The sequence below is a fragment of the Achromobacter sp. genome (genome assembly GCF_050285565.1).
Lineage (GTDB): Bacteria > Pseudomonadota > Gammaproteobacteria > Burkholderiales > Burkholderiaceae_B > Achromobacter.
In genome coordinates this window covers 511,393-566,049 of the sequence record NZ_JBLZXG010000002.1, presented here as the reverse complement: position 1 = coordinate 566,049, position 54,657 = coordinate 511,393, and the positions used below count along the sequence as shown (strand labels likewise).

Genomic DNA, 54,657 nt, shown 5'->3' with positions numbered 1-54,657 from the left:
TGGGCGGCGCGCTCGCGCTTACTGCAAGGTGCGCGTGAAGACGAACTTGCCGTCGCGCCAATCGACCGGCACCACGTCGCGCGGACCGAACTGGCCTTCCAGGATCAGCCGCGCGACCGGGTTCTCGATCTGCTGCTGGATGGTGCGCTTGAGCGGGCGCGCCCCGAACACCGGATCGAAACCGTCGCGGGCCAGTTCCGCCAGCGCGGGCTCGGTCACTTCCAGCCGCATCTCCTGCTTTTCCAGGCGCTCGGCCAGGCGCCGCAACTGGATGCGGGCGATGGACTCGATGTGCTGCGCTTCCAGGCCGTGGAACACCACCACTTCATCGATGCGGTTCAGGAACTCGGGCCGCAGGGTCTGCTTGAGCTCGCCCCAGACCACTTCCTTGACCACGTCGTACGGCTGGCCGGCCAGGCTCTGGATGTGTTGCGAACCCAGGTTGGACGTCATCACGATGACGGTGTTGCGGAAGTCCACGGTGCGTCCCTGGCCGTCGGTCAGGCGGCCGTCGTCCAGCACCTGCAGCAGCACGTTGAAGACGTCCGGATGGGCCTTTTCGACTTCATCGAGCAGCACCACGCTGTACGGCTTGCGGCGCACGGCTTCGGTCAGGTAGCCGCCCTCTTCGTAGCCCACGTATCCAGGCGGCGCGCCGATCAGCCGCGCCACCGAGTGCTTTTCCATGAATTCGCTCATGTCGATGCGGATCATGTGCTCTTCGGAGTCGAACAGGAACTCGGCCAGCGCGCGCGTCAGCTCGGTCTTGCCCACGCCAGTGGGGCCCAGGAACAGGAACGACCCATACGGACGCGACGGGTCCGCCAGGCCCGCGCGCGAACGGCGGATGGCATCGGACACCAGACGCACGGCCTCGTCCTGGCCAACCACGCGCTTGTGCAGGTATTCCTCCATGTGCAGCAGCTTCTCGCGTTCGCCCTGCATCATCTTGGACACCGGAATCCCGGTGGCGCGCGACACGACCTCGGCGATTTCCTCGGCGCCGACACGGGTGCGCAACAGGCGCGGACGGCCCTCGCCGCCCTCGGCGTCCTCGGCCGCCTCGGCCGCGCCCACCTCGGCCGCCTTCAGGCGCGCTTCCAGGTCGGGCAGCTTGCCGTATTGCAGCTCGGCCAACTTGTCGAACTGGCCCTTGCGCTGCAGTTCGGCCATCTCGGCGCGAACGTTGTCGATCTCTTCCTTGATGGCCTGGGTGCCCTGCACCGCGGCCTTCTCGGCCTTCCAGATTTCCTCGAAGTCGTTGTACTCGCGTTGCAGCTTTTCGAGCTCGTCCTCGATCACGCCCAGGCGGCGCTTGGAAGCGTCGTCGGTTTCCTTCTTGACGGCTTCGCGCTCGATCTTGAGCTGGATGATGCGGCGGTCGAGCTTGTCCATCACTTCCGGCTTGGAATCGATTTCCATGCGGATGCGGGCGCCGGCCTCGTCGATCAGGTCGATGGCCTTGTCGGGCAGGAAGCGGTCGGTGATGTAGCGGTGCGAGAGTTCGGCCGCGGCCACGATGGCCGGGTCGGTGATCTCGACGCCGTGGTGGATTTCATAGCGTTCCTGCAAGCCGCGCAGGATGGCGATGGTGGACTCGACATCGGGTTCGTCGACCAGCACCTTCTGGAAGCGGCGTTCGAGCGCGGCGTCCTTTTCGATGTACTTGCGGTATTCGTCCAGCGTGGTGGCGCCGATGCAATGCAGCTCGCCGCGCGCCAGCGCCGGCTTGAGCATGTTGCCCGCGTCCATCGCGCCCTCGGCCTTGCCGGCGCCGACCATGGTGTGCAGTTCGTCGATGAAGACGATGTTGCTGCCGTCGTCCTGCGACAGCTCCTTGAGCACGGCCTTCAGGCGCTCTTCGAATTCGCCGCGGAACTTGGCGCCGGCCAGCAGCGCGGCCAGGTCGAGCGACAGCACGCGCTTGCCGCGCAGGGTCTCGGGCACTTCGTCGTTGACGATGCGTTGCGCCAGGCCCTCGACGATGGCGGTCTTGCCCACGCCGGGTTCGCCGATCAGCACCGGGTTGTTCTTGGTGCGGCGTTGCAGGATCTGGATGGTGCGGCGGATTTCGTCGTCGCGGCCGATGACGGGGTCGAGCTTGCCCTGACGGGCGCGCTCGGTCAGGTCGAGGGTGTACTTGGACAGCGCCTCGCGGTTGGATTCGCCTTCGGCGGCGGAAACATTTTCACCGCCGCGCACGGCGTCGATGGCGGCCTCCAGGGCCTTTTTCTGCAGGCCCGCATCGCGCAGGATGCGGCCGGCCTCGCCCTTGTCGTCGGCCAGGGCCAACAGGAACAGTTCGCTGGCGATGTAGGTGTCGCCACGGCGCGCGGCTTCCTTGTCGGTGCGGGTCAGCACGCCCTGCAGGTCGCGCCCGACCTGGACGTTGTCGTCGCCCTGCACCTGCGGCAGCGCCTTGAGCGCGGCGTCCAGGGCCGGCTGCAGCCGGTTGACGGCCACGCCGGCGCGCGCCAACAGGCTGCCGGCGCCGCTGTCGGCGTCGGCCAGCAGCGCCGCCAGCACGTGGACGGGTTCGATGTAGGGATGGTCGTTACGAGCGGCCAGACTCTGAGCGTCGGCCAGGGCTTGCTGGAACTTGGTGGTCAGTTTGTCGAATCGCATAATGGTCGTTGGTGGCTTTGTTGGTGAGCCTGACCGATACGCGCCGGCGGGCTCGATGACCTGAATATGCGGCCGGATGCGAGAATTTCAATACCTCGCCGGCCTCATGGGTTTGGGTCTGGCAACACATCCGCTTGCAGCAACAATCTGAGCCATGAGCATATACGTTTTTGTCTACGGCACGCTACGCGCGGGCGAAATCAATGATCTGGCGCAAGCCGCGCTGCGCCGCGGCCTGCCGCCCCCGCGCCATGTCGGCGCGGCGACGGTGCCGGGCGTGCTGGTGGATTTCGGGGACTGGCCCGGGCTGATTCCGGTCGAAGACGGCCGCCGGGTGCGCGGAGATATCTTCGAGGTGACGCCGCAACTGCTCCGCCTGATGGATGAGATCGAGGAGTACGTCCCCGGCCGCCCCGGCTTCTTTGTGCGGCGGCCGGTGCTGGCGCGGCCCTTGGCGCCGGATGCCGCGCGGGATGCGGCCCCGGATGCGCCCCCGGTGGCCTGCCAGTATTACCCCATCGATCCGGCCTGGCGCGCAGCCGCGGTGGATGTCGACAGCGACGACTGGATCGCCTACCGCCAGGCCCGCGCGCCCCGCCTGCCCCCCTAGGACGACTTCCCGGAATCCCCCGTAAGACACCCGTAGTAACAACGGACTACAATGGGTACCTGTCTCCACGCTTTCAGCCCTTTCCAGGCCTCCTGCCGGGTCCGGGCACTAAAAAGGTCATCGTATGCAAAAACGGGTTCCCGTTGCCCCTGATGCCGCCCACTGTTCCACGTGTATGCTGGGCCACGTGTGTGTCCCGGTCGGGATGGCGGCCGCCGAAGTGGAAAAGCTGGACGAACTGGTGAAAGAGCGCGTGCGCCTCGAAAAGGGCAAGATGCTGTATTCGCTGGATCATCCGCTGGACGCCGTCTACGGTGTGCGCTTCGGCAGCCTGAAAACGCAGCTCGAAGACGCCACCGGCCAGATCCAGATCACCGGCTTTCACCTGCCCGGCGAGATCGTCGGCATGGACGGCATGCTCGACGGCAAGCACGTCTCGGCCGCCGTCGCGCTGGAAGACTCCGAAGTCTGCGTGATCCGCCTGAACGAAGTCGACCGCGTGGCCGCCCACCTGCCCTCGCTGCAGCAGCAATTCCGCCGCCTGATGAGCCGCGAGATCACGCGCTCGCACCAGATGCTGGCGTCGTTGGGCTCGATGCGTTCCGAGCAGCGCCTGGCCGCGTTCCTGCTGAACCTGTCGCAACGCTATGCATCACTGGGTTATTCGTCCACCGAATTCGTGCTGCGCATGAGCCGCGAGGAAATCGGCAACTTCCTGGGCCTGACGCTGGAGACGGTCAGCCGGCTGTTCTCGCGCTTCGCGCGCGACGGCCTGATCCGCATCAACCAGCGCGAGGTCCGCATCCTGGACCAGCCCGCGCTCAAGCAACTGCTGGGCCACGAGGGCTGCTGACGCCCGCCCGCGCCATGCGCCGCGCGCTTGCCGCCCAGCCGTTCCCGGCGCCGCGCCCGTCGCGCTCGCGCCAGGCTTTGGGCGTGGCGACGCTGACCCTGGCGGCCTTGCTGCCCGTGGCCTTGCGCGCGCAGACGCCGCTACCCGATCCCTACGACTACGATGAACCCGTGCCCGCACCCAAGCGGGTGGTGGTGCCGCGCTGGCAGACGCTCGAACTGGGCAAACCCGGCCATCGCTACAAGGTGCCGGTCTATGCTAACCGGAACCTGGCGCGCGGCGACCTGCGCGATATCAAGCAAATCGTGATTGTGTTCCACGGGGTCAAGCGCAACGCCGACGCCTATTACGAAACCGCCGCCACAGTGCTGGCCGCCAATCCCGCCCGCGCCAACGACACCCTGATCCTGGCGCCGCGCTTTGTCGGGGTGATCGACTCGGGCTTTGCCGGCATGGCGGCCTGGCGCAAGTCCAGCTGGGAAGACGGCGAGGACAGCGTGCAGGCCAACGGCCGGCCGGCGCCGGTCAGTTCGTTCCAGGTGATCGACGACCTGCTGCGCAGCCTGGACGACCGCAAGCGCCTGCCGATCCTGGCCGGCATCGTGCTGGCCGGCCATTCCGGCGGCGGCCAGCTGGTGCAGCGCTACGCGGTGCTCAATGCCATCGACGGCCCGCTGCGGCGCGACGGCATCGCCGTGCGCTATGTGGTGGCCAATCCCTCTTCGTACCTGTACCTGACCCGCGAACGCCCGCGTCCCGACGGCAGGGGCTATGCGCCCTACGAACGCGGCATCTGCCCCACCTACAATCAGTACAAGTACGGCACCGACAAGCTGCCGGCCTATGCCCAGGAAACCGACGACACGCGCCTGTTCATCCGCTACGCGGCGCGCGATGTGACCTACCTGCTGGGCGGCGCCGACAACAACCCCGAGCACCGGCTGCTGGACAAGACCTGCGGCGCCGAGGCCCAGGGCGCCACGCGGCTGGCGCGCGGCACCGCCTACCTGCAATACGAGCGCCTCGTTGCCGCGCGCGGCAACCGCCCGGTGACGCTGCATCGCGCCGGCTTCGAAGTGTCCGGCGTCGGCCACGACAACAAGGGCATGTTCACTTCGGCCTGCGGCGCCCGCGCCCTGCTGGGCGAAAACGCGCTGGCGCCAGCCGGCGCGGCCGCCTGCACGGTGATCGAGCCGCCGCGCAAGTAGCCCCGGGGGCAAGCGCGAAAAGGCGGCGCCACCGCGCTTATTGACGCCAAGCTGAACACGCAATTCGGACGGGCGCGCAGGTGCATTTTTGCGCCGAGAGGCGCAAGATAGGCACGTACCGTCTCCGCGGAAGACAGATATGAGCCAAGCGTATCTCGACATGCCCGACGCCAAGCGCCGCATCAAGGCGATCTTCGTCGGCTCCATGGGCAACCTGGTCGAATGGTATGACTTCTACGCCTATACCGCTTTCGCCCTGTATTTCGCCCCCGCCTTCTTCCCCTCGCACGACCCGGTCGTGCAGCAACTGAACGCCGCCACGCTGTTCGCCGCCGGTTTCATCGTGCGGCCGCTGGGCGGCTGGCTGTTCGGTCACCTGGCCGACCGTCACGGGCGACGATTGTCGCTGATGGTCTCGGTGGGCATGATGTGCGTGGGTTCGCTGATCATCGCGGTCACGCCCACCTATGCCTCGATCGGGCTGGCCGCGCCGGCGCTGCTGGCGCTGGCACGCGTCATCGAGGGCCTGAGCCTGGGCGGCGAATACGGCGCCAGCGCCACCTACCTCACCGAGATCGCCGACCCCGACCATCGCGGCTTCTATTCCAGCTTCCAGTACGTCACGCTGATCGGCGGCCAGCTCTGCGCCATCCTGGTGCTGCTGTTGCTGCAGAACGTGTTCCTGACGCACGAGCAACTGGTGCAATGGGGCTGGCGCATTCCGTTCGTGATCGGCGCCATGCTGGCCATCATCACCGCCGTCATGCGGCGCGACATGCCGGAAACCGACTCCTACAAGCAGGCCAGCCAGACCAAGCCGCAGACCAGCTCGCTGCGCGGCCTGCTGCGCTATCCACGCGAGGTGGCGATCGTGGTCGGCCTGACGGCCGGCGGCACGGCGGCGTTCTACACCTTCACCACTTACATGCAGACCTTCGTGCGGCAGACCGCCGGGTTCTCCGACATCGTCACCACCTATGTGATCGCCGCCTCGCTGATCTTCGCGCTGATCCTGCAGCCGCTGTATGGCGCCCTGTCCGACCGCATCGGCCGCAAGCCGCTGCTGGTGTTCTTCGGCATCGCCGGCGCGCTGCTGACCGTGCCGTTGCTGATGACGCTGTCGCAGACGCGCTCGCCGTTCATCGCCTTCCTGCTGATCTGCGCGGCCTGGGTCTTCACGGCCGGCTACACCTCGATCAACGCGGTGGTGAAGGCCGAACTGTTCCCGACCAACATCCGCGCCACCGGCGTGGCCGTGCCCTACGCCATCACGGTGTCGATCTTCGGCGGCACGGCGCCGGCCATCGCGTTGTGGTTCAAGCAGCAGGGCCACGAGCAATGGTTCTACTACTACCTGGCGGCCGTGATCTTCATTTCGTTGCTGGTGTACGCGACCATGCGCGACACCAAGCACCAGTCGGCGATGCAGCGGCACGAATGAGGCGCGCCGCATCTGGACGGCCGCGGACGGCGGCTTGCGCCGCGCCTGGCCGCGCCACCGCCGTCCGGGCCAGGGCCACGGGCCCCCTGCGTGTCACGTGGCCTGATGCGCGGTCTTGGCCCCGGCGGCCGACAACGCCTGATAGCCCTTGAGCGTGTCGGGCGTCAACGCGCCCAACTCGCCAATCCGACCGGTCAGTGCCTTCTGGTAGTTCACGCAATCCAGCATGTTCCTGCTCCTGAAAAAAGCGGCGAGGCCGGATGCCACGCCATGCGGGCAGTATGCGCGGCGCAAGGGTAATTATTTAGCGAAATAATCGCTATTTTCTGCTGATTCGTCTCAACCCGGGCGTCACGCCCATGCCCGCGCGGCAGGCGCCGCGAGCCGCTGTCCTAGCGACGCGCGCCGGTCAGGGGCCGTGGCGGCGCCGGCGCGGCCGGCTCGATGGGCGCGGCCTGCAACGACTGAATCTCCAGAGGCGCGCGCGCCAGGGCCACGCAGGGCAGGATCCAGCCCTCTTCCTTTTCGTCGCGCGACAGGCCCGGCCATTCGATGCGGTAGGCGATCTCGCCTTCCAGCAGCAGGCACATGCAGGCGCGGCAGGTGCCGTTGCGGCACGAGCTGGGCAGCTTGATACCGGCGGCCTGCGCGGCCGCCAGCAAGGGCGTGTCGGGATCCGCCTCGAAACGCAGGCCGGAAGGATGCAGCAGGACGGGAAATGCGGTCATGGTCGGAGGAGGCGGTCTGTGCGCGCGGGCCGGGCGTGTCGGCATCCGGGGCAATGCCCCTGGATGGCGCCACCCTCACGCGGGATAGTCCTGCCAGTCCAGCTGCCAGGCGCCGGACAGCACATTCTGCAGCCACAGCGTGCAGGTCAGGGTCTTGGCGTCCGTGACTTCGCCCTTGGCGCAGGCGGCGTACAGGTCTTCGGGCCGGGCGCTGAAGACGTCGAGGAATTCGTCCTGATCCAGCTGTTGCGGACCGGCGCGCAGGCCGCGCGCGAAGTAGATGTGGATGATCTCGGTGGAATAGGCGATGGCCAGGTGCAGCGCGCCGGCGCGGGCCCACTGGGTGGCGGTATAGCCGGTTTCCTCCAGCAGCTCGCGCTTGCCGCAGGCCAGCGGGTCTTCGCCCGGGTCGAGCTTGCCGGCCGGGAATTCGGTCATGACGCGGCCGATCGGATAGCGGTACTGGCGTTCGAGCAGCACACGGCCATCGTCCAGCAGCGGAATCACCACCACCGCGCCCGGATGCACCACGTATTCGCGCGTGGAGGTGTTGCCGTTGGGCAGGCGCACGGTGTCGTTGCGGATCTTGAGGAAGCGGCCGTCGTAGGCGGCCTCGCTGGAGACGCGTTGTTCGAACAGGTGGGAGTCGGGCTTGTCGGTCATGGCGGCGTAATGGGTGCGGGCGCCAGCCTCCGGGGAGGCCGGCGCGAAGAGCTTGCAGCTTACCATCGGCGCCCACCGCGACCGCGTCATGGTCGCGGGCGGCGCCGCTCGCCCCCACGAACCGACGCGGGCGCCGCCACGCGCCCCGGCGGTGACGGCGCGATGCGGGCGCGTCAGTCGAACTTGCGGCGGGCGTCCAGCGCGAGGCCGGCGCCGATGCTGCCGAACAGGTCTCCTTCGACGCTGCGCGCCTGCGGCACCAGCGCCGAAACGCAATCACGCAGGCGCGGCACGCGGCTCGAACCGCCGGTGAAGAACACCGTGTCCACATCGGCCGGCGCCACGCCCGCGTCGCGCAGCAGGCTGCCGACGGTCTGCTCGATCTTCTCGATCAGGCGCGCCACGCTGGCGTCGAACGACGGCCGGGTGACGTCCACGCCCAGCCCGGGCGCGATGCGCGCCAGGTCGATGCGCGCCGCCGGCGCCTCCGACAACGCGATCTTGGCCTCTTCCACCTGCACCGCCACCCAGTGGCCGGCGCGCTGCTTGACCAGGTTCAGCAGCAGATCGATCTTGTCGCGGTCGCCGGCCTCGGCGCGGATGTAGGCAAAATGCTCGGCCGCCTTGCGGCTATAGGCCTGGTTGATGGTGTGCCAACAGGCCAGATTGCCGTACTGCGTGGACGGCACATCCTTGCCGCTGCGCAACTGGCTGCCCAGGCCCAACAGCGGCATGACGTGCGCCAGGCTGAGCTGCTTGTCGAAGTCGACGCCGCCGATGTGCACGCCGCCATAGGCCAGGATGTCGTCGCGCCGGTCCGGCTTGGCGGCGCGATCCGGCCCCAGGCGAATCAGCGAGAAGTCGGAGGTGCCGCCGCCGATGTCGATGACCAGCACCAGTTCCTCGCGGTCGATCTGCGATTCGTAGTCGAAAGCCGCGGCCAGCGGCTCGAACTGGAATTCGATGTCGGTGAAGCCGACGCTGCGCGCGATCTCGCCCAGCGTGTCCTGGGCGGTCTGGTCGGCGGCGGGGTTGTCGTCGACGAAGAACACCGGCCGGCCCAGCACGGCGCGGGTGAAGTCGCGGCCGGCGGCGGTCTCGGCGCGGCGCTTGAGTTCGGCGATGAAGCGCGTGAGCAGCACGCGGAACGGGATCGAGCGGCCCTGCACCTCGGTGGAGCCGTCGATCAACGAGCTGCCCAGCAGGCTTTTCATGGAGCGCATCAGGCGCCCGTCGTAGCCCGCCAGGTAGTCGGAGATGGCGGCCCGGCCGTAGCTGACCTCGGCGTCTTCGTCGTGAAAGAAGATGGCCGAGGGCAAGGTGGTCTTGCCGTCTTCAAGGGCCAGGAGCGCGCGCTGGTCGGGGCGGCTCCAGCCGACGGTGGAGTTCGACGTGCCGAAGTCGACGCCGCATGCGGTGGAAATCATGGAATTTCGGGGGCTTGAAAGCAAAACGGCGCACAAGTGTAGCCGCAACCGCCCGAAACGCCATGTCACCCCGGGCGGCGCAGCGCCAGCGCCACGCAAGCCGCCGTGACCACGGCCGCCAGCAGCCCACCGCCGAAGCCGGCGGCATGGCCCCGCACCTGCGCCAGCCAGACCGGCCAAGGGCCGGCGAGGCTGGCGGGGCTGGCGGCGGTCAGTACTCGGCGCGCACCGTCAGCATGAAGTTGCGCGGCTCGCCGTAGTAGTTGGTCCAACTGGCGTCGTTCAGGCGCTGGTAGTAGACGCGGTCGAACAGGTTGTTGGCGTTGAGCGCCACGGTCACGTGCTTGTCCACGCGGTAGGCCACCCGCATGTCGGCCAGCGCGTAGCCCCCTTGACGCAGCGTGATGGGCCCCGCCACGTTGTGGAAGCCCGACTGCACCTGCACGCCCCCGCCCACGCTCAGGCGCCGCTCGAGCGCCGGCAGGGCGTACTCGGTCCACAGGCGGAAGATGTGCTTGGGCGTGAAGCTGGCGTAGGGCTGGCCCTCGGCGCGTGTGTCCACCTGGTATTTGGTAGTGTTGAAGGTGTAGCCTGCCGCCACCGTCCAGTACGGCGTGATGGCGCCGGCGGCCTCGGCCTCGAAACCGCGGCTGCGGACCTCGCCACCGGCAACGGAGGGGCAGCGCCTGCCCGCGCACACCACCGAGGGATCGGCCTGGGCCCGGTTTTTCTGCTGGATCTGGAACAGCGCCAGCGACACGTTCAGCGCGCCGTCCATCAGTTCGCCCTTGACGCCGGCCTCGTAATTGGTGCCCGTGATCGGATCGAGCGCCTGGCCGTTGCGATCCAACTGGTCAATTTGCGGCATGAACACCTGCGCGTAGCTGCCATACAGCGACCATTGCCGGTCCAGGTCGACGATCAGCCCGCCATAGGGTGTGAACTTGGCATTGATGCGCTGGCTCGCTTTGGGCGATTCCTGCCGGCTCCAGTCCGCGCGCCCGCCCAGCACCAGCGTGAGCGGATCGGCCAGCGAGAAGCGGCCCATGCCGTACACGCCCTGCTCGCGCGCCCGATTGATGCCCGCGGACGTGTAGGGGCCGATGTCGTAGCCGGGCACGTCGCGCGGATGCCAGTTGAACACGTCCATCGGCATGTTCAACTGAGGGCTGGTCACGTCGGCATTCAGGTTCTCGTACGAAGTTCGCAGCGAATTGGCGCCGAACAGCAGTTCGTGGCGCCGGCCGAACAGTTCGACCGGACCGCTGACGTAGGCATCGACGCTGGTCTGGCTGTTGTCGTACTTGATGCCGCCGCCGGACAGTTTGGCGCCCAGGCCGGTCTGGCGATCGATCCCGCCATTGACGGTGAGGTATTTCATTTCGGAATCGGAACGGAGGTGGTCCACGCTGATCCGTGCGCGCCAACCCTGGCCGAAGCGGTGGTCCAGATCCGCGAACACGCGCGTCGTGTTCCAGTCGGAGCGGCTGCCGGCGGACTCCAGGTTGACCGAGCGCCGCAGGCCGATCGGCGCGCCGTCCGTGTAGCGCGGCAACCCGCCCATGCTGGATGGCGGATGCGAGCGCACGCGGCTGTGCTGCAGGCCGGCCGACAGCACGGTGGCCGGGCCCAGGTCGACCTCGCCAATGCCATAGAACAGGCCGGTCTTCTCGTTCGCGCTTTCCTGGAAGAAGCCGCGGTCGGCCAGGGCGCCGACGACGCGGCCGCGCACACTGCCGCTGTCGTTCAGCGGCCCGCCCAGGTCGACTTCGGTGCGATAGTTGTCCCAACTGCCGGCGCTGAGTTCACCGCCGAAGGCGAATTGCCGTTGCGGCCGCTTGCGCACCAGATTGACGGTGGCCGAGGGATTGCCCGCGCCATGCAACAGGCCGTTGGCGCCGCGCAGGATCTCGACGCGCTCGTAAATGGCCATGTCTTCCGGCGCGGCGGCGCGGTTGCCCATCATCGCCGGAACGCCGTCCTGCTCGAAGGATTCGATCTGGAAACCGCGCGCGAAGTAGGCGGTGGTCAGGTGATGGTGCGGCTGCACCGTGATGCCGGTGGCGTGCCGCATGACGTCGTCCAGGGTATGCAGGTTCTGCTGGCGGATCTGTTGCGGGCCGATCACCGAGACTGACTGCGGTGTCTCGCGCACGCTCAAGGGCAGCTTGGCCAGCGTCGGTTGCGACGCGGCGCCGGCCTGGCGTTCGCCGCTGACCGTGACCGCCGGCAACGTGGCCGCGTCCTTGGCGCCATCGGCCAGCGCCGGCCCCGCCGCCAGCGCCAGCCACAGCGGCCAATGGCGTGCCGCCCGCGCGCGGCGCGCCTTGTTCCTGAACCGTAAACGCATGGGTACTTCTCCTTCCGTGAAAGTGAGAATTATTCTCATACAATTTCACGGAGAAACCGCAACGTCTCGGCGTTTGTAAGACTCTTGCCATGGTGATCATGCGCGGCGCCGTGAACACCGGGGCATGCGCCGGCGCGCGCACGGAGGGGGGACGCAGAAGACCGGCCCGGAGCAGACCGCGCGCGTGGCGCAGACGTTCGGTATCGGCGCGGTCATGCCAACGCGGCGTTGCGCGCGGCGCGGCGCAATGCTTGCGGCGGCTGGCCGTAGACCCGCAGGAAGGCGCGCCGCATGCGTTCGCTGTCCATGAAACCGACGCGCCGCGCCACGCTGTCGATGCTGTCGTCGCCGGCCTCGATGCGCGCGCGCGCCGCCTCGGCGCGGATGCGTTCGACCGCCTTGGCGGGGGTTTCGCCCGTTTCGGCCTTGAAGCTACGCAGCAACTGGCGCGGGCTGACGCAGGCCACCTCGGCCAGATGCTCCACCGTCAGCGCCGCGCCCAGGTTGGCGCGGATGTGCTCCAGCACGGCGCGCATGCGCTCGCTGTCGGGCGCCAGATCCTGCAGCGTCGAAAACTGCGATTGGCCACCGGAGCGGCGGTGGTACACCACCATCTCGCGCGCGGTGGCGGCCGCCAGTTCGGCGCCCAGGTCGGCCTCGACCATCGCCAGCGCCAGGTCGATGCCGGCGGTGATGCCGGCCGAGGTCCAGGTATCGCCGTCGCGGATGTGGATGCGGTCGGGCTCGACACGCACCGCCGGGTGATCGCGCGCCAGCATCGCGGCATGGCGCCAATGGGTGGTCGCGCGGCGGCCATCGAGCAGGCCGGCGCCGGCCAGCACCAGGGCGCCGGTGCAGACACTGGCCAGGCGCCGGCCTGCCTGGCGCTGCGCCAGCAGGCGGGCGCGCAGCGCGGGCGTGACGGCGGTGGCGCGCGCGCCCTCGCCGCCAGGCACCACCAGGGTGTCGGCCGGCGTGTCGCGCCACGGCTGCGTCAGCACAGCGATGCCGCAGGAACTGCGCACCTGGCCGCCGTGCTCGGATACGACGTGTACCGCATACGCCGGGCCGGCGGCGCTCAGCGCGAAGCGGCCGGCGGTCTGGAACACGGCGGCGGGCCCGGACAGGTCCAGCAACTGGAAATCGGGCACCAGCAGGAAGGCGACGTGATGGGTCATGGCGACTTGGCGTTTTTTGAGGGAATTATGTCATTCACGCCAAAGTGTGCGTCGGTACAGTGAGGCATGTCAAACCCCCCTGTCCCCTTCGCCCCCCTCCCATGCCCTCCTTGTCCTCCTTTGCCACGGGCCGCCGCAACGCCCGCCTGCTGGCCGTCTGCCAGGGCCTGTTCATCGCGGCCATTTCCATCGACCTGACATTGACCGCGCTGACCGGCCACATGCTGGCGCCCGACAAAGCGCTGTCGACGCTGCCGTTCGCGCTGATCACCGTCGCTGGCGCCGTAGTCACCTGGTTCGCCTCGCTGCTGATGCAGCGCATCGGCCGCCGCAACGGTTTCACGCTGGGCGCCCTGGCGGGCGCGGCCGGAGGCGGCATCTCGGTCTGGGCGGTGTTCCACGCCGACTTCTGGGCCTTCTGCGCCGGCACCGCGCTGGTCGGCGTGTTCCAGGCGTTTGCGCAGTACTACCGGCTGGCGGCGGCCGACGCGGTGGAACCGGCCGCCAAAAGCCGCGCGATCTCGGTGGTGATGACCGGCGGCGTCGTCGCCGCGATCGCCGGCCCGGCGCTGGCGGCCTGGAGCCGCGATCTGTTCGCGCCGGTAGCGTTCGCCGGCGCCTACCTGATGGTGGCGCTGCTGGCGCTGTTGTCCGCCGCCCTGCTGTTCGGCTTCTACCGCGATACCGACGCGCCCGTGGCGGCGGGCGCAGTCCAGGCCGGGCTGCCGCCGCGCCCGCTGCGGGCGGTGGCGCGCCAGCCGGTGTTCATTGCCGCGTTGGCCAACAACGTGGTGGGATCGGTGTCGATGATGTTCATCATGACGGCCGCGCCGCTGGCGGCGGTGGCGTGCAGCCACAGCATCGGCGACGGCGCCAACATCATGCAGTGGCACCTGGTTGGCATGTACGCGCCCGCCTTTTTCGCTGGCGCGCTGATCCAACGCTTCGGGCTGGCCAAGGTGCTGGGCGCGGGCATGATGTTGAACCTGGCCTGCGCGCTGATCGCGATGTCATCGCCGGCGCTGCCCGCGTTCTACGCGGCGCTGTTCTGTCTGGGAGTGGGGTGGAATTTCATGTTCGTCGGCGGCACCACACTGCTGGCGCAGTCCTACCGCCCGTCCGAGCGGGCCCGCGCCCAGGGCGCGGCCGAGATGCTGCGCTATGCGGCCACCGCCGTGGCGACGCTGGCGGCCGGACCGGCGCTGGATGCGTTCGGCTGGGAGGCGCTGAATGCCGCCATGCTGCCGGTGGTGCTGGCCGCCGGCTTGATGACCTGGCACTGGGCGCGCGGGTCGGCCCGCAACGCCAGCGCGGCCGGCGCGGCTTGAAGCCGGCGCGGCCATGGCCAGACGCGGCGCGGCGCCACGCCGCGCGCGCCTGCGCTTACTGCTGCTGGCGGCGCTGTTCCAGTTCGCGCAGGCACTGAGCGACGCCGGCCTGCATCTGGGCATTGGACACGGCGGCGCGGTCCGAGACTTCGCGGCAGCGCACATATTCGGCCTGGCTCTGCGGCGTGTCGCGGATCACGGCTGGAGCGGTCGAGTTCGGATCCGGCGTGACGGTCATGCGCAAGGTGGACGGGGGCGACAGGCTGCCATCCTTGGCGCGCTGGCTGGGGTATTGGAATTCCTGCGTGACCGGCGCCGCATTCTGCGCCTGGGCCGCGCCGCCGAGGCAGGCCAGGGCCAGCAGCACGGCGCTGAACGGGAGTTTCTTCATAAGGACCTCTCTTCGTTGAACGCGCCCGGGCCAGAATCCCGGCCCGGCAACGCGCGGGTCTATCGTAGCCCCGCGCGCGGCCAGGGGGCGTGCCAAGACGCTACGCCGGCGGCGAGATTTGTTTCTTGCGGTTTCCCCGCGCGATTCAGCGCGCCGCCGGCGGCTGGCGCAACGGCGTCAGCAGGGACGACAGGCCATTGTGGTCGAGCTCGTGCATCAAGGCCAGCAGGCGCCCCAATTCGCCCGGCGGAAAGCCCTTGCGCGCGAACCAGGCAAGGTATGGCCCGGGCAGATCGGCGATCAGGCGCCCCTGGTATTTGCCAAAAGGCATGGTGCGCGTGACCAGCAGTTGCAGCAGTTGCGGATCCATGAATCGCTACCCTGCGCGGCCGAAAGCGATGTCGGCCGCCGGCAACGCGGCGATCTTCACGCCGAAGCTGGAGATCGACGCTAGCGTGGCATTGTGGTGCGCGCGGATCTGCGCGCCGGCCGCATGCGGCTTGTCCTGGGTGGTGTGGGCGTCTGCCGCCAGCGTCACCGGATAGCCCAGCGCCGCGGCGCGGCGCACGGTGGTGTCGACGCAGAACTCGCTGGCGTAGCCGCACACCACCAGGTGCGTGGCGCCCACCCGCGACAGGGCGTCGTCCAGGTCGGTGCGCAGGAAGGAGTCTGGCGTGGTCTTGCGGACTCGGATATCGCTGTCGGCCGGCCGCAGGCGCGTATCCAACTGCCAACCGGGTGCGCCATGCGCCAGCGGACCGCCGGGCGCCTCATGCTGCACATAGATCACTGGCACGGCGGCCGCGCGGGCGCGCTCGGCCAGGTCGTTGATGCGCGCCAGCACGGCGTCGGTGTCGTCCGGTTCCGGCGTGGTCTCGAACAGGGCGCGTTGCACATCGATCACGATCAAGGCGGATGTCATGGTTCTCTCGGAGAAGGGGATGGGTCGGGGCGCAGATAGGCATACCAATCGGCCGCGTCGCCGTGACGCAGCGGACGCAGGCGCAGATCCGCTACAGCCAGGTCGGGCGCGCGCCGCGGCCAGTCGGCAAGAGGCAGGAGCATGAGGGGTCTACGTCGCAAAAAAGGGATGCGAAAAAGGATACGTAAAGGATGCGCCAAGGGATGCGCCAGCGCGCGTTCGCGTCTGGTCGCCCGCCGGAATGTGTTCATGGGCCAGGCCCAGTTCGCCCGCCAGCCACAGCACCTTCTGCACATTGCGGGCGCTGCGCCGGCCCCAGATCGTCGGTGTCGTCATGCGGATCCGTCCGCGTCAGCCGGCCACAACGATGCGCGGCTCGCACAGCACCGGGAAGTTCACCGAGTTGGCGATGTAGCAGAAATGATGGGCGCGGGCATGCAGCGCTTCGGCCAGGCCGGCGTCGCCGCCCGCGGCGATGGTGACCTCGGGCCGCAGCGTGACCGAGGCAAAGGCGCCGCCGCGCTCGGGGTCTTCGCGCATGACGCCGCGCGCCTCGTCGCGATAGGCCGTCACGCGGATCCCCTCGACCGCGCACAGGTGCAGGTACCAGAGCTTGTGGCAGGCCGACAACGACGCCACCAGCAGGTCTTCGGGATTCCAGCGCGCCGCGTCGCCGCGGAACGCCGGGTCGGCGGAGCCGGCAATGTCGGCCTTGCCGGCCGCCTGGATCACGTGGTCGCGGGCATACGCCGTGTAACTGGCGGTGCCCTTGCCGGTGTTGCCCGTCCAGGTCACGCTGACGTCGTAGTGGTGTTCGCCTTTCATTGCGGCATCCTCGGGTGTCGCGCCAATGGCGCGCAAAGACTGCTAGCGTAGCGCAAGCCGCGCGCCATCGGCGCGCCGCGACGGGCGGCGTCGCGGTCAATCGCGGACACCACGCGGCCGGCGGGGGCGGCCTTGCCTTTACATCCCGTTTCAGCAAGGATGGGCGTGCGTCCGTATCGTGGACGCACTGCAACACAGGAGCTCGCCATGATGAAAACCACCTTGACCTGCACCCTGACAGTCGCCCTGCTTGCCGGCTGCGCGCCTTCCCGCCCCACTTCCGCCGTGCCCGTGGACAACCACACGGCGCGCGATTCGCTCGACTGGCCGGGCAGCTACGAAGGCACCCTGCCCTGCGCCGACTGCCCCGGCATCCGTACCCGCCTGACGCTGATGAAGGATGGCCACTACGAGCGCACCACGCAGTACCTGGACCGCCAGCCGCAACCCGAAGCGGTGGCAGGCACCTTCAGTTGGGAGTCGGATGGCAGCACTATCCGCCTGGACGCCTCGGGCGACAGCCAGCGCTACTTCGTCGCCGAAAACCAGGTGATCATGCTGTACCGCGACGGCACCCGCCCCACCGGCCCGCTGGCGCCGCACTACATCCTGCGGCGCGCGCAGTAGCCCCCCGGAACGGCGCCCCCGCGCCTGGCGGCGCCGTTCCCGCAAGCATCCCGCTTCCGGCTATTCTTTGCTGCCGCACCCGCCGCGCCGCCCGCCGCGCCGCGGGCAACGCGCCTCCAAGAAAGGAAGCCATGAAGACCGACCACGAATTGCTCGACGCCTTTGCCCCGACCGGCGTGCTGCGCGCCTCCATCAACCTGGGCAACCCGATCCTCGCCAACAGCCATCCCGAAACCGGCGCGCCCGGGGGGGTGTCGGTCGACCTGGCCACGGAACTGGCCCGCCGGCTCGACGTGGCACTGGAGCTGGTGACGTTCAAGTCCGCCGGCGATTCCGTCAACGCGGTCGCCGCCGAACAGGCCGACGTGGGTTTTTTCGCGATCGATCCGCTGCGCGGCGAGCAGATCGCCTTCACCGCGCCGTACGTGGTGATCGAAGGCGCCTACCTGGTGCGCGACGACTCCCCCATCACCCGCATGCAAGAGGTGGACCGCGCCGGCCAGCGCGTGGTGGTCGGCAAGGGCAGCGCCTATGACCTGTACCTGACGCGCGAAATCAAACACGCCGAGCTGTTCCGCGCGCCCACCTCGCCCGCCGTGGTCGACACCTTCATCAAGGAAAACATGGAAGTGGCGGCCGGCGTCAGGCAACAGTTGGAGGCCGATGCGCAACGCCTGGGAGGCCTGCGCCTGCTGGACGGCCATTTCATGCTGATCCGCCAGGCCATGGGCGTGCCCAAGCGCCGCGGCGCCAAGGCCAGCGCCTACCTGTCCGCTTTTGTCGAAGCCATGAAGAAAAGCGGCTTCGTCGCCGAGGCCTTGGCGCGCCACAGGATCCAGGGCGCCGCCGTGGCGCCGCTGGAACCGGCGCCTCGATAAGAAACCAGAGAGGTCGATGGCGGCGATGCCGGGCCGCCATCGACCGGGATCGCCGCCGCCGTCAGTGGCTGATCATCCAGGGCCGCGAACCGGCGAAGGACTTGGCGCCGTCGGCCGTGGCGCGGTTCTTGCCGGACTTGCGTCCGCCCGCACAACAGCCGCAATTCATGCCGTGTCCCGAACGCGAGCTGCGCGGTTCGTTGGCGCTGCGTTCGTTGGCGGCATGGGCGCGGTTGATGGCCGAGGACAGCGCCGAGATCGCGGGCGCGCCGCCGACGATGCGGGACGAGGCGGCGCCGCAGCGCGGACAGTCGGCCGGATCGCGCCATTGCGCCAGCGGCCGCAGCGCCGCGAATTCGCCGCAAGCGGCGCAGGCGTAGTCATACATGGGCATGTCGGTCTCCCTGGCGTGGCCTCAGCGGTCGCGCGACAAGGGCATGTCGACGCCGCCCTGGATGTGCTTGACCGGCCCCGAGGCCGAGGGCTGGATGTCGAAGTCGAAGATCTCGGTCGGCAGCCACAGCGTGGCGCAGGAGTTGGGAATGTCCACCACCCCGCTGATGTGCCCCTGCACCGGCGCGCAGCCCAGCAACGAATAGGCCTGCGCGCCCGAATAGCCGAACTTCTTCAGGTATTCGATGGCATTCAGGCAGGCCTGGCGGTAGGCCACGTTCACGTCCAGGTAGTGCTGCTTGCCGCCCTCGTCCACCGAGATGCCTTCGAAGATCAGGAAGTCCTTGTAGGCCGGCGTGATCGGGCTGGGCTTGAAGATCGGGTTGCGGATGGCGTACTTGTCCATGCCGCCCTTGATCAGCGTGACGCGCATGTGCACCCAGCCGGCCATCTCGATGGCGCCGCAGAAGGTGATCTCGCCGTCGCCCTGCGAGAAATGCAGGTCGCCCACCGACAGGCCGCCGCCCTTGACGTAGACCGGGAAGAACACCCGCGCGCCGCGCGACAAATCCTTGATGTCGCAGTTGCCGCCGTGCTCGCGCGGCGGCACGGTGCGCGCGCCCTCGGCCGCGGCGCGGTCGCGCTCGGCGCCTTGCAGCGCGCCCATGTGCGCGGTCTTGGGCGCCGGCGGGTTGGCCAGCGGCGGCACGCGGGTGGGGTTGGTGTCGATCAGCGCCTGTTCGCGCCGGTTCCAGGTGTCCAGCAACTTCTTGTCGGGCAGACAACCGATCAGGCCCGGATGGATCAGGCCGGCGAAACTGACGCCGGGAATGTGGCGCGACGAAGTGAACATGCCGTGGAAATCCCAGATGGATTTCTGCGCATGGGGGAAGTGGTCGGTGAGAAAGCCGCCGCCGTTGTTGCGGCTGAAGAAGCCGTTAAAGCCCCACAGGCTGTCGGGCTTGGCGCCGATGTCGAGCAGGTCCACCACCAGCAGGTCGCCCGGCTCGGCGCCTTCGACACCCACCGGCCCCGACAGGAAGTGCACGGTGGACAGGTCGACGTCGCGCACATCGTCGGCGCTGTCGTCGTTCTTGATGGCGCCGCCGGTCCAGTCGTAGGTTTCCAGGATGAAATCGTCGCCCGGCTTGACCCAGACGGCCATCGGGATGTCCGGATGCCAGCGGTTATGGATCTTCTCGTTCTCGTAGGGGGACTGGGTCAGGTCGACCTGGATGAGGGTATCGGTCATTCTCTTTCATCTCCAACGCAACATGTTGATAAAACAGAACTACAGCCGGAAGGGTCGCCCGCTTGCCCATGGGCGGATCGGGTCTTCGATTCCTTGACATGTGAACGATGGTAGACGCGTTCGGCGCGATTGCCATACTGGTTTTCCATGCACTTGACGTGGTCGGCGGCGCCGCGCATGCCCGCGCCGGCGTGCGCGGCGCCGCCGCCAATCTTGACGCAAACTGAAACCTACGCTTACCATGCGCCGGCCTGAAGGCGTCCATCGGACGCCGAAGCGGCTTAACGCGGCGGTTTGAGGTGCCAACACGCGCATTCGGCCGCCATCCCTCTGCGACTGCGGTTCCGGCCGCCCCCGCCACGCGCGTCACTCCATGGTTGCCTCTGTCGTCATCCTCGGCATGCTCTGCGTGCACCTGCTTTGCTTTTGCGCCATGTTCCTGCTGATCAGCACCCGGCTGGGCGGCAAGAAGATGGGCACGGACGTGTTCGCCGCCGGCCACCTGCTGCTGGGCGTGGCCTACATCCTGCAATTGCTGGCCGCCGCGCCAGGACCGGGGGCGATGAACTTCATCAACCACACCCTGACCCTGTGCGCCCCGTTCGCGTATGCGCTCGGGGCGGTGCGGTTTTTCAACCGGCCCATACCGGTGCTGTACCCCATGCTGGCGCTGGCCATTCTCTACACCGCGACGCAGGCGCTGGTGCAGGCCGCATGGGGCACGCAAGCACGGCATGCGCTGCTGGCGGCTGCGTGCGCCTTGCTGTTCCTGGCGATGACGCTGGGGCTGCTGTATGGCGCGCGCACCTTTGCCAGGGATCTGCGCCTGGAAATGATCGTTTTCGCCATCCTGGTCGGGGGCATCTGCGGGCTGAACGCGGCGAAGTTCATGCTGATCCTGGATGGCGGCCTGCCGGCCCTGGACATGCAGAGCCGGTTCCAGACGGTGTTCTACATCTATATGTCGTTCCTGGGCACGGTGCTGCCGCCGGCCGTGGTCTGGCTGATCCTGCGGCGCCTGACGGATGAGCTGCGCACCATGGCCACGCGCGACCCGCTCACGGGCCTGTTGAACCGGCGCGGCCTGATGGACGGGCTGCAAGCACACTTCCGGCAGCGCGATATCGGGTACGCGCATCTGCTGATCGTGGACATCGATCGCTTCAAGCAGATCAACGATACCTACGGCCACCAGAATGGCGATCTGATCCTGTGCCGAGTGGCGCAGGTGCTGCAGGACACGGTGCGCCAGGGCGACCTGGTGTGCCGGCTGGGCGGCGAAGAGTTCGTGGTGGTGGCGCTCAACAGCGACCGCGACGGCGCCATGCGCCTGGCGGAGCGGCTGCGCGCGGCGATTGCCCAGAGCCAGGTGCCGGGCGGCCGCCAGCATGGCCCCATCCGCTGCACGGCGACCATCGGGGTGTCACGGCCGTTTGCCGGCACGCAGGCGTTCGACGACACCATGCAGCAGGCCGATGCGGCGCTGTACCGGGGCAAGATGTCCGGACGCAATCGGGTGGAAGGGGCGGACGAGGCCACGGCCACGCCCATGGTGGCGCAAGCCTCGGCCTGAGCCGCCGGAACGGGCAGCGCTTGCCCTTGCCCGCAAGGCGCGTGGCAACCAGACGGCGTCCGGCAGTTATGATGCGGCCATCGCATTTCGCGGCCTCGCCGCGCCGCCCCCTGCCCCATGATCCCGCCTCGCCAACTGTCCGCCCTGTTCCTGTCCGCCCTGTTCCTGCTCGCCTGCGCCCTGCCCCTGGGCGCCGCCCACGCGGCCGAGGAATGCGTGGCGCGGTTCGATGCCAGCATGGCCCGCTACCGGCAGGCCGCGGCGGTGCAGAAGGGGCGCGAGACGGCCAACTGGCAGGAGCTGAACGCGCCGCTGTGCCAAGGGCGGCTGGATCTGCTGGACATGGAGTTCGCGCTGGTCGACGACTACGAGCAATGCGCGCGCGACGGCGGCAGGTTTCCCGAGAAGACCGAGCGCGCGATGCAGGGCCAGCCGGACGACCTGGCCGCGCGCAAGACCGCGTGGATCGACACCTGCGGCCCCTACATGAAGCAATAGCGCCGCCGTCGCGCGGCGGGGGCCGCGCCCCCGCGCTGCATGACGGCCGGCCGCGTCAGGCAACCGCCGCCGGGGCGGGACGCGGGAAGAAAATGGCGCGGCTGGGATCGAAGTCGTAGCGGCTTTCGAAGTCGGTGGCGTCGGCGGCCAGCGCCAGCACCGAGTCGAGGATGAAGTCGGCCTTGGCGTCGGACAGCAGCACACTGAAGTTCAGGCGGATGAAGCCCGGCTTTTCGATTTCGCGGCCGTCGAGAATGGCCTGGCGCAGGCGCGCCGACTCGGCCTCGTCGATCTGCAGCAGTTGATGCACGTAGGGGCCGGCGCAGGCGCAGCCGCCGCGGGCCTGGATGCCGAAGCGGTCGCTCAGCATGCGCGTGACCAGTTGCTGGTGCACGTAGCCGCCCTGGCCGTCGCGCACGCGGAAGGAGAAGATCGGCAGGCGCGGGGCGCTCAAGGAACCCAGCAGTTCCAGGCGCGGCGCGCCCTGCCAGCGCGCCAGCGCGCGCTGCACGAAGGCGGCGTTGCGGCGCGCCATGAAGCCGGCGCCCAGCGCCTCCTTGACCAGCAGCACCAGCGCGGCGCGGATGTCGCCCACCACGTTGGGGGTGCCGGCTTCCTCGCGCGCCTCCAGGCTGGCGCTGTAGTCGTGGCCCGAGGGCGAGACGAACTTGACGGTGCCGCCCCCCGGAAAGGTGGGCGTGGCGCAGACCACGGCGTCGCGGCGCACGATCAGGATGCCGGACGCGCCCGGGCCGCCGATGAACTTGTGCGGCGAGAACACGATGGCGTCGATCGGCGCGTCGGCCGCGGGCGTCATGCGGATATCCAGATACGGCGCGCCGCCAGCGTAGTCCCAGACCATTGTGGCGCCGGCGCGCTTGACGCGGCGGGTGATGGCCGGGACGTCGGCGACGATGCCGGTGACGTTGGAGGCGGCCGACAACGCGCAGATCACCAGCGTGCCATCCGGCGCTTGCAGCGCCGCGTCGAGCGCCTCCAGGTCCGGGCCGCCGCGCGGGCTTTCCGTCAGCACGACGATGTCGGCGCCGCAATCGCGCCACGGCAGGATGTTCGAGTGGTGTTCGTACGGCCCCATGACCACGCGCACCTTGCGGCCGGCGGCCAGCGCGGCCGGCACGCCGAACAGATGCACCAGGCGGTTGATGCCCAGGGTGGCGCCCGAGCCGGAAAAGATGACGGCGTGCTCGTCGCCCGCGCCGCAGCAGCGGCCGACCACGGCGCGCGCCTCGCGCCGCAGGCGCGTGATGAAGCCGCCGCAGAAGGAGGCTTCGGTGTGCGAGTTGGCGTAGTACGGCAACACGTGTTCGAGCACGAAGCGTTCGACCTGCATGAGCGCGCGGCCCGAGGCCACGTAGTCGGCGTAGACCAGCGGCTTGAGGCCGAAGGGGCCTTCGATGACGGCGTCCTTGCCGATCAGGCCGTCGGCCAGGGCGGCGGCGATGTCGGTGGCTTGCAGGGATTGCTGGAACTGGCGCAACGGCCCTGAGGTGGCCGGGGTCGCTTGGTTGGACATGGTGCGGAGACGGGGATGCGGCGGATGGAAAATGATCGGAATATCATACGATGGAAGGAATTTTGAAACCTCACCTAAATTTTCCTTAAAACCATCAAAAACAGATCATTTGAACGGCATTATGGAAAAAATTGACAAATTTGATCTGAATATCATTTCCTGCCTGCAACGCGAGGGTGCGCTGTCGCAGCGCGAGCTGGCCGACCGGGTGGGCTTGTCGCAGAATGCGTGCTGGCGGCGGCTGCAACGGCTGAACGCCAGCGGCATCATCCGCGGCACCCGCGCCGAGGTGAACCTGGCCGCGCTGGGGCTGGACCTGACGGTGTTCGTGATGATCCGCACCAGCCACCACGCCAAGGAATGGGCCGACGCTTTCCGCAAGCACGTGGAGCGCCTGCCCGAAGTGACCGGGTTCTACCGCATCGGCGGCGACTGGGATTACCTGATCCAGGTGGTCTGCCGCGGCATCGCCGGCTATGACCGCTTCTACCAGAAGCTGATCACCGATTTCGAGCTGTCCACGGTGACGGGCTTCTTCAGCATGGAGGCCATCATCGAGAACCGGCCGCCGGATCTGGGGCTGCTGCAGGACTCGGGGGGCACGGCGTAGGCGCGCATCGAGGGCATGAGCGGGGTTCGGCGGCGGCCGCCGCCTCACATAGCCACAAGTGATGAAGTGCCGGCCGGCTTATATCCACGGGTTATCCCGGATGCCTGCATATCCACAAATCGTCAATAATTCGCCAACGTTTTGTTGTCGATCCGTCCCCACCTGATCATGTCCGTCTCCCTCCGGGACGCCATCGTTTCCTCCTCCCATCTCGCCTCGTCCGCCCCGGAACTATCCGAGGTGGAATTCGGCCTGATCATCGCCTCGCACGCCTTCAACCGCTGGATGGTCCGCTGCATGGCCTGTGCCGGGCTGCCCGAGCTGACCTCGCTGGATATCCTGGTGCTGAACCACGTGTTCCATCGCGGCCGCGGCAAGAAACTGGCGGACATCTGCTTCACGCTCAATGTCGAAGACACCCACCTGGTGAACTATTCGCTCAAGAAGCTGGAGCGGCTGGGCGTGGTGCAAAGCGCCAAGACCGGCAAGGAAGTGATCTACACCGCCACCGACGCCGGCGCGGCCGCGATCCAGCGCTACGCCGAAGTGCGCGAGCAATGCCTGGTGAAACCCTTCATCGACTCGCCCGCCGCGGACGATGCCAGCCACCAACTGGCCAATACCCTGCGCGCCCTGTCGGGCCTGTACGACCAGGCCGCCCGCGCCGCCACCTCGCTGTGAGAATCCACGTTGTCTAGCATTCCCGCCTCTTGCCCCCAGCCGCTGCTCTCCGTGCGCGGCGTCTCGGTGGACTTCAATACCGACAACGGCGTGTTCCGCGCCGTCGAGAACCTGGACTTCGACGTGCGGCCGGGCAAGACGCTGGCCATCGTCGGCGAATCGGGCTCGGGCAAGTCGGTGACGTCCATGGCCATCATGCGGCTGACGGACTACAACAACGGCCGCATCGCCACCGGCCAGATCCTGCTGCGCGACGGCGACGACCGCGAGATCGATCTGACCGCCGCCTCGGATGCGCAGATGCGCGCGATCCGCGGCAACGACATCGCCATGATCTTCCAGGAGCCGATGACCTCGCTGAACCCGGTGTTCACCATCGGCGACCAGATCGTCGAGGCCATCATGCTGCACCAGCAACTGTCGCGCTCGGCCGCCCGCAAGGCGGCGCGCGCGCTGCTGGAAAAGGTGCGCCTGCCGGATGCCGAACAGTTGCTGGATCGCTACCCGCACCAGTTGTCGGGCGGCATGCGCCAGCGCGTGATGATCGCGATGGCGCTGTCGTGCCAGCCGCGCCTGCTGATCGCCGACGAGCCGACCACCGCCCTGGATGTGACCATCCAGGCGCAGATCCTGAACACCATCCGCCAATTGCAGCGCGACCTGGGCACGGCCGTGATCTTCATCACGCACGACATGGGCGTGGTGGCCGAGATGGCCGACGACGTGGTGGTGATGCTGCGCGGCAAGAAGGTCGAACAGGGCCCGGTGGAAGAGATCTTCCGCGCCCCCAAGCACCCTTACACCCGCGCCCTGCTGGCCGCCGTGCCGCGCCTGGGCAGCCTGACCGGCCGCGACCTGCCGCTGCGCACGCCGCAGACGGTGCTGGAAGGCGACACGCTGCGCGAAGTGGGCGAGACCCGCGAGCAGGACACGGCGCGCTACGACGAGCCGGTGTTGCGCGTCGAGAAACTGACCACGCGCTTTGACGTGGGCCACAACCTGTTCGGCCGCGTCACCCACCGCGTGCACGCGGTCGAGGAAGTGAGCTTCGATGTCTACCCCGGCGAGACGCTGGCGCTGGTGGGCGAATCGGGCAGCGGCAAGTCGACCATCGGCAAGACCCTGCAGCAACTGGTGACGCCGACCTCGGGCGCGGTGCGCTACAACGGCCAGGACATCTTCTCGATGGACGCCGCCGGCCGCCAGCGCCTGCGCCAGGAGATCCAGTACATCTTCCAGGATCCGTACGCCTCGCTGGACCCGCGCAAGACCGTGGCCTTCAGCATCGCCGAACCGATCCGCACGCACCGCCTGCTGAGCGACGAGGCCGCCATCGCGCGCCGCGTCGGCGAGCTGCTGGAACAGGTGGGTCTGAAGCCCGAGCACGCGCGCCGCTATCCGCATGAATTCTCGGGCGGCCAGCGCCAGCGCGTCTGCATCGCCCGCGCCCTGGCCAGCGACCCCAAGCTGATCATCGCCGACGAATCGGTGTCGGCGCTGGACGTGTCGATCCAGGCGCAGATCCTGAACCTGCTGATGGATCTGCAGAAGGACCGCGGCCTGTCGTACCTGTTCATCACCCACGACATGGCGGTGGTGGAAAAGGTCAGCCACCGCGTGGCGGTGCTGTACCTGGGCCAGATCGTGGAACTGGGCACGCGCCGCCAGATCTTCGAATCGCCGCAGCACGCCTACACCCGCAAGCTGCTGGCGGCCGTGCCGGTGGCCGAACCCGGCCGCCACATCGACACCTCGCTGATCGAGGGCGAAATTCCCAGTCCGGTGCGGCGCGTGGGCGACGAGCCGGCCATCATTCCCCTGGTTGAATGCGCGCCCGGCCACCGCGTGGCCCGCGCCGCCTGAACCTTCCCTTTTCTACACGTCGGCCCGGCCGATTTCCCGTCCTGGAGTTGAACATGCTCTCCCTACGCAAAACCTTCACCGCCACCGCCCTGGCCCTGGCGCTGGGCGGCGCGCTGCCCGCGGTCGTGTCGACCGCGCACGCGGCCGGCACGCTCAACGTCGCCATCAACCAGGACCCGGGCAGTTGGGATCCGATCGACACCTTCGTGACCTTCTGGGGGTCGGTCGGCAGCAACCTGTACGACGGCCTGACCCTGCGCGGCGCCGACCTGAAGCTGCAACCCGGCCTGGCCACCAAATGGGAATACCTGGACGACAACAAGCGCCTGCGCTTCACGCTGCGCCAGGGCGTCAAGTTCCACAACGGCGAGCCGTTCAACGCCGAGGCCGTCAAATTCACCTTCGAGCGCCTGCTGGGCGCGGAAGGCGCCAAGGGCCCGCAGAAGTCGAACTACGACTCGATCGGCGAGGTCAAGGTGGTGGACGAGTACACCGTCGACTTCATCCTCAAGCAACCCGACCCGGTGCTGCTGACCAAGCTGGCCGGCTACGGCGCCATGATCGTGCCGCCCAAGTACATCCAGGAAAAGGGCGAAGAGAACTTCAACACCCACCCGGTGGGCACCGGCCCGTTCAAGTTCGAGAGCTACCAGCCCAAGGTCAACGTGACCCTGGCGCGCAATGACGACTACTGGGGCGGCAAGCCCAAGCTGGACAAGGTGGTGTACCGCTTCATCAGCGAGCCCGGCACCCAGGTCGCCGAACTGCAGGCCGGGCGCGTGGACATCGCCACGCTGATCCCGCTGGGCCTGATCGAGACGGTCAAGAAGTCGGGCAACGCCGACGTGATCTCGACCGGCGGCCCGGTGGCCTTCGCGCTGCGCTACAACACCAAGAACGGCATCACCCAGAACCGCGACGTGCGCCGCGCGCTGATCATGGCGGTGGACCGCGACACCATCGTCAAGCAGCTGCTGCTGGGCCAGGCCAAGACCATCGCCAGCTTCCAGGGCCCGCAGTCGTTCGGCTACAACCCCGAGCAGAAGCCCCTGCCCTTCAACCCCGCCGAAGCCAAGAAGCTGCTGGCCGGCGCCGGCATCAAGCCGGGCGCGACGGTGCAGATCGACGTGCGCGGCAGCGATTCGAACTTCCGCGAAGTGGCCCAGGCGGTGTCGGGCTACCTGCAGGCGGTGGGCGTGCGCGCCACCATCAAGCCGTATGAGACCGGCGTGCTGCTCAACGACATCATTCCCGGCGGCAAGACCGGCGAGATGTGGCAGAACCAATGGGGCGGCTGGACCTACGACTACGACAACACGGCCTACCTGATGTACCACTCGGGCCAGAAGTGGAACCCGTACGACAACGATCCCAAGCTGAACGCCATGCTGGAAGCGCAGCGCACCGTCTATGACGTCAAGAAGCGCGAAGCCATGCTGCAGGAGATCGCCGCCTACGTGGCCGACCAGGCGCTGGAAATGCCGCTGTACAGCCTGAACACCATCGTCGGCGTGAACAAGCGCGTGAAGGGCCTGGAAGTGCCGGGCGACATCCGCTTCCGGTTCGTCGATACGACGGTGGAGTAGAGCCCCCCCGAGGCGCTGCGCGCCTTCCCCCAGGGGCATGCCTGCGGACCGGCGGAGCCGGATCCGCGGCATCCCGCTAGGGGGGCGATGCCTGATTGGGCGTCGCGATGTCTGTGAAGCATTTGACGCATTAACCCTACTGATTCGCCGGAGCGAAAGCCCTGGCGGAGCCTCATGACCGGATTTCTGATTAAACGCGTGTTGCAGGCGGTCTTCGTGATCGTGGCCGTGACGCTGCTCGTTTCCTATGCCGTGCGCCTGACCGGCGATCCCGCGCTGATGCTCAGCCAGGGCTCGGGCAGCGTCACCGAGCAGGACCTGGCCAACATCCGCCAGGCGCTGGGCCTGAACCGGCCGTTCCACGAGCAATACCTGAGCTACATGCAGGGCCTGCTGCACGGCGACTTCGGCCGCAGCTTCATGGGCGGCACCTCGGTCGCCAAGCTGATCGGCGACGCGCTGCCGGCCACGCTGATGCTGGCGTTCACCTCGCTGATCGCGTCCATCCTGATTTCGCTGCCGCTGGGCATCCAGGCCGCCATCAAGCGCGGCAAGCCCACCGACCAGGCCATCCGCATCCTGTCGCTGGTGGGACTGTCGTTCCCCAACTTCTGGCTGGCGCTGATGCTGGTGCTGCTGCTGTCGATCACCTTCCCGCTGCTGCCGCCGTCGGGCTGGAGCGGTCCGGCCAGCCTGGTGCTGCCGTCGCTGACCATGGCCATCATCCTGTCGGCCACCAACATCCGCCTGGTGCGCACCACCATGCTGGAGACGCTGTCGGCGCAATACATCATGGTCGCCCGCAGCAAGGGCCTGAAGGAGCGCATCGTGCTGTACAAGCACGCGCTGCGCAATTGCGCCATTCCGCTGATCACTTACCTGGGCCTGCAGTTCGGCGGCCTGATCGGCGGCATCGTGGTTATCGAAATGGTGTTCAACTGGCCCGGCCTGGGCACGCTGGCGTTCGACGCCATCTCCGGGCGCGACTATCCGGTGCTGCAAGGCACGGTCACCGTGCTGGCCGCCGTCATCGTCCTGGTCAACCTGATCGTCGACATCGCCTACGGCATCGTCGATCCCCGTATCCGCACGCGGTGAGCCCCATGCAGACCACTACTTTCCCCGCCGCCGCCAAGGCCGTCAAACCGCGCAGCCGCTACCGCTCGCTGGAATTCGTGCTGGGCGCCGCGCTGACCGGCGTCATGATCGCGCTGGTGCTGGCCTCGGGCTGGCTGTTTCCCGATGGCGGCGAGTCCATGGACCTGACCGCCCGCCTGATGGCGCCCTTCACCAGCGCCGCCCACCTGTTCGGCACCGACCCGCTGGGCCGCGACGTGCTGGCGCGCGTCATCGTCGGCGGCAAGATCTCGCTGCTGGTGGGTTTCGCGTCGGTGCTGGGCGGCGCCCTGCTCGGCGTCATCATGGGCCTGATCGCCGGCTACTACCGCGGCTTCTGGGACATGATCGTGATGCGCTTTGCCGACGTGCAACTGGCGCTGCCGTTCATCCTGGTGGCCATCACCTTCATCGCCATCCTCGGCGGCGGCCTGTTCAACGTGATCTTCTTCATGATCATTTCGCAGTGGGTGCAGTACGCGCGCCTGGTGCGGGCCCAGGTGCTGGCGCTGCGCGAACGCGAATTCGTGCTGGCGGCGCGCGCCTTCGGCGTGCGCGACCTGGCCATGATCCGCCACCACATCGTGCCCAACCTGCTGGGCCCGCTGGTGATCCTGATGACCCTGAACGTGGCCAACAACATCCTGCTGGAAAGCAGCCTGACCTTCCTCGGCCTGGGCGTGGATCCCATGATCCCGAGCTGGGGCGGTATGCTGGCCGATGGCCGCACCTACATGCAGACGGCGTGGTGGGTGAGCGTGTTTCCCGGCCTGGCGATCATGTTGACCGTGCTGGGCCTGAACCTTCTGGGCGACTGGCTGCGCGACCGTCTGGACCCGACTGGAAAAATCTGAAGATCATGGCATTGCTGGAAAAGACATTCGACCGCACCCTGGACGCCTGGATCCATGCCTACAAGGCGCCCGCCTGGCGCGGCGCGACGGTGGAAGGCTGGCTGTTCGAGGGCGTGGACGCGCGCCGCGAGGCCGAGGCGCGGCTGGCGCAGGCCGGCGTGACGGCGCGCTTTCGCAGCGCCTACAAACCGCTGCTGCATTACTTCCTGGAGGAAGTCGAGCGTGACGGCCTGGTGGCGGTCGAGCTGCGCTACCCGCTGCATGAACATGCCCAGGCCAAGCGCTTCACCCTGGAAGCCTATCCGCTGGTGGCGCTGCTGCGCGGCGTGCGCGTGACCCTGCAACCCGGCGCGGCCGACCTGCATTACGACGTCGTCCTGACCTACGCCGACGGCAGCCGCCGCGAGGCGCGCGTGTTCGCGCCCAACCAGCTCGGCCAGGCGCAGGACGGCACGCCCGAGCTGTCGCCCACCGGCTGGCTGCGCGTGCGCGATGCCGAGGGCGCGCTCCAGACCGACGCCGCCCAGGCCACCGAATACCAGCAAGCCTTCCGCAGCATCGTCGAGACGGTGCGCAACCATCCCTGGGGCGCGCACGAACCGTATTTCGACCGCCTGGAAATCCGCGTCGACCTGCCCGGCATGGACTTCGCCCTGCCGGTCGACGAGGAAATCGTCAGCACCTTCGAGGCGCTGCACGAAGATCTGTACTTCACGCTGCTGGAGCACTTCCAGCATCACTCCGGCCGCCCCAGCGGCGACCGCGGCCTGCAACCTGGGCAGATCATTCCCGACATCCGCCGCCATGACGGCGCGGCGCGGGTGCTGGTGACGCTGGAGCCGTTCGCGGCGCCGGTGCCGGTGACGCCGGTGACGCCCGACGCGCCGTTGGCCGCACTGCGCGAGCCGCTGACCGCCGCGCAGATCGCCGGCTGCATGGCCGCGCTGGGCGGCGACACCTTCCAGGCCGTCTCGCGCCAGGGCCGCCCGGTGCTGGGCACCTACCTGCGCGGCCCCGGCCCGGCGGTGTTCATCTCGGGCGCGCAGCACGCCAACGAAACCTCCGGCGTGGTTGGCGCGCTGCGCGCGGCGCAGGCGCTGAAGGCCCGCGGCGACGCGCATTTCGCGCTGATCGCGTCGGAAAACCCGGACGGCTACGCGCTCTTTAACCGCCTGCGCGAACAGCATCCGCGCCACATGTTGCACGCCTCGCGCTACAGCGCGCTGGGCGACGACATCGCCTACCGCGAGCACGCGCCGTTCTTCGAGCGCGAGGGCCGCCACCAGGCGCAGGCCATCAGCGGCGCGCAGTTGCACATCAATCTGCACGGCTATCCGGCACATGAATGGACCCGGCCCCTGTCGGGCTACCTGCCGCGCAATTTTGAGCTGTGGACCATCCCCAAGGGCTTCTTCCTGGTGCTGCGCCACCATCCGGGCTGGCGTGAACGCGCCCGCCGCCTGATCGAGGGCGTGACGGCGCGGCTGGCCCGCAACGTGCCCGGCCTGGTCGAATTCAATGCGCGCCAGCTTGAACTCTTCCACGCCCACGCGCTCGAAACCGGATTCGATGTGCTGAACGGCATTCCGGTGCAGGTCACGGAAACCGACCGGGAAGCGCTGCCGATGGCGCTGATCTCGGAGTTTCCGGATGAAACCGTGTACGGCGACCGCTTCGTTTTCGCGCATACTGTGCAAATGGAAACCGTCCTGGCAGCGACCGACCTGCATCGCGCCGGACATTAGTTGGCGTCTGACATGAACATCCGAGAACGCAACCACGGCGACGACCTCGCCCTGGTGGACATCTGGCTCCGGTCGGTGCGCGCCACGCATACGTTCCTGTCCGAAAAGGAAATCCAGGCCATGTACCCGCAGGTGCTCAACACCTACCTGCCGTCGGTGCGGGTCTGGGTCTGTGAGGACGATGCCGGCGAGGTCGCCGGCTTCATGGGCCTGAACGGCAACAAGGTCGAGATGCTGTTCGTCGATGCCAACAAGCGCGGCAAGGGCGCCGGACGGCGCCTGCTGAACTTCGCGCTGTCGCTGCACGGCAGCCTGCGGGTCGACGTCAACGAGCAGAACCCGCAGGCGCATGGCTTCTACAAGCACTATGGCTTCGAGGACGTGGGCCGTTCGGAAACCGACGATGCCGGGCGGCCGCGGCCGATCATCCATATGAAGCTGGCGGGGTGAGGCGGCGCGCTGCCGGCAGCGGTCCAATGCGCGTGCTGGATATATCACCCAACTGACGGCGCACCCGGTTGCTTTTCGCGCACGTGTGGAGAATGCCGTCAACAAGCGCCATCGGCACGGTGTGCCACGCTGCACTTATCGTGTAACACATGAGAACCGCACCATGAGCGACGCCACCTTTACCTTTCGGGGGGATGAAGCCTTGAAAAACGCGTTCGCCATGGCCGCGAAGGCCCGAGACCGTACCAGCGCGCAGCTTCCGCGCGACTTCATGCGCGAGTACATGCAGCAACAACAAGAAGCGGCCCGGCATGACGACGGATTCCGCCGCCAAGTGCAAGCGGGCCTGGATTCCGCCAACGCCGGCCGCTTGTTGCCGGCCGCCGCGGTCGAAACCAAATTCGCTGCCCGTCGTGCCGCCCCCCGTCGCCGGCTTGAAAAATCCAAGTGAGGGCATAGCGCTGGACGCCCGAAGCGATCCGGGACCGGGAAGCGGTCTACGATTTCATCGAGGCCGACAACCCCGTTGCGGCGCTGATGTTTGATGAGCTTCTTGAAGAGAAGGCGGGACGCCTGATCGATCATCCCGGCCTGGGTCGTCCCGGCCGTGTCGCTGGCACCCGGGCGCTGGTGGCGCACCCGAACTATCTGTTGATCCACGACGTGAAGAACGATCTGGCGCGCATGCTGCGTGTGCTGCATGCGGCCCGGCAGTGATCGCCACCGGATCCATCGCCTGAAAATCGTTGAAACACACCTGGCCCCGGGCCAGCGCGCGGTTCGGCAGGACAATGCCTGCCGCGCGGCGTCAAAACAAGACGACTTCAGGCCGCCATCGGTCTCATCACGGCCATGCCCATACGATAATAAAAATCATTCATCAACAATGGACATACCGTGATCCTACGGCCCCCGTAGCACGGTGATTTCTGCATGAGCGCCCTGGCCTACCGTTCCCCTCCTTCGCTGGAAACGCTCTACTGCGACCATCACGGCTGGCTGCAACGCTGGTTGCACCACCGCCTGGGCAACGCCTGCGACGCGGCGGACCTGGCCCACGACACCTTCGTCCGGCTGTTGGCCAAGCCGGTCGGCCGCGACTTCAGCAACTTCGTCCAGGCCCGCGCCTACCTGCGCACCGCCGCCGGCGGCCTGTGCGTGGACCTCTGGCGCCGCCGCGAGATCGAGCAGGCGTGGCTGCAAACCCTGGCCGCCCAGCCCGAGGCCATGGCGCCTTCGCCCGAGCATCAGGCCATCATCATCGAGACGCTGCTGGAGATCGGCGCCATGCTCAGCCGGCTGTCGCAGAAGGCCGCGACGGCCTTCATCATGGCGCAGGTGGACGGCGTGCCGTACCGCGCCATCGCGGTCGGGCTGGGCGTCTCCGAACGCATGGTCAAGAAGTACATCGCCCAGGCCATGCTGCAATGCGCGTTGATCCAGGCCGGCCTGGCCAGCTGAGCCGGCCGGCGCCGCCGTGAACGCCGTTTCCCCGCCGCCACCGCCCCGGCGCGCGGCCGCACAGACCGCCCCCGACGTGCGCAGCCTGCAGCAAGCGGCGCAGTGGTACGCGACCCTGCGCGACGAGAACGCCTCCGAGGCTGACCGGCTCGCCTGGCAGCGCTGGTTGCGATCGCCGGCGCACCAGGCCGCCTGGGCCCACATCGAGGCCGTGAGCCGCAAGTTCGAGCCGCTGCGAGGCTATGGTCCGCCCGGCATGGCGGCCGCCGCGGCGGGCGGCGCAGCCGCGCGCAAGACGGCGCTCTCCCGGCGCCGCGCGCTCAACGCCCTCAGCGGCACGCTGAGCCTGGGCGTGCTCGCATGGTTGGGCTGGCGGCAAGCGCCACGCTACGCGTTGCCGCCCTGGGCCGACTACCGCACCGGCACCGGCGAACGCCGCGACCTCGTGCTGGCCGACGGCTCGCGCATCTGGCTCAACACCGGCACCGCCTTGCGCGTGGACTATCGACCCAGCCTTCGCCGCCTGGTCTCGTTGTGCGGCGAAGTCTTCATCCAGACCGCCGTCGACGGCCTGCAACGCCCCTTCTGCGTCGATACCGCGCACGGCCGGCTGCAGGCCCTGGGCACGCGCTTCACGGTGCGCCAGACCGACGCGGGCACGCGGCTGGACGTGTTCGATGGCGCGGTGGCCATCCGCACCCTCGCCGGCCAGGCCCTGCGCGTCCAGGCAGGGCAAGCCGCGCGGTTCGACGCCCGGCAAATCACCGCGCTGGCGGGCGCCGATCCGATGCGCAACGCCTGGACGCGGGGCGTGGTGCTGGCGGACGACCTGCCCCTGGGTGAGTTGCTGGCCGAGCTGGGCCGCTATCGCGCCGGCCATATCCGTGTCGCGCCCGAAGTGGCCGGTCTGCGCGTCATGGGCGTCTTTCCGGCGGACGATCCGGAGCGGGCGTTGGCCATGCTGGAACAGACCCTGCCCATCCGCGTGCGCCGCAGCCTGCCGTGGTGGATCACCGTCCAGGCCCGTTGAGCCAGGCCCCCTGAACCTCCTCCCGCCGCGGCCGCCGAACGCCACGGCATGCCCTCGCAAGACGGCCCCGCCTCATTTGTAGGACGGGGACTCGGTTCCCCTTCCGCGCCTCCCATTCGATTCAGACAGTAAGAGACCACGGCTGAACGGGCGCCGGACCCGCCCTCGCGGCCCGGCCCCCGGGTGGGATGTGACGGCGCCCCGCCGCGCCCGCCGCCGATCGTCTCGCCGCCCGAACAACCTTTGGAAAGACCGATCGATGTCCCGTCCCGCCTTCCTTCCCGCCTTGCACGCCCACGCGCGCCCCGCGACCGCTTCGGCGACGCCCCCTCACCCTACCCCCGCGCTGCACGCATTGGCGCTGGCGCTGAACCTGGCTATCGCGGGCGCAACGCTCGCCACGGTCGGCTGGGCGTCCGCCGCGCAGGCGCAAGCGGCCGCCGCGCCGGCGCGCCGCCACGACATTCCCGCCGGACCGCTGAACGCCGCCCTGACCCGTTTCGCGCAGGAGGCCGGCCTGCTGCTCTCGGCGCCCGGGGCATTGACGCAGGACAAGCGCACCGCCGGCCTGTCCGGCATCGTGACGGTCGATCAGGGCTTTGCCGAACTGCTGCGGGGACAAGGACTAGCCGCCGCGCGCCAGACGGACGGCAGCTATGCGCTGCGCCAGACCGCGCCGGCCGACGCGGCGGCCGTCACTACCCTGCCGGCGGTGCGCGTGACGGGCGCCCCGGAATCCATGACGCGGCGACTCCCCGCCCCCTATGCGGGCGGCTGGCTGGCCCGTGGCGGACGCGTCGGCCTGCTGGGCAACAAGGACGTGATGGCAACGCCGTTCAGCACGGCCAGCTACACGTCCCGCATGATCGAGGACTGGCAGGCTGACACGGTCGCGCAAGCGCTGCACGCCGACGCATCAGTGCGGCAGACGTTCCCCGAATCGGGGCCGACGGAGTTCTTCAACGTGCGCGGGTTCTACATGCCCAGCACGGACTTCGCCTGGAATGGCCTGTTCGGCCTGGCGCCGGGCTTCCAGGCGGCGACGGAATTCCTGGAACGCATCGAGGTGCTCAAAGGTCCCGGCGCGCTGTTGTATGGCATGACGCCCGCAGGGTCCGTGGGCGGGGTCATCAACCTGGTGCCCAAACGGGCGGGCGACACGCCGCTGACACGCCTGACGGCCAGGTTTTCCTCGAACTCGCAACGGGGCGCGCACCTGGATCTGGGGCGACGCTTCGGCCGCGACGACGCCTTCGGCATTCGCGTCAATGCCGTCAAGTCCGATGGCCGCCCCCCCCTGGACGGTCAATCGAAGAACAAGGAAAGGGGATCGGTGGCGCTCGACTATCGCGGCGAGCGCCTACGCGTTGCGCTGGACGCCTACCGCATCGACGGCAAGACGCGCGGCGGCATGCCGCTGTTCACCACGTTTGCCGGCGGGCAGGTTCCCGACGCCCCCGATCCCACCCTCAACCCCCTGCCCGGCGCGCGCGCCTCGGAACACAGCAGGGCCGTCATCGCCTCGGCCGAGTTCGACTTCAACGACCAATGGATGGGGTTCGCGTCGGTCGGCGCCAGACGCCAAGGCAGCGCCGGCTATATGAACAACGCCCTGGGCCGGAACGCGCAACCCTCGGGCGCCTACATCGGCATGGCCAAGAACACGAGAAGCTTCTCCCACGCCCATGCGGCCGACGGCGGCATTCGCGGACGCCTGCGCACCGGGCCGGTCGAACATGAAATCACGCTGAGCGGCAACGCCATCCGACAGACGGGCGGCGCGGTCCAAGGCCCGGTGACGATGTGGGCGTCGAACATCTATGCGCCCACCCAACCGACGCTGACCGTGGGCCCCGCCGCGCCGCCGAAGTCATCCGACAACACCTTGAGCAGCATCGCCCTGGCCGACACGCTTTCCTTTATGCGGGACCAATACCTGCTGACGCTGGGCGCGCGGCAGCAGCGCGTGCGCACGAAGAACTATGCGCCCTCGGGCGCCGTGACCACCCGGTACGACAAACAGGCCCTGACGCCCGCCCTGGGCGTCGTCATCAAGCCATGGGCCGCGCCGGTCTCGGTGTACGCCAACTACATCGAAGGCCTGTCGCAAGGAGACCGGGTCACCGACGCCACCGCCGCCAATTTTGGCGAGGTCTTCCCGCCGTACCAGAGCAAGCAGATGGAGCTGGGCGCCAAATGGGATGCCGGCTCGCTGCTCAATACCCTGGCGCTCTTCCAGATCACGCGCCCCAGCCTCGTCAAGAACGACGACAGCAACCGCTACGCCCCCGATGGCGAACAACGCAATCGCGGCATCGAATGGAGCATTGCCGGCGAAGCCGCGCCGGGACTGCGCCTGCTGGGAGGCGCGACTTACCTCAAGGCCATCAATACCAGGACCCGTGCCGGCCTGCTCGATGGCAAGACGGCCATCGGCGTTCCGAACTGGCTGTTCAACCTGGGCGCGGAGTGGGACACGCCGTCGCTGCCGGGCCTGACCCTGCGCGCCGCCGCCATGTACACCGGCCAGCAGTATGCGGACAGCGCCAACACGCAGAAGCTGCCCGCCTGGACGCGGCTCGATCTGGCCGCCCGCTACGCCACCCGCCTCGCCGCCCACAACGTGGTGTTGCGCGCGAGCGTGGAGAACGCGTTGAACAAGCGTTACTGGTCGGGCGCGTGGTACGGCTCCACCTCGGTCGGCACGCCGCGCGCTGTCAAGCTGGCGGTCAGTGTGGATTTCTGACGCGCGGGGCGGCCGGGGTTGCCACCAAGCTTCTGGTTCTCCCCGGCCCCGTCGGGCCTTGGCCGGCCTCATGCTTCGGTCAATGAACCCCTGAAAGCCGAGTTCGCCACAACCGCAAAAGCCCGGCGCCGTAACCGCGCGCAACGCCTGCGAGAAACGAAGGAATTGCGCCGGGCGGGAGCGCCTATCGACGGACAACCCTTGCGCCCTACTCCTTCTCTCCGTGCCGCGCCCGCCACGCCTTGAGCGCGGCGCGGTATTCGTCCATGGCTTCGTTGTAGGTGTCGTAGACGCAGGGAATACAGCCGCTGTTGCAGCATTCCTCGGGCGCGGGGGCCTCGGGCGGCACGGGCGGCGGGTCGTCGGCGTCGGGGGGAGCGGTATTCGGGGTATTCGCGGGACTCATGAACGCATGTTAGCGCCGATCGGCCCCGCCTCGTCCGCCAGCGCCTGCCATTGCCGGCGCCGGATCTCATAGCGCAGCTTGCGCGCCTCGCCTTCGCCGGTGGTCTCGATCCAGCGCATGCCACACTTTTCCATCACGCGCATCGAGGCGGCGTTGGCCTGGATCGCCACCGCGCACAACACGTCCACCGGCAGGTGTTCGAATCCCAGCGCCAGCAAGGCGCGGGTGGTCTCCGAGGCGTAGCCCCGGCCCCAGCAAGCCGGCGTGAACGCATACGCGACCTCGACCCGCTCGATCCCGTCCGCCAGCGCCAGCTTGAGGCCGGCGCGGCCGGCCAGCGCGCCGCTGTCGCGCTCGGTCAGCACATACATGCCATAGCCGTGCTCGGCCCAGTGCAGCAGGTTGTGCTCGACGTAGCGCCGGCTGGCGGTGGCGTCGCGGGTGCCGCCCATGGTCGCCATCAGGGCGGCGTCGGCGTGCATGGCGGTCAGGAACGGCAGATGCGTCTGCGACATGCGCTCGGCGCGCAGGCGCCGGGTGACGAAGGATTCGGGCAGCAGGGCGGACGGCATGGAATCAGGATGGGCACACACGGTGCCTTGCATCATACCCAGGCCGGCGCCTCGCGCGCCATCGCACTTTCGCAGCCTGGACACCGGGAAAATCCACGCTATTGATCGTGCGCCGGAACGGCGTCGGGACGCGTTGCCCGCCTCCCGGGTAGCCCCGAGAGGCGGGCGGCGAGCCTCTTTCAGCCGCGCTTCAGGCCCAGGAAGCTCCAGCGCACATCGGCGCGGTCCAGCATGTCTTCGCGCGTGACGCAGTAATGCGCCGACAGGCCGTGGCCGGCCGCCAGCGCGATGGTTTCCTCGGCCGAGACGTCGAACATGCGGCGGCCCGGCGGCACCGGGCCGTGGCGCAGCGACATCAGGATCTGGCCGCCGGGCGCCAGCAGGGCCGCCAACGCCGCCATGCCGCGGGCGCGCTCGTCCGCGTCCAGGTGCATCCAGACCGCGGTCAGCATGATGACGTCGAACGCGCGTCCACGCAGTCCAGGCAGATCCGGCAGGGCGTCATCGACCCATTCCAGATTGGGCAGCGCATGGCGCCGCTGGCCCTCGCGCCGCAGCGCGGGCGTGGGTTCGGCCGCCACCACCTGATGGCCCATGCGCGCCAGCGCGGCGGCGTCGCGGCCCGAGCCGGCGCCGATGTCGGCGATGCGCGACGGCGTCGCCGGGATCAGGTGCGCCACGTCGCGATGCACGTCGGCGAAGGCGATGCTCTCGTACTGCTCGGCCAGGGCCGCGGCGTTTTCGCCGTAGCCCTGGGTGCCCGAGACGAGCGTCGCGCCCGTCTCGCGCACGGTGTGGTCCGCGCTCATTTGGCCTTGAGCGCGTCGTAGATGCGCTTGCCGACGCGGCCATCCTGCGGCAGGTTGCGCTTTTCCTGTTCGGCGCGCACCGCATCGCGGGTCTTGGCGCCGGGAATGCCGTCGGCGCTGCCGACGTCATAGCCGCGGGCGTTGAGCATCTCCTGCACTTCCTTGATCTGCGCGCGCGACAGGCCGGGGTCGTCCGTCGGCCAGGCCGTGGCCAGCGCCGCGCCGCCCTGCAGGCGGTTCAGCAGCAACGCCACCGCCAGGCCATAGCGGCGCGACTGGTTGTAGTGCAGGATCGCGTCGAAATTGACCGTGGCCAGGAACACCGGGCCCTTGGCGCCGGTGGGCGCGAACAGGTAGGCCTGCTGGTCGTTGCCGGCGGCCAGCTTGAGCGCCGAGCCGTCGCCCTGCTTCAGGCCGGCCTGGGCCCACTGGGCGATGCTGCGGCGGTCTTGCGAGCCGACGTATTCCGCGTCGGGCGCGGGCGGGATGGCGGCCGCCACGTCGGCCGGCACGCGCACCTCCACCACCGCCGGCAGGCCGTGCGTCCATTTGGCGCGGCGCTTGCGCAGGTGGTTGGCGGTCGAGGCCAGGGCGTCGGGCAGCGAGTTGTACAGGTCGATCTTGCCGTCGCCATCGCCGTCCGCCGCCAGCTCGTAGAACGAGGTGGGGATGAACTGGGTCATGCCGAAGGCGCCGCTCCAGGAACCGACGAAATTGTCGGCCGGCACCACGCCGTCGCGCAGCAGGCGCACGGAGGCGTAGGCGTTCTTTTCCCACAACGTCTTGTTCTCGGTGCAGGCGCGCGTCAGCCAGGCATTGAGCACGTCGGTCTTGCCGACCTGGCGGCCGTAGTTGGTCTCGATGCCGAAGATGGCCACCAGCGTGGCCGGATCGACCTGGTACTGCTGACTGATGGCGTCGAGTTGCTGGCCGTACTTGGCGAGCACGGCGCGGCCGTCGGCGACGCGCTCGTCGTCGACGGTCTTGGCAATGTAGTCCCACCAGGTCTCGCGGCCTTCGGGCTGGCCCTGGGCCGAGGCCACGGTGGTGGGCAGCAGCTTGGCCTTGGCGGTGTACTTGTCCCAGTCGGCCAAGGTCAGGCCGTTGGCGGTGGCGCCCTTGCGCAGCTTGGCGATGCACGCCTTGGTGTCCAGTTCGGTCGGGATGATGACCGTGGGCGCGGCGGGCGTGGCGGTCGCGGCGGGGACCTGGGCTGGCGCCGGGGCCGGGGTCGGGGCCAGGGTCGGGGCCGCCGTCGCGGGCGCGGCGGCGGGCACGTGTACCTGCGCGGGTGGCGCGGCGCGTGAATCGTCCGGCGTCGCCGCCGGGGTGGCCGCCGGCGGCGTGGCCGGCGTCGCCGGTTCGTCGAAGCTGCGCTTGGGGGTCAGCACCGGCACGGACGGGGACGGCTGGGCCCCCGGGCTACGCGTGCCGGTGGCGGAAGAAGGCGCCTGGGCCTGGACGGCGCCGCAAGCGGCGACGCTCAGCGCGGCGGCCAGAACCGCGCGCGCCAGGGGATCGATTCGGGTGCGAAGCGCATTCTGTCGCATGGTAATCCTGAAAAATCGAAGTCAGCCCGGATCGTACCCCGAGCGGGCGCCGAAATCGAACGGGCACAAGCGCGGGCAGTTACGGGTCGATACCGGTTCCGGGTGGCGGGACCACGGCTGTCACCGCGCCCCATCGATCACCCCACAATGCTGGCCGCCGCCAAGCCTGGCGGTGAACGGCGCAAAACACGCAGGCAGAGCGCCAGTGCCAGCAGGCTCGACAGCGCAAAGCCAAGGGTCTGCCCCAGCAACACGCCTTCGGCCCCGCCGAGGCGAGCGCCGAGCCAGACGAACGGCAGCGTGCCCACGGTGGCGCGCAACCAGCCGACCGCCGTCGCATAGGCGGCATGCCCCAGGTTGTTGAATACCGCCACGGAGACGAAGAAGACGCTGTTCAGCGCCCACAAGAAGCTGGCGTAGCGGCAGAAAACCATGACTAGTTCGCGGCCCGCCCCGGGCCGCCCGGGTTCCCGCCTTGTCTTCATGCGCATCGCCCCCCCGCCTGCCTGGCATCGAACTCTACCGAAACCCCGGCCCGCGTTGCCAAGGACTCGGCGCGGGACAATAATCGGCGCATCGCCACTGCCCGGCCGCCGCGTCCCCGGCGGCCGGGCAATGGCGCCGCCTCGGGATGGCCCGCCGATTCCGGATATGATCGGCGCCCTGTCACGGGCATTCGGCCGCGAGATGCTGACGGCGAACCGGTACCTGTGGATGCCGCCGGACGCGCGCGTTCGCCGGCACGCGGGCGCAGGCCGTCAATACCCCCACTTAGGAGCACCCATGTACGATTGGCTCAACACCTTGCCCAAGGCGGAACTGCACCTGCACCTGGAAGGCACGCTCGAACCCGAGCTGCTGTTCCGGCTGGCCCGCCGCAACGGCGTGGCGCTGCCGTGGCCCGACATGGACGCCCTGCGCGCCGCCTACAACTACGGCAATCTGCAGGCGTTCCTCGACCTGTACTACCGCGGCGCCGACGTGCTGCGCACCGAGCAGGACTTCTACGACCTGACCTGGGACTACCTGGTGAAATGCCACGAACAGAACGTGGTGCATACCGAGCCCTTTTTCGATCCGCAGACCCATACCGACCGCGGCGTGCCGTTCAAGGTGGTGCTGGACGGTATCAGCCAGGCGCTGGCAGACGGCCGCGACAAGCTTGGCATCAGCAGCGGCCTGATCCTCAGTTTCCTGCGTCACCTGCCCGAGGAACAGGCCATGCGCACGCTGGACGAGGCACTGCCCTATCGCGACGCCTTCATCGCCGTCGGCCTGGACAGCAGCGAAAAAGGCTTTCCGCCGCGCCTGTTCCAGCGCGTTTTCGACCGCGCCCGCGCCGAGGGCCTGCCGGCCGTGGCCCATGCCGGCGAGGAAGGCCCGCCCGAGTACATCTGGGAGGCGCTGGATCTGTTGAAGGTCTTGCGCATCGACCACGGCGTGCGCGCCGCCGAGGATCCGCGCCTGATGGCGCGCCTGATCGACGAGCAGATCCCGCTGACCGTCTGTCCGCTGTCGAACACGCGCCTGCGGGTGTTCGAACACATGTCGCAGCACAACATCCTGTCGCTGCTGGACGCCGGCGTGAAGGTCACGGTCAATTCCGACGACCCGGCCTATTTCGGCGGCTACGTCAACGAGAATTTCCATGCGCTGTACGAGCACCTGGGCATGACCCAGGCCCAGGCGCGGGCGCTGGCCGACAACAGCATGGATGCGCGCATCCTGAAGTAGGCCGGCCGGACGCGCTGAGCCCGTTGATCAACGAACCGGGGGAGGAAGTCAAGCTGCCCCGGGCGCACCCACCAAGCGCAGGAACGGCGGAATCAACCGGGCCGCCAGCGCGTCGGCGTCGGCCGCGCCGCGCGCGATGGCATCATCGACCGCGCCGTGCATGCCGTGGTACAGCAGGATCGCGGTCAACGCCGGTTGCGCCAACTGCCAGCAGCCGGCCTGCTGGCCGGCGCGCAACATGGCCTCGGCCTGCGCCAGCACCGCCGCGCGCTCGGTGGCGCCGCGATGCGGATGGTTGACGTCGTGGAACACCACGTCGTGCAGCGCGTAACCGTCGAAATAGGCGTGCACGCCGGCGCGCGTCCAGGCCCGCAGGCGCGCCACGCCGTCGTCCGGCGCGCAGGCCGCCATGGCCGCGTCGATGCGATCCAGGAAGCCTTGCGAGAACTTGGCGCGCAGCGCCGCCAGCACATCCGCCTTGGACGAGAAGTAGTGATAGAAGGTGCCCTTGGCCACGCCGGCCTGCGCCACGATCTGGTCGATGGTGGTGGCTTCGACGCCCTGGCGCACGAACAGGTCTTCGGCGGCCGCCATCAATTCGCCCAGGCGCACCGCCGCCGGCTTGGTACGCGATGGCGGGGCGACGGCGCCCTGGGCGGCGGGCCGGGCTGAGGATCGGGCGGCGGACTTGGCGGAAACAGGGGCCATCGCGAGCGGGGTTACATCGTTCTCAATGGTCGCCAGTGTAGTAGAGGAGACGCCCGGCGTGGCTTCCGGGAACAACTGGGAATGCGTCTTTTTATCTATTGACCGACGGTCGGTCGATTACTAGAATACGATCTCACATTCCCTTCCCGGCCCTTCCGCATGCATGCCTCCCGCCGCCGCGCCCTGGTGTTCGCCGTGAACCTGGGCAGCTTCATCACCATCCTGGACATCAGCATCGTCAACGTCGCCCTGCCCACCATGCAGGCCGCGCTGCGCATCGACATGGCCGGCCTGCAATGGGTGGTGGACGCCTACGCGCTGTGCCTGTCGGCCTTCATGCTCTCGGCCGGGCCGCTGGGCGACCGCTATGGCCGCAAGCGCTCGTGGCTCGCGGGCGTCGTGCTGTTCACGCTGGGGTCGGCCTTCTGCGGCCTTGCCGACAACCTGCCGCTGCTGCTGGCCGGCCGCGCGGTGCAAGGCGTGGCCGGCGCGCTGCTGATCCCGGGCGCCATGTCGCTGCTGACGCAGGCCTTTCCCGATTCCGCCGAGCGCGCCCGCGCCATCGGCCTGTGGGCCTCGTGCAATGCCATCTCGTTGATCGTGGGGCCGATGCTGGGGGGATTGCTGGTGGCGCACTTCAACTGGCAGAGCATTTTCCTGATCAACCTGCCGGTGGGCGCGCTGGCGATCGCGCTGGGCGCCTGGGGCATCCAGGAAAGCGCGCATCCCGAACATGCCGCTTTCGATCCGGCCGGCCAGGCCCTGAGTGTGGTCTGGCTGGGCGCGCTGACCTATGGCCTGATCACCGCTGGCGAGCATGGCTGGCACGCGCCGGCCACTCTCGCCGCGCTGGCCGTGGCCGCCGTCGGGCTGATCGCCTTCCTGTGGGTCGAGCACACGGTGGCGCGCCCGATCCTGCCGCTGGGCCTGTTCCGCGACGCCGGCTTCGCCAGCACCAACTTCGCTTCGTTCGTCATGGGATTCGGCGCCTACAGCAGTCTGTTCTTCTTTTCGCTGTACCTGCAGCACGTGCGCGGTCTGTCGCCGCTACAAGCCGGTTGGCAACTGGCGCCGCAATTCGTGGCCACCGGGATCCTGTCGACGGTGTTCGGCCGCCTGAACCCGCGCTTCGGCCTGCCGCGACTGATGATCGCCGGCTACGGCATGGTCGGCGCCGCCATGCTGGGCATGCTGAGCTTTGACGCGCACACGCCCTATGCGCTGTCGGGTTCGCTGATGGTGCTGCTGGGCCTGGGCATGGGGCTGGCGGTGCCGGCCACCAGCATGGCGGTGATGGCGACCGTGCCGCGCGAACGCTCGGGCATGGCGTCGGCCACCATGAACGCGCTGCGCCAGACCGGCATGACCATCGGCATCGCGCTGCTGGGCGCGCTGATGAGCGGCCGCGCGGTCGAGCACCTGGCCGCGGCGCTGACGCGGCAGGGCCTGGCGGACGCGCGGGCGGTGGCGCGCGTGGCGGTCACCCGGCACGTGCTGCCGGCGCAACCCGATGGCGTGACGGCGTTGTTCGCCGATGCGTTGGCCAGCGGGTTCCATGCCGCCATGGCCGGCGCCGGCGTGGCCTCGCTGCTGGCGGCGCTGCTGCTGTTGTGGGTCACGCGCGGCGCGCGGCCGGCGTTGCGCGCCGCGTAATTCCAGCGCCCGGAATCAAACGGCGCCGTTCTTAAGCAGGCGTAACAAGCACGCCGCGACGGTGGCGCTCCGGTAATATCTCCGCCCAATAACAGGTTAACAACCACGAGGAGACATGCCATGCAACACCGCAAGTTCCTGTTCCGCCTGGCGCCGCTGGCGCTGGCCGCGCACCTGGCGCTGAGCGGCCCGGCCGCCGCGCAGAGCGCGCCCGGCACGCAAGGGCCGCTGGCGCCGGCCCCGCTGCCGGAACTGGCCGCGCAGATCGACCAGCGCGCCAAGGCCATCGAGGACAAGCTCATCGCCTGGCGCCGCGACATTCACCAGCACCCCGAGCTGGGCAACCAGGAAACGCGCACGTCCAAGCTGGTGGCCGATCACCTGCGCGCGCTCGGCATGGACGTGAAGACCGGCGTGGCCGGCACCGGCGTGGTGGCCTTGCTCAAGGGCGGCAAGCCCGGCCCGGTGGTGGCGCTGCGCGCCGACATGGACGCGCTGCCGGTCAAGGAACAGGTCGACGTGCCGTTCGCCTCCAAGGCCCGGAGCACCTACCTGGGCAAGGAAGTGGACGTGATGCACGCCTGCGGCCACGACGCCCACACCGCCATCCTCATGGCCACCGCCGAAGTGCTGGCCGGCATGAAGGAGCAGTTGCCCGGCAGCGTCAAGTTCATCTTCCAGCCCGCCGAGGAGAGCCCGGCCGACTTCGAGCCGGACGGCAAGAAGATCTGGGGCGCCAAGATGATGGTGCGGGAAGGCGTGCTGGACAATCCCAAGGTCGACGCGATCTTCGGCCTGCATGTGTCCAGCAGCTATCCGGTGGGCAAGCTGTCGTGGCGCAGCGGCCCGGCGATGGCGGCGGCCGACCAGTTCTGGATCGACGTGACCGGCAAGCAGACGCACGGCGCGCGGCCGTGGTCGGGCATCGACCCGATCGTGGTCAGCTCGCAGATCATCCTGGGCCTGCAGACCATTCCCAGCCGCCAGATCAACAGCATGCTGGAGCCGGCCGTCATCACCGTGGGCGCGATCCATGGCGGCAACCGCATGAACATCGTGCCGGACAGCGTCGCCATGACGGGCACCATCCGCACCTATGACGAAGGCATGAAGAAGGACATCCACCAGCGCATCGAACGCACCGCCACGCAGATCGCGCAAAGCGCCGGCGCCAAGGCCGACGTGCGCGTGGTGGAGCTGTACAACGCCACCGTCAACAACCCCGGCCTGACCGAGGAAATGGGCGCGACGCTGCGGCGCGTGGCCGGCGAAGGCAACTACGGCCTGCAGCCCAAGTCCACGGCGTCCGAGGACTTCTCGTTCTACCAGGAGCAGGTGCCGGGCATGTTCTTCTATCTGGGCGTCACGCCCAAGGACGTCAACCCCGACAGCGCCGCGCCCAACCATTCGCCGCGCTTCTACGTCGACGAGTCGGGCCTGATCAACGGCGTGCGGGCCCTGTCGAACCTGACGGTCGACTACATGGCCAAGGCCGGCAGGGGCAGTTGATCCCGCGCGGGCCGCGCGTCAAGCGGACGCCGGCCCGCTGGCCGCGAACCCGGCGCGCCATGCATGGCGCGGCGAGCAAGTGTGCGGGCGGCACGATTGACGCCCGCCCGGCCCCTGGCTACAGTGACCGCCGACCCTGGCCGGCCACGCTGCCGCCGGCCGGCCTGCGAACTTCGCGGCGCGCCGCGAGCCCTTTACCGGATTCCTCATGAACAGTTACCGCGTCGGCATCGCCGGCTTCGGCGCCATCGGCCAGGCCGTGGCGCAATCCCTGGATGCCGGCCTGCCCGGCCTGACCCTGGCCGCCGTGGCGGTGCGCGATCCCCAGACCGCGCCGGCGGTGGCGTGGCGGAGCGCCGCGCCGGTCTTCACCACCATCGGCGACCTGGCCGCGCATTGCGATGTGGTGGTCGAATGCGCCCCCGCCGCCGTGTTCCGCGAACTGGCCGAGCCGGTGCTGCGCGCCGGCAAGAAGCTGGTGGTGCTGAGTTCCGGCGCGCTGCTGCGCCACGATGACCTGATCGAACTGGCGCGGCGCCACCAGGGCCAGATCCTGGTGCCGTCCGGCGCCATCCTGGGGCTGGACGCGATCACCGCCGCCGCCGAGGGCGAAATCCACTCGGTGACGATGATCACGCGCAAGCCGGTGCGCGGCCTGCTGGGCGCGCCGTACCTGACCGACAACAACATCGACATCGACGGCATCACCGAACCGCGCCTGATCTTCCGCGGCTCGCCGCGCGAGGCGGCGGTGGGCTTTCCGGCCAATCTGAACGTGGCGGTGAGCGTGTCGCTGGCCGGCATCGGCCCGGACCGCACCACGCTGGAGATCTGGGCCGACCCGTCGCTGGAGCGCAACGTCCATCGCGTCGAAGTGGTGTCCGATGCCGCGTCGTTCTCGATGGAGATCCAGAACATTCCGTCGGCCAATCCGAAAACCGGCCGCATCACCGCGCAAAGCGTGATCGCGGCGCTGCGCAAGCTGACCGGCCCGCTGCGGGTCGGCACCTGAGCAAGCCAGGCGTCGCGCCCCGGGGGCGCGCGCGTTCCGTGCCGCCCAGCGCTCACGCCGCCGCCACCGACCGCGCCCGCCCCGGATCGGGCGCCGGGCGCATCGCCGCCATCGTCCAGCCGCCCGCGCCGTCCAGATCCAGCCGGTGGCTATGGAATGCGTCCAGCGTGCCGCGATGGCCAACGCTGACCAGCATGGCGCGCGGCAGGTGTTCGCGCAGCAGCCCGTAGAGCATGTGCTCCAAGCCCTCGTCGGTGGCTGACGTGGCCTCGTCCAGGAACACGATGGCGGGCCGGTTGAACAGCACGCGCGCGAATGCCACGCGCTGCTGCTCGCCGATCGACAGGATGCGCGACCAGTCGGCCTCGTGATCCAGCCGTCCGGCCAGATGGCCGAGGTTCACCGCGCGCAACGCCGCCGCCAGGCGCGCGTCGTCCGCTTGCCGCGCATGCCCCGGGTAGGCCACCGCGTCGCGCAGCGTACCCAGCGGCAGGTAGGGGCGCTGCGACAGGAACAAGGCCGCCGCGCCCTGCGGCCGGCGCACCGTGCCGCGCGCATACGGCCACAGGCCGGCCACGGCGCGCAGCAAGGTGGTCTTGCCACTGCCCGAGGGCCCCTTGATCAGCAGCGCCTGGCCCGGCCGCAACGACAGGTCGAGCCGCCGCAGCAAGGCTTGCCCGTCGGGACGCGACACCTCCAGCGCGGCGATCTCCAGCGCGTCGGGCACGGCTTGCGTCTCGATCGCGGGCAGCGCCCGGGCCGCCGCGTTGGCGTCGAGGAAGCCGGCCAGGCGGTTGAGCGTGGCGCGGTACTGGGCGAACGCATCGTACGAGGTGCGAAAAAAGGACAGCGAATCCTGCACCTGGCCGAACGCCTGCGAGGTCTGCATCACGTCGCCCAGCTTGATCGCGCCGCTGAAAAAGCGCTGCGCCTGCAGCAGAAACGGAAACACCACCGCCACCTGGCTCACCACCAGATTGAAGCCGTCGAACTTCAGGCCCCGGTAAACCCGCGCCCACAGGTTGGCGATGTAGGCCGAAAAGCGCGTCCACAACGTGCGCCGCTCGACCGCCTCGCCCTGGTAGAAGGCGACGTTCTCGGCGTTCTCGCGCAGGCGCAGCAAGGCGTAGCGGAAATTGGCGGTGAGCCGCTCGGACAGGAAGTTCAGCAGGATCAGCGGCCGGCCGATGCGAAAGGCGAAGAGCGTGGCGACAATGACGTACAGGTACACCATGAACACCATGGCGCGCGGGATTTCCACGCCGGCCACGTCCAGCGCGCCGGACAGGTTCCACAGGATCGCGGTGAACGCCACCAGCGACACCACGGCGCTCAGGGCGCCGATCGCCAGCGTGCGCGAGCCGGTCACGAACGCGGCGATGTCCTGCTCGATGCGCTGATCCGGGTTGTCCACCGGTTCATCGACGAAATGGCCGCGATAGTAGGCGCGCGCCGCCAGCCAGTCGCCGGTCAGGCGGTCGTTGAGCCAGACGCGCCAATGGATGTCGAAGGCCTGGCCGGCGTAGCTGTCGACCAGCGTGCGCACCACGTGCACCGCGGCCAGGATCGCGAAGATGCCCAGCAGGCGCCAGAACGCGGTCGGGTCGAGCGCCTGCAGGGCGCTGTAGAAGCCGTTGTACCAGAACGAAAACAGCACGGTCATGCGGACCGCGGACATCGCCAGCAACAGCAGCGCGGCCAGCGTCAGCAAGGGGCGCCAACTGCGCCGCGGCGTCAGGTACGGCCAGGCCAGGCGCCAGAACTTGCGCCCCCAGTCGGTCCCGCGCGAGAGCGCGAATGCGGTCAATGCCAGCGCGACCGCGCTGATGCCGAATGCGCGCGCGATCCACAGCGCGCTTTCCCACAGCTGCTGCTGCCAGTCCAGATCCATGAACAGCCCCTCTAACGTCGTTTCTGTTTAGAGCGGCGGTGGCGTCGTGGTTCCGACGAACGCCCGGTCTTAAGCGTGGCTTAAGGGTTCGCGGGCGCGATCACTGCCCGCCCAGATCGAGGTTGGCGAACAGATCCGCCAGCGTCGGCACCGAGCGCGCCGGCCAGATGGCGCTCAGATCGAAGCTGGGCAGGCGCTCGCCGTCGCGTACCTCGCAGAAACGCACGCCACGGAAATCCAGCGACCGGATCCAGCTGGGCAAGAGCGCCACGCCGCAGCCGCCGGCCACGCAGGCCAGCACGGTGAGGGTGCGGTTGGCCTCCTGCGCCACGTGGGCGTCATGGCCGCCCTTGCGCATGGCGTCGAGGATGTCGGCGTAGAACGCCGGCAGTTGCGCCTGCGGATACATCACCAGGCCGGCCTGCGCGATCTGCGCCATCGACACCTGGCCGTCGGCGGCGACATCGAACTCGTCCGGCACCGCCGCCACCAGCCGGTCGCGCAACAACTGGCGCTCGCGCATGCGGCCGCCCACCGCCACCGGGGTGTGCATCAGGCCGATGTCGATCTCGCCGCTTTGCAGCGCCTCGGCCTGCTCGGCGTTGCTCATCTCGCGCAGGATCACGCGCACGCCGGGCGCCTGCCGCCGCATTTCGCGCAGCGCCCTGGGCAGGGTGTTGAACAGCGCCGAAGACACCAGCCCCACCGTCAGTTGGCCGGCGCTGCCGCGGCCGATCTCGCGGGCCCGGCGCGCCGCGGCGTCGATCCGGGCGATGCTGGCGCGCACGTCCTCCAGGATGGCCAGGGCCGCCGGGGTCGGCGTGGCGCCCTGGCGCGAGCGCTCGAACAGGCGCACGCCCAGGTCTTTTTCCATGCGGCCCAGGGCTTGGCTCAAGGCCGGCTGGGCAATGCCCAGCCATTCCGAGGCGCGGCTCACGCTGCCATGGTCGACCACCGCGAGGAAATAACGCAAATGGCGGGTTTCCATATCAATCCAATATGAATAAAGCAGGTTTACAGAATAGAAAACTATACCCCGGCTGCCTAGAATCCGGTTTACAGAACCTTACAGATGTGCACCCCGTTGGGGCATGCACCGAAGACCGCAGGAGACAGCCTTGCCCCCACCCGTCACCGGCCCCGCCGTCGACAGCCACGCCCACGTCTTTCGCCAGGGCCTGGCCTTGGCGGACACGCGCCGCCACACGCCCGACTACGACGCCACGCTGGCCCAGTACCTGGGCCTGCTGGACGCGCACGGGCTGTCGCACGGCGTGCTGGTGCAGCCCAGCTTCCTCGGCACCGACAACAGCCACCTGCTGCAGGCGCTGCGCGCCGCGCCGGCGCGGCTGCGCGGCGTGGCGGTGGTGGATCCCGCCATCGACGATGCGGCGCTGCAAGCGCTGGCCGCGGCCGGCGTGGTCGGCATCCGCCTGAACCTGATCGGCCTGGACCTGCCGGCGCTGGCGGCGCCCGCCTGGCAACACCTGCTCGAACGCGTCAATGCGCTTGACTGGCATGTCGAGGTCCACGTGCAGGCCGCGCGCCTGGCCGATATCATGCCGGCCTTGCTGCGGGCCGGCTGCCGCGTGGTGGTCGACCATTTCGGGCGCCCCGATCCGGCGCGGGGCGTGGCCGACCCGGGCTTCCAGTACCTGCTGCGGCAAGCCGCCAGCGGCCGGGTCTGGGTCAAGCTGTCGGCCCCTTACCGCAACTGGAGCGGGCCGGCCTGTGCCAGCGACGGGCGCGAGGCCGTGCGCCAACTGCTGCGGGCCTACACGCCGGCCCACCTGATGTGGGGCAGCGACTGGCCTCACACCGAGCATCGCCACCTGGCGTCCTACCCCGCGGCCACGCAATGGCTGGACGACTGGATCGATGACCCCGCGCAGCGGCGCGCCGTACTCGCCGACACGCCGTTGCGGCTGTTCCAATTCCAAGGAGAATTCCAATGACCCCTCTGTTCAAACGCCTGGCGCGCCACGCCCGCCTGCTGGCCGCCGCCGGTCTGCTGGCCGGTGCCGCCGGCACCGCGGCGGCCGCCTACCCCGAGCGCGCCATCACGCTGGTCGTGACCTACCCGCCCGGCGGCACGGTCGACGTGGTGGCCCGCCTGATCGGCCCCAAGCTGGCGGCCGAACTGGGCCAGCCGGTGGTCATTGAAAACCGCGGCGGCGCCGGCGGCATGATCGGCGGCGCCGTGGTCGCCAAGGCCCAGCCCGACGGCTATACGCTGATGCTGGACGCCTCCAATCACGCGCAGAACCCCGCCCTGCACCCCAAGATGCAGTTCGACACCCTGAGCGCGTTCGCGCCGGTGTCGCTGCTGTTGCGGGTGCCCAACGTGCTGGTGGTGACGCCGTCGTACGAAGTGAAGACGGTGGCCGACCTGATCCGCCTGGGCCAGCCCGGCAACCAGGATCAGGTGTACTTCGCCTCGGCCGGCCCCGGCTCGGCCCAGCACCTGGCCGGCGAACTCTTCAACCTGCTGGCCAAGACCCAGTTGCAGCACGTCGCCTACAAGGGCGGCGGCCCGGCCATGATCGATGTGATGTCGGGCCAGGTGCCGGTGATGTTCGCCAGCATGGGCTCGGCCTGGCAGCACGTGAAGAACGGCAAGCTGCGCGCGGTGGCCCTTGGCGGCGCGCAGCGCTCCAAGGCCGCGCCGGACCTGCCCACCATCGCCGAATCCGGCGTGCCCGGCTACGAAACCTACGAGTGGAACGCGGTGTTCGCGCCCGCCGGCACGCCGCCGGAAATCGTCAACCAGGTGTCGCAAGCGCTGGCCAAGGTGCTGAAGGATCCGCAAATCGCCGAACAGCTCGAAGGCATCGGCGCCGAGCCGATCGGCTCCACCCCGGCCGACCTGGACACCTTCCGCCGCGCCGAGATCGACAAGTGGCAACGCGTGGTCAAGGAAGCCGGATTGAAACTCGATTGAGTACTGGCGGGCGCCCTGCGCCCGCATGCCGGTTTGCCGGTCTTGGGCGCCCCGCGGGGCGCCCCTTTTTTTTGGTGGCGCGGGGCGGGTTGAGGCCAGCCGCTATCATGGGGGGTGATGACGCGATTTCGCGATGGCGACGATGGAAAAGATACGGATCGACAAATGGCTCTGGGCGGCGCGCTTCTACAAGACGCGCAGCCTGGCGGTGGATGAGATCGGCAAGGGCCGCGTGCAGGTCAACGGCCAGCCGGCCAAGCCGGCGCGCGAAGTCGGCGCCGGCGATGTGGTCAGCATCCGCAAGGAAGACCCGGCCATGCACGTGCGCGTGGTGGCGGTCAGCGGCGTGCGCGGCCCGGCGCCGGTGGCGCGCCAGTTGTACGAGGAAACCCCGGAAAGCGCGGCCGCGCGCGCACGCGCGGCCGAAATGCGGCGCCTGGCGCCCGAGCCGGCGCTGGACATCGCGGCGGGCCGGCCGACCAAGCGCGACCGGCGGCTGATCGACCAGATGCGGGGCAAGTAGGACGGCGTTGCCGCCCCCGGCCCCGCCCGGCGCGGCCGGGAGGCGGCGGGGCTACAGCGCCCGCCCCACGATCAACGGATCCAGCGCCAGTTCCGGCGCCCCGCTCTTGCCTTCGTACGGCAGGCGGGTCAGCACGTAGCGCATGGCGTTCAGACGCGCGCGCTTCTTGCAATCGGACTTGACCACGATCCAGGGCGCGTCGGCCGTGTCGGTGTGCGCGAACATGGCCTCCTTGGCGCGGGTGTAGTCATCCCACTTGTCGAGCGAGGCCAGATCCACGGGGCTGAGCTTCCATTGCTTGAGCGGATGCACCTTGCGCTGCAGGAAGCGGCGGCGCTGTTCCTCCTGGCTGACCGAGAACCAGAACTTGATCAGGTGGATGCCGCTGGCGACCAGGTGCCGCTCGAAGTCGGGCACCTGGTGCAGGAATTGCAGGTACTCCTCCTCGGAGCAAAAGCCCATCACGCGCTCGACGCCAGCGCGGTTGTACCAGGAGCGGTCGAACATGACGATCTCGCCGGCGGTGGGCAGGTGCTGCACGTAGCGCTGGAAGTACCACTGGCCGCGTTCGGTGTCCGACGGCTTTTCCAGCGCCACCACGCGCGCGCCGCGCGGATTCAGGTGTTCCATCATGCGTTTGATGGTGCCGCCCTTGCCCGCCGCGTCGCGGCCCTCGAACAGGATCACCACGCGCTGGCCGGTGGCCTTGACCCAGGCTTGCAGTTTCAGCAATTCGACCTGCAGCGCGTACTTCTGCTTTTCGTAATTGCGCCGCAACATGCGATGGCGATACGGGTAGATGCCTTCGCGCCAGTCGGTGGCCAGTTCCTCGTCGGGGTTGCGGCGGGCGGCGGGCGCCTGCGTGTTGGCTTGCAGCAGCGCGCGGTGCACGGCCACGGCGTCGTCCGGCGACAGTTCTTCGATGACCGCGCGCAACGCCTCGTGGGCTTCGCCGGATTCGCCCACCTGGTAGCGGCGGGCGATGTCGGCCAGCACCGCGGTGGTCTCCTGGCGCGCCGCCACTTCGCGCGCGCTGACACGCCTGCGCGCCTGCAGCGCGGGCTCGAGGGCGGGCAAGGCGGGCGGTTTCGCCGCCGGCCGCGAACGGGCGGATGCCTCGCGGGCGGGCGCCGACTTGGGGGAGGCCGACTTGGGCGGGGCCGGGTCGGCGCCGGCCTGGCGGGCGCCGGCCTTGTCGGCGGCCGGCACGCGGACGCCGCGCGCGCGGCGTGGCGCGGCGGTGCGCTTGGCGGCGCGGGGGGCGTCCTTGCCGGTTTCGGGGGGTTCGGAGGCTGGCGCGATCTTGTCCGTCATCAGTGCAGTCCTTGCTAAGCGTGTCGTCCGGGCCGAGACGCCCGGCCAGTCGCCGGCGACCCGTCAGGAAAAAACCTCTACCCTACTCCGTCCGGTAGGCGCGGAGCGTTGACGTGAATCAATGCTTGTAACACTCTTGCAGCAATTCCGACCGGTCCGCGCCGCTACACTGCGGCCATCGTCATTGCCCGCCGCCAGCATGTGGTCACGCCTCAAACGGCTGTTCGTCCCCCGGCCCGCCCCGCCGGATCCCTACGCCGAGACCGTCCATTTCGATGAGGCCGGCTTCACGCGGGCGCTGGGCCCGTCCGAGGCCGGCGGCCGGCGGCAATCCTGGCCCTGGGAAGCCGTGTGCGAGTTCGGCTTTCGCTTCACGCCGGCGATTTTTCCCGACCCCTGGTACGGCGATTACATGGAGGGCCTCTGGTACCTGCGCGTCATCGAAGACGGCGCGCCGATGGCGGTGGAGTTCGGCCAGGATCTGCTCGATGCCGAGGCGCTGCCGCCCGCCCTGCTGCGCCACCTGCCCGGACTGAACCTGCGGGTCTTGCGCGAGGGCCTGGCGGTGGCGGCCCGCGGCCCACGTCAT

The 54,657-nt window shown here is 68.8% G+C and carries 53 protein-coding genes and 1 pseudogene (1 of these 54 only partly in view); 30 read left to right on the top strand and 24 right to left on the bottom strand.

The annotated features are described in order from the left end of the window. Positions 1–18: 18 nt before the first annotated feature. Positions 19–2,625, bottom strand: a complete 2,607-nt coding sequence (gene clpB / locus ACN6O8_RS05615) for an ATP-dependent chaperone ClpB (protein ID WP_427990069.1) — start codon at positions 2,623–2,625, stop codon at positions 19–21. Positions 2,626–2,779: 154 nt separating this feature from the next. On the opposite strand from clpB, the gene ACN6O8_RS05610 reads away from it, so the two are divergent. From ACN6O8_RS05610 to ACN6O8_RS05595, 4 genes are all read left to right on the top strand, one after another. Continuing rightward, the gene (locus tag ACN6O8_RS05610; RefSeq protein ID WP_427990068.1) at positions 2,780–3,235 is read left to right on the top strand and encodes a gamma-glutamylcyclotransferase family protein; all 456 of its coding nucleotides are present in this window, start codon (positions 2,780–2,782) and stop codon (positions 3,233–3,235) included. A 124-nt stretch (positions 3,236–3,359) separates the two neighbouring features. Beyond that, positions 3,360–4,088 carry a helix-turn-helix domain-containing protein gene (locus tag ACN6O8_RS05605; RefSeq protein WP_427990067.1) on the top strand — a complete coding sequence of 243 codons (729 nt, stop codon included), beginning with the start codon at positions 3,360–3,362 and terminating at the stop codon, positions 4,086–4,088. Between the two features lie 14 nt (positions 4,089–4,102). Continuing rightward, entirely contained in the window at positions 4,103–5,296 is a 1,194-nt protein-coding gene (locus ACN6O8_RS05600) for a hypothetical protein (RefSeq protein ID WP_427990066.1), read from the top strand. Positions 5,297–5,435: 139 nt separating this feature from the next. Beyond that, a complete protein-coding gene (locus ACN6O8_RS05595; protein ID WP_427990065.1) occupies positions 5,436–6,737 on the top strand; it encodes an MFS transporter in 1,302 nt (433 codons plus the stop codon). Between the two features lie 93 nt (positions 6,738–6,830). On the opposite strand, the gene ACN6O8_RS05590 is transcribed toward ACN6O8_RS05595, so the two are convergent. From ACN6O8_RS05590 to ACN6O8_RS05565, 6 genes are all read right to left on the bottom strand, one after another. After that, on the bottom strand, positions 6,831–6,965 hold the full coding sequence (locus ACN6O8_RS05590) for a hypothetical protein (RefSeq protein ID WP_427990064.1): 135 nt from the start codon (positions 6,963–6,965) through the stop codon (positions 6,831–6,833). 164 nt (positions 6,966–7,129) lie between these two features. Then, positions 7,130–7,465: a 2Fe-2S iron-sulfur cluster-binding protein gene (locus ACN6O8_RS05585; RefSeq protein WP_427990063.1), complete on the bottom strand. Its 336-nt coding sequence runs from the start codon at positions 7,463–7,465 to the stop codon at positions 7,130–7,132. A 75-nt stretch (positions 7,466–7,540) separates the two neighbouring features. Beyond that, entirely contained in the window at positions 7,541–8,128 is a 588-nt protein-coding gene (locus tag ACN6O8_RS05580) for an NUDIX domain-containing protein (protein ID WP_427990062.1), read from the bottom strand. Positions 8,129–8,301: 173 nt separating this feature from the next. After that, positions 8,302–9,555 carry an Hsp70 family protein gene (locus ACN6O8_RS05575; protein ID WP_427990061.1) on the bottom strand — a complete coding sequence of 418 codons (1,254 nt, stop codon included), beginning with the start codon at positions 9,553–9,555 and terminating at the stop codon, positions 8,302–8,304. Between the two features lie 211 nt (positions 9,556–9,766). Next, the gene (locus ACN6O8_RS05570) at positions 9,767–11,905 is read right to left on the bottom strand and encodes a TonB-dependent siderophore receptor (protein WP_427990060.1); all 2,139 of its coding nucleotides are present in this window, start codon (positions 11,903–11,905) and stop codon (positions 9,767–9,769) included. A 212-nt stretch (positions 11,906–12,117) separates the two neighbouring features. Then, positions 12,118–13,083 (bottom strand): GlxA family transcriptional regulator, encoded by a 966-nt coding sequence (locus tag ACN6O8_RS05565; protein WP_427990059.1) that lies wholly within the window; start codon positions 13,081–13,083, stop codon positions 12,118–12,120. Between the two features lie 101 nt (positions 13,084–13,184). On the opposite strand from ACN6O8_RS05565, the gene ACN6O8_RS05560 reads away from it, so the two are divergent. Next, a complete protein-coding gene (locus ACN6O8_RS05560; protein WP_427990058.1) occupies positions 13,185–14,411 on the top strand; it encodes an MFS transporter in 1,227 nt (408 codons plus the stop codon). Positions 14,412–14,466: 55 nt separating this feature from the next. Here ACN6O8_RS05560 and ACN6O8_RS05555 read toward each other — a convergent pair whose 3' ends face one another. The 5 genes from ACN6O8_RS05555 to ACN6O8_RS05535 all read right to left on the bottom strand — a co-directional run bounded on the left by ACN6O8_RS05555 (position 14,467) and on the right by ACN6O8_RS05535 (position 16,549). Continuing rightward, entirely contained in the window at positions 14,467–14,802 is a 336-nt protein-coding gene (locus tag ACN6O8_RS05555) for a hypothetical protein (RefSeq protein ID WP_427990057.1), read from the bottom strand. A 145-nt stretch (positions 14,803–14,947) separates the two neighbouring features. Next, a complete protein-coding gene (locus ACN6O8_RS05550) occupies positions 14,948–15,172 on the bottom strand; it encodes a DUF3820 family protein (RefSeq protein WP_427990056.1) in 225 nt (74 codons plus the stop codon). A 6-nt stretch (positions 15,173–15,178) separates the two neighbouring features. Next, on the bottom strand, positions 15,179–15,724 hold the full coding sequence (locus tag ACN6O8_RS05545; protein ID WP_427990055.1) for a cysteine hydrolase family protein: 546 nt from the start codon (positions 15,722–15,724) through the stop codon (positions 15,179–15,181). A gap of 150 nt (positions 15,725–15,874) precedes the next feature. After that, positions 15,875–16,060 (bottom strand): hypothetical protein, encoded by a 186-nt coding sequence (locus tag ACN6O8_RS05540; protein ID WP_427990054.1) that lies wholly within the window; start codon positions 16,058–16,060, stop codon positions 15,875–15,877. A gap of 15 nt (positions 16,061–16,075) precedes the next feature. Further along, positions 16,076–16,549: an OsmC family protein gene (locus ACN6O8_RS05535; protein ID WP_427990053.1), complete on the bottom strand. Its 474-nt coding sequence runs from the start codon at positions 16,547–16,549 to the stop codon at positions 16,076–16,078. A 207-nt stretch (positions 16,550–16,756) separates the two neighbouring features. Between ACN6O8_RS05535 and ACN6O8_RS05530 the strand changes: the two genes are divergently transcribed. Together ACN6O8_RS05530 and ACN6O8_RS05525 are read left to right on the top strand one after the other, a co-directional pair. Then, positions 16,757–17,176, top strand: coding sequence for a copper resistance protein NlpE (locus ACN6O8_RS05530; protein ID WP_427990052.1), 420 nt, complete (start codon positions 16,757–16,759; stop codon positions 17,174–17,176). A gap of 131 nt (positions 17,177–17,307) precedes the next feature. Beyond that, on the top strand, positions 17,308–18,054 hold the full coding sequence (locus ACN6O8_RS05525) for an ABC transporter substrate-binding protein (protein WP_427990051.1): 747 nt from the start codon (positions 17,308–17,310) through the stop codon (positions 18,052–18,054). A 61-nt stretch (positions 18,055–18,115) separates the two neighbouring features. Here the strand turns inward: ACN6O8_RS05525 and ACN6O8_RS05520 are convergent, their stop codons facing one another. Then, complete coding sequence (locus ACN6O8_RS05520; RefSeq protein WP_427990050.1) at positions 18,116–18,448, bottom strand: FmdB family zinc ribbon protein; 333 nt, start codon at positions 18,446–18,448, stop codon at positions 18,116–18,118. Positions 18,449–18,469: 21 nt separating this feature from the next. Then, positions 18,470–19,699: a formamidase gene (gene fmdA / locus ACN6O8_RS05515; protein ID WP_427990049.1), complete on the bottom strand. Its 1,230-nt coding sequence runs from the start codon at positions 19,697–19,699 to the stop codon at positions 18,470–18,472. A gap of 373 nt (positions 19,700–20,072) precedes the next feature. Between fmdA and ACN6O8_RS05510 the strand changes: the two genes are divergently transcribed. Together ACN6O8_RS05510 and ACN6O8_RS05505 are read left to right on the top strand one after the other, a co-directional pair. After that, positions 20,073–21,272, top strand: a complete 1,200-nt coding sequence (locus ACN6O8_RS05510) for a diguanylate cyclase (protein ID WP_427990048.1) — start codon at positions 20,073–20,075, stop codon at positions 21,270–21,272. 117 nt (positions 21,273–21,389) lie between these two features. After that, a complete protein-coding gene (locus tag ACN6O8_RS05505; protein WP_427990047.1) occupies positions 21,390–21,770 on the top strand; it encodes a hypothetical protein in 381 nt (126 codons plus the stop codon). 55 nt (positions 21,771–21,825) lie between these two features. Here ACN6O8_RS05505 and ACN6O8_RS05500 read toward each other — a convergent pair whose 3' ends face one another. Further along, positions 21,826–23,304 carry an aminotransferase class V-fold PLP-dependent enzyme gene (locus tag ACN6O8_RS05500; RefSeq protein WP_427990046.1) on the bottom strand — a complete coding sequence of 493 codons (1,479 nt, stop codon included), beginning with the start codon at positions 23,302–23,304 and terminating at the stop codon, positions 21,826–21,828. A gap of 121 nt (positions 23,305–23,425) precedes the next feature. On the opposite strand from ACN6O8_RS05500, the gene ACN6O8_RS05495 reads away from it, so the two are divergent. From ACN6O8_RS05495 to ACN6O8_RS05435, 13 genes and pseudogenes are all read left to right on the top strand, one after another. Next, on the top strand, positions 23,426–23,914 hold the full coding sequence (locus ACN6O8_RS05495) for an Lrp/AsnC family transcriptional regulator (RefSeq protein ID WP_427990045.1): 489 nt from the start codon (positions 23,426–23,428) through the stop codon (positions 23,912–23,914). A gap of 168 nt (positions 23,915–24,082) precedes the next feature. Beyond that, entirely contained in the window at positions 24,083–24,595 is a 513-nt protein-coding gene (locus ACN6O8_RS05490) for a winged helix DNA-binding protein (protein WP_427990044.1), read from the top strand. Positions 24,596–24,604: 9 nt separating this feature from the next. Further along, a complete protein-coding gene (locus ACN6O8_RS05485; RefSeq protein ID WP_427990043.1) occupies positions 24,605–26,458 on the top strand; it encodes a dipeptide ABC transporter ATP-binding protein in 1,854 nt (617 codons plus the stop codon). Between the two features lie 53 nt (positions 26,459–26,511). Continuing rightward, positions 26,512–28,044 carry an ABC transporter substrate-binding protein gene (locus ACN6O8_RS05480; protein ID WP_427990042.1) on the top strand — a complete coding sequence of 511 codons (1,533 nt, stop codon included), beginning with the start codon at positions 26,512–26,514 and terminating at the stop codon, positions 28,042–28,044. A 174-nt stretch (positions 28,045–28,218) separates the two neighbouring features. Beyond that, positions 28,219–29,142 (top strand): ABC transporter permease, encoded by a 924-nt coding sequence (locus ACN6O8_RS05475; protein ID WP_006385014.1) that lies wholly within the window; start codon positions 28,219–28,221, stop codon positions 29,140–29,142. A gap of 5 nt (positions 29,143–29,147) precedes the next feature. Next, on the top strand, positions 29,148–30,014 hold the full coding sequence (locus tag ACN6O8_RS05470) for an ABC transporter permease (protein WP_427990041.1): 867 nt from the start codon (positions 29,148–29,150) through the stop codon (positions 30,012–30,014). A 5-nt stretch (positions 30,015–30,019) separates the two neighbouring features. Next, the gene (locus tag ACN6O8_RS05465; protein ID WP_427990040.1) at positions 30,020–31,759 is read left to right on the top strand and encodes a peptidase M14; all 1,740 of its coding nucleotides are present in this window, start codon (positions 30,020–30,022) and stop codon (positions 31,757–31,759) included. Between the two features lie 12 nt (positions 31,760–31,771). Further along, the gene (locus tag ACN6O8_RS05460) at positions 31,772–32,209 is read left to right on the top strand and encodes an acetyltransferase (protein WP_020928528.1); all 438 of its coding nucleotides are present in this window, start codon (positions 31,772–31,774) and stop codon (positions 32,207–32,209) included. 163 nt (positions 32,210–32,372) lie between these two features. Further along, positions 32,373–32,660: a CopG family ribbon-helix-helix protein gene (locus ACN6O8_RS05455; RefSeq protein ID WP_427990039.1), complete on the top strand. Its 288-nt coding sequence runs from the start codon at positions 32,373–32,375 to the stop codon at positions 32,658–32,660. 20 nt (positions 32,661–32,680) lie between these two features. After that, positions 32,681–32,926: pseudogene (locus ACN6O8_RS05450) on the top strand (type II toxin-antitoxin system RelE/ParE family toxin); the annotation flags it as partial. Positions 32,927–33,142: 216 nt separating this feature from the next. Continuing rightward, positions 33,143–33,670: a sigma-70 family RNA polymerase sigma factor gene (locus tag ACN6O8_RS05445; protein ID WP_427990038.1), complete on the top strand. Its 528-nt coding sequence runs from the start codon at positions 33,143–33,145 to the stop codon at positions 33,668–33,670. A 16-nt stretch (positions 33,671–33,686) separates the two neighbouring features. Continuing rightward, positions 33,687–34,700: a FecR domain-containing protein gene (locus tag ACN6O8_RS05440; RefSeq protein ID WP_427990037.1), complete on the top strand. Its 1,014-nt coding sequence runs from the start codon at positions 33,687–33,689 to the stop codon at positions 34,698–34,700. A gap of 259 nt (positions 34,701–34,959) precedes the next feature. After that, positions 34,960–37,446 (top strand): TonB-dependent siderophore receptor, encoded by a 2,487-nt coding sequence (locus ACN6O8_RS05435; RefSeq protein WP_427990036.1) that lies wholly within the window; start codon positions 34,960–34,962, stop codon positions 37,444–37,446. Between the two features lie 208 nt (positions 37,447–37,654). Here the strand turns inward: ACN6O8_RS05435 and ACN6O8_RS05430 are convergent, their stop codons facing one another. From ACN6O8_RS05430 to ACN6O8_RS05410, 5 genes are all read right to left on the bottom strand, one after another. Beyond that, complete coding sequence (locus ACN6O8_RS05430) at positions 37,655–37,852, bottom strand: oxidoreductase-like domain-containing protein (protein WP_427990035.1); 198 nt, start codon at positions 37,850–37,852, stop codon at positions 37,655–37,657. Continuing rightward, positions 37,849–38,424 carry a GNAT family N-acetyltransferase gene (locus ACN6O8_RS05425; RefSeq protein WP_427990034.1) on the bottom strand — a complete coding sequence of 192 codons (576 nt, stop codon included), beginning with the start codon at positions 38,422–38,424 and terminating at the stop codon, positions 37,849–37,851. The genes ACN6O8_RS05430 and ACN6O8_RS05425 overlap by 4 nt, the downstream gene beginning before the upstream one ends. Before the next feature lie 179 nt (positions 38,425–38,603). After that, a complete protein-coding gene (locus tag ACN6O8_RS05420; protein ID WP_427990033.1) occupies positions 38,604–39,233 on the bottom strand; it encodes a class I SAM-dependent methyltransferase in 630 nt (209 codons plus the stop codon). Continuing rightward, on the bottom strand, positions 39,230–40,783 hold the full coding sequence (locus ACN6O8_RS05415) for a lytic murein transglycosylase (protein ID WP_427990032.1): 1,554 nt from the start codon (positions 40,781–40,783) through the stop codon (positions 39,230–39,232). The genes ACN6O8_RS05420 and ACN6O8_RS05415 overlap by 4 nt, the downstream gene beginning before the upstream one ends. 137 nt (positions 40,784–40,920) lie before the next feature. Then, complete coding sequence (locus tag ACN6O8_RS05410; protein ID WP_427990031.1) at positions 40,921–41,217, bottom strand: hypothetical protein; 297 nt, start codon at positions 41,215–41,217, stop codon at positions 40,921–40,923. A 349-nt stretch (positions 41,218–41,566) separates the two neighbouring features. On the opposite strand from ACN6O8_RS05410, the gene ACN6O8_RS05405 reads away from it, so the two are divergent. Next, positions 41,567–42,517: an adenosine deaminase gene (locus ACN6O8_RS05405; protein ID WP_427990030.1), complete on the top strand. Its 951-nt coding sequence runs from the start codon at positions 41,567–41,569 to the stop codon at positions 42,515–42,517. A 48-nt stretch (positions 42,518–42,565) separates the two neighbouring features. On the opposite strand, the gene ACN6O8_RS05400 is transcribed toward ACN6O8_RS05405, so the two are convergent. Continuing rightward, positions 42,566–43,225, bottom strand: a complete 660-nt coding sequence (locus ACN6O8_RS05400) for a TetR/AcrR family transcriptional regulator (RefSeq protein WP_427990029.1) — start codon at positions 43,223–43,225, stop codon at positions 42,566–42,568. Between the two features lie 159 nt (positions 43,226–43,384). Here ACN6O8_RS05400 and ACN6O8_RS05395 point away from each other — a divergent pair, with 159 nt between their 5' ends. From ACN6O8_RS05395 to ACN6O8_RS05385, 3 genes are all read left to right on the top strand, one after another. Further along, a complete protein-coding gene (locus ACN6O8_RS05395; protein WP_427990028.1) occupies positions 43,385–44,878 on the top strand; it encodes an MFS transporter in 1,494 nt (497 codons plus the stop codon). 120 nt (positions 44,879–44,998) lie between these two features. Continuing rightward, positions 44,999–46,387: an amidohydrolase gene (locus ACN6O8_RS05390; protein WP_427990027.1), complete on the top strand. Its 1,389-nt coding sequence runs from the start codon at positions 44,999–45,001 to the stop codon at positions 46,385–46,387. Between the two features lie 208 nt (positions 46,388–46,595). Continuing rightward, positions 46,596–47,399, top strand: a complete 804-nt coding sequence (locus tag ACN6O8_RS05385; RefSeq protein WP_427990026.1) for an aspartate dehydrogenase — start codon at positions 46,596–46,598, stop codon at positions 47,397–47,399. A gap of 52 nt (positions 47,400–47,451) precedes the next feature. Here ACN6O8_RS05385 and ACN6O8_RS05380 read toward each other — a convergent pair whose 3' ends face one another. Both ACN6O8_RS05380 and ACN6O8_RS05375 read right to left on the bottom strand, forming a co-directional pair. Then, on the bottom strand, positions 47,452–49,290 hold the full coding sequence (locus tag ACN6O8_RS05380; RefSeq protein WP_427990025.1) for an ABC transporter ATP-binding protein/permease: 1,839 nt from the start codon (positions 49,288–49,290) through the stop codon (positions 47,452–47,454). A 100-nt stretch (positions 49,291–49,390) separates the two neighbouring features. Next, complete coding sequence (locus ACN6O8_RS05375) at positions 49,391–50,278, bottom strand: LysR substrate-binding domain-containing protein (protein ID WP_427990024.1); 888 nt, start codon at positions 50,276–50,278, stop codon at positions 49,391–49,393. Positions 50,279–50,408: 130 nt separating this feature from the next. Between ACN6O8_RS05375 and ACN6O8_RS05370 the strand changes: the two genes are divergently transcribed. The 3 genes from ACN6O8_RS05370 to ACN6O8_RS05360 all read left to right on the top strand — a co-directional run bounded on the left by ACN6O8_RS05370 (position 50,409) and on the right by ACN6O8_RS05360 (position 52,754). Further along, complete coding sequence (locus ACN6O8_RS05370) at positions 50,409–51,245, top strand: amidohydrolase family protein (protein ID WP_427990023.1); 837 nt, start codon at positions 50,409–50,411, stop codon at positions 51,243–51,245. Continuing rightward, positions 51,242–52,231: a tripartite tricarboxylate transporter substrate binding protein gene (locus tag ACN6O8_RS05365; RefSeq protein ID WP_427990022.1), complete on the top strand. Its 990-nt coding sequence runs from the start codon at positions 51,242–51,244 to the stop codon at positions 52,229–52,231. The genes ACN6O8_RS05370 and ACN6O8_RS05365 overlap by 4 nt, the downstream gene beginning before the upstream one ends. 142 nt (positions 52,232–52,373) lie before the next feature. Further along, positions 52,374–52,754, top strand: coding sequence for an RNA-binding S4 domain-containing protein (locus ACN6O8_RS05360; protein WP_427990021.1), 381 nt, complete (start codon positions 52,374–52,376; stop codon positions 52,752–52,754). A 51-nt stretch (positions 52,755–52,805) separates the two neighbouring features. Here the strand turns inward: ACN6O8_RS05360 and ppk2 are convergent, their stop codons facing one another. Further along, complete coding sequence (ppk2, locus tag ACN6O8_RS05355; RefSeq protein ID WP_427990020.1) at positions 52,806–54,068, bottom strand: polyphosphate kinase 2; 1,263 nt, start codon at positions 54,066–54,068, stop codon at positions 52,806–52,808. Positions 54,069–54,267: 199 nt separating this feature from the next. On the opposite strand from ppk2, the gene ACN6O8_RS05350 reads away from it, so the two are divergent. Beyond that, positions 54,268–54,657: the 5' portion of a hypothetical protein gene (locus ACN6O8_RS05350; RefSeq protein WP_427990019.1), read on the top strand. 54 nt of this gene lie beyond the right edge of the window; 390 of the gene's 444 nt are visible here — the first part of the coding sequence; the start codon lies at positions 54,268–54,270; its stop codon lies off the right edge, out of view.

What these genes read in the sequence shown, in the direction of transcription:
- ACN6O8_RS05460 (WP_020928528.1), top strand. Translation starts at nt 31,772, where the DNA reads ATGAACATCCGAGAACGCAACCACGGCGACGACCTCGCCCTGGTGGAC.
- ACN6O8_RS05445 (WP_427990038.1), top strand. Translation starts at nt 33,143, where the DNA reads ATGAGCGCCCTGGCCTACCGTTCCCCTCCTTCGCTGGAAACGCTCTAC.
- ACN6O8_RS05500 (WP_427990046.1), bottom strand. Translation starts at nt 23,304, where the DNA reads ATGTCCAACCAAGCGACCCCGGCCACCTCAGGGCCGTTGCGCCAGTTC.
- ACN6O8_RS05540 (WP_427990054.1), bottom strand. Translation starts at nt 16,060, where the DNA reads ATGACGACACCGACGATCTGGGGCCGGCGCAGCGCCCGCAATGTGCAG.
- ACN6O8_RS05510 (WP_427990048.1), top strand. Translation starts at nt 20,073, where the DNA reads ATGGTTGCCTCTGTCGTCATCCTCGGCATGCTCTGCGTGCACCTGCTT.
- ACN6O8_RS05420 (WP_427990033.1), bottom strand. Translation starts at nt 39,233, where the DNA reads ATGAGCGCGGACCACACCGTGCGCGAGACGGGCGCGACGCTCGTCTCG.
- ACN6O8_RS05545 (WP_427990055.1), bottom strand. Translation starts at nt 15,724, where the DNA reads ATGACATCCGCCTTGATCGTGATCGATGTGCAACGCGCCCTGTTCGAG.
- ACN6O8_RS05530 (WP_427990052.1), top strand. Translation starts at nt 16,757, where the DNA reads ATGATGAAAACCACCTTGACCTGCACCCTGACAGTCGCCCTGCTTGCC.
- ACN6O8_RS05520 (WP_427990050.1), bottom strand. Translation starts at nt 18,448, where the DNA reads ATGCCCATGTATGACTACGCCTGCGCCGCTTGCGGCGAATTCGCGGCG.
- fmdA (WP_427990049.1), bottom strand. Translation starts at nt 19,699, where the DNA reads ATGACCGATACCCTCATCCAGGTCGACCTGACCCAGTCCCCCTACGAG.
- ACN6O8_RS05610 (WP_427990068.1), top strand. Translation starts at nt 2,780, where the DNA reads ATGAGCATATACGTTTTTGTCTACGGCACGCTACGCGCGGGCGAAATC.
- ACN6O8_RS05525 (WP_427990051.1), top strand. Translation starts at nt 17,308, where the DNA reads ATGAAGACCGACCACGAATTGCTCGACGCCTTTGCCCCGACCGGCGTG.
- ACN6O8_RS05400 (WP_427990029.1), bottom strand. Translation starts at nt 43,225, where the DNA reads ATGGCCCCTGTTTCCGCCAAGTCCGCCGCCCGATCCTCAGCCCGGCCC.
- ACN6O8_RS05425 (WP_427990034.1), bottom strand. Translation starts at nt 38,424, where the DNA reads ATGCCGTCCGCCCTGCTGCCCGAATCCTTCGTCACCCGGCGCCTGCGC.
- ACN6O8_RS05555 (WP_427990057.1), bottom strand. Translation starts at nt 14,802, where the DNA reads ATGAAGAAACTCCCGTTCAGCGCCGTGCTGCTGGCCCTGGCCTGCCTC.
- ACN6O8_RS05395 (WP_427990028.1), top strand. Translation starts at nt 43,385, where the DNA reads ATGCATGCCTCCCGCCGCCGCGCCCTGGTGTTCGCCGTGAACCTGGGC.
- ACN6O8_RS05595 (WP_427990065.1), top strand. Translation starts at nt 5,436, where the DNA reads ATGAGCCAAGCGTATCTCGACATGCCCGACGCCAAGCGCCGCATCAAG.
- ACN6O8_RS05410 (WP_427990031.1), bottom strand. Translation starts at nt 41,217, where the DNA reads ATGGTTTTCTGCCGCTACGCCAGCTTCTTGTGGGCGCTGAACAGCGTC.
- ACN6O8_RS05375 (WP_427990024.1), bottom strand. Translation starts at nt 50,278, where the DNA reads ATGGAAACCCGCCATTTGCGTTATTTCCTCGCGGTGGTCGACCATGGC.
- ACN6O8_RS05505 (WP_427990047.1), top strand. Translation starts at nt 21,390, where the DNA reads ATGATCCCGCCTCGCCAACTGTCCGCCCTGTTCCTGTCCGCCCTGTTC.
- ppk2 (WP_427990020.1), bottom strand. Translation starts at nt 54,068, where the DNA reads ATGACGGACAAGATCGCGCCAGCCTCCGAACCCCCCGAAACCGGCAAG.
- clpB (WP_427990069.1), bottom strand. Translation starts at nt 2,625, where the DNA reads ATGCGATTCGACAAACTGACCACCAAGTTCCAGCAAGCCCTGGCCGAC.
- ACN6O8_RS05590 (WP_427990064.1), bottom strand. Translation starts at nt 6,965, where the DNA reads ATGCTGGATTGCGTGAACTACCAGAAGGCACTGACCGGTCGGATTGGC.
- ACN6O8_RS05495 (WP_427990045.1), top strand. Translation starts at nt 23,426, where the DNA reads ATGGAAAAAATTGACAAATTTGATCTGAATATCATTTCCTGCCTGCAA.
- ACN6O8_RS05600 (WP_427990066.1), top strand. Translation starts at nt 4,103, where the DNA reads ATGCGCCGCGCGCTTGCCGCCCAGCCGTTCCCGGCGCCGCGCCCGTCG.
- ACN6O8_RS05455 (WP_427990039.1), top strand. Translation starts at nt 32,373, where the DNA reads ATGAGCGACGCCACCTTTACCTTTCGGGGGGATGAAGCCTTGAAAAAC.
- ACN6O8_RS05360 (WP_427990021.1), top strand. Translation starts at nt 52,374, where the DNA reads ATGGAAAAGATACGGATCGACAAATGGCTCTGGGCGGCGCGCTTCTAC.
- ACN6O8_RS05385 (WP_427990026.1), top strand. Translation starts at nt 46,596, where the DNA reads ATGAACAGTTACCGCGTCGGCATCGCCGGCTTCGGCGCCATCGGCCAG.
- ACN6O8_RS05475 (WP_006385014.1), top strand. Translation starts at nt 28,219, where the DNA reads ATGACCGGATTTCTGATTAAACGCGTGTTGCAGGCGGTCTTCGTGATC.
- ACN6O8_RS05405 (WP_427990030.1), top strand. Translation starts at nt 41,567, where the DNA reads ATGTACGATTGGCTCAACACCTTGCCCAAGGCGGAACTGCACCTGCAC.
- ACN6O8_RS05390 (WP_427990027.1), top strand. Translation starts at nt 44,999, where the DNA reads ATGCAACACCGCAAGTTCCTGTTCCGCCTGGCGCCGCTGGCGCTGGCC.
- ACN6O8_RS05465 (WP_427990040.1), top strand. Translation starts at nt 30,020, where the DNA reads ATGGCATTGCTGGAAAAGACATTCGACCGCACCCTGGACGCCTGGATC.
- ACN6O8_RS05380 (WP_427990025.1), bottom strand. Translation starts at nt 49,290, where the DNA reads ATGGATCTGGACTGGCAGCAGCAGCTGTGGGAAAGCGCGCTGTGGATC.
- ACN6O8_RS05415 (WP_427990032.1), bottom strand. Translation starts at nt 40,783, where the DNA reads ATGCGACAGAATGCGCTTCGCACCCGAATCGATCCCCTGGCGCGCGCG.
- ACN6O8_RS05365 (WP_427990022.1), top strand. Translation starts at nt 51,242, where the DNA reads ATGACCCCTCTGTTCAAACGCCTGGCGCGCCACGCCCGCCTGCTGGCC.
- ACN6O8_RS05435 (WP_427990036.1), top strand. Translation starts at nt 34,960, where the DNA reads ATGTCCCGTCCCGCCTTCCTTCCCGCCTTGCACGCCCACGCGCGCCCC.
- ACN6O8_RS05580 (WP_427990062.1), bottom strand. Translation starts at nt 8,128, where the DNA reads ATGACCGACAAGCCCGACTCCCACCTGTTCGAACAACGCGTCTCCAGC.
- ACN6O8_RS05550 (WP_427990056.1), bottom strand. Translation starts at nt 15,172, where the DNA reads ATGGATCCGCAACTGCTGCAACTGCTGGTCACGCGCACCATGCCTTTT.
- ACN6O8_RS05480 (WP_427990042.1), top strand. Translation starts at nt 26,512, where the DNA reads ATGCTCTCCCTACGCAAAACCTTCACCGCCACCGCCCTGGCCCTGGCG.
- ACN6O8_RS05470 (WP_427990041.1), top strand. Translation starts at nt 29,148, where the DNA reads ATGCAGACCACTACTTTCCCCGCCGCCGCCAAGGCCGTCAAACCGCGC.
- ACN6O8_RS05585 (WP_427990063.1), bottom strand. Translation starts at nt 7,465, where the DNA reads ATGACCGCATTTCCCGTCCTGCTGCATCCTTCCGGCCTGCGTTTCGAG.
- ACN6O8_RS05575 (WP_427990061.1), bottom strand. Translation starts at nt 9,555, where the DNA reads ATGATTTCCACCGCATGCGGCGTCGACTTCGGCACGTCGAACTCCACC.
- ACN6O8_RS05560 (WP_427990058.1), top strand. Translation starts at nt 13,185, where the DNA reads ATGCCCTCCTTGTCCTCCTTTGCCACGGGCCGCCGCAACGCCCGCCTG.
- ACN6O8_RS05535 (WP_427990053.1), bottom strand. Translation starts at nt 16,549, where the DNA reads ATGAAAGGCGAACACCACTACGACGTCAGCGTGACCTGGACGGGCAAC.
- ACN6O8_RS05565 (WP_427990059.1), bottom strand. Translation starts at nt 13,083, where the DNA reads ATGACCCATCACGTCGCCTTCCTGCTGGTGCCCGATTTCCAGTTGCTG.
- ACN6O8_RS05430 (WP_427990035.1), bottom strand. Translation starts at nt 37,852, where the DNA reads ATGAGTCCCGCGAATACCCCGAATACCGCTCCCCCCGACGCCGACGAC.
- ACN6O8_RS05570 (WP_427990060.1), bottom strand. Translation starts at nt 11,905, where the DNA reads ATGCGTTTACGGTTCAGGAACAAGGCGCGCCGCGCGCGGGCGGCACGC.
- ACN6O8_RS05490 (WP_427990044.1), top strand. Translation starts at nt 24,083, where the DNA reads ATGTCCGTCTCCCTCCGGGACGCCATCGTTTCCTCCTCCCATCTCGCC.
- ACN6O8_RS05605 (WP_427990067.1), top strand. Translation starts at nt 3,360, where the DNA reads ATGCAAAAACGGGTTCCCGTTGCCCCTGATGCCGCCCACTGTTCCACG.